General features: G+C 39.8%; 51 protein-coding genes (1 of these 51 running past the window's edge). 35 read left to right on the forward strand and 16 right to left on the reverse strand.

The features are described from left to right. Positions 1–517, reverse strand: the start of a protein-coding gene (locus tag IFO69_RS09120) for a S41 family peptidase (RefSeq protein ID WP_192009749.1). 2,717 nt of this gene lie to the left of the window's left edge; 517 of the gene's 3,234 nt are visible here — the first part of the coding sequence; its start codon is at positions 515–517; the stop codon falls past the left edge of the window. Between the two features lie 178 nt (positions 518–695). On the opposite strand from IFO69_RS09120, the gene IFO69_RS09125 reads away from it, so the two are divergent. From IFO69_RS09125 to IFO69_RS09175, 11 genes are all read left to right on the forward strand, one after another. Further along, positions 696–1,199, forward strand: coding sequence for a cupin domain-containing protein (locus tag IFO69_RS09125; protein ID WP_192009750.1), 504 nt, complete (start codon positions 696–698; stop codon positions 1,197–1,199). Positions 1,200–1,405: 206 nt separating this feature from the next. Continuing rightward, on the forward strand, positions 1,406–1,831 hold the full coding sequence (locus tag IFO69_RS09130; RefSeq protein ID WP_192009751.1) for a hypothetical protein: 426 nt from the start codon (positions 1,406–1,408) through the stop codon (positions 1,829–1,831). Positions 1,832–1,956: 125 nt separating this feature from the next. Next, a complete protein-coding gene (locus IFO69_RS09135; protein WP_192009752.1) occupies positions 1,957–2,397 on the forward strand; it encodes a hypothetical protein in 441 nt (146 codons plus the stop codon). Positions 2,398–2,407: 10 nt separating this feature from the next. Further along, a complete protein-coding gene (locus IFO69_RS09140) occupies positions 2,408–2,581 on the forward strand; it encodes a hypothetical protein (RefSeq protein ID WP_192009753.1) in 174 nt (57 codons plus the stop codon). A 25-nt stretch (positions 2,582–2,606) separates the two neighbouring features. Continuing rightward, the gene (locus tag IFO69_RS09145; RefSeq protein WP_192009754.1) at positions 2,607–2,858 is read left to right on the forward strand and encodes a hypothetical protein; all 252 of its coding nucleotides are present in this window, start codon (positions 2,607–2,609) and stop codon (positions 2,856–2,858) included. 59 nt (positions 2,859–2,917) lie between these two features. Further along, the gene (locus IFO69_RS09150) at positions 2,918–3,289 is read left to right on the forward strand and encodes a VOC family protein (RefSeq protein ID WP_192009755.1); all 372 of its coding nucleotides are present in this window, start codon (positions 2,918–2,920) and stop codon (positions 3,287–3,289) included. 238 nt (positions 3,290–3,527) lie between these two features. After that, a complete protein-coding gene (locus IFO69_RS09155; RefSeq protein WP_192009756.1) occupies positions 3,528–4,157 on the forward strand; it encodes a hypothetical protein in 630 nt (209 codons plus the stop codon). Between the two features lie 63 nt (positions 4,158–4,220). Beyond that, entirely contained in the window at positions 4,221–4,979 is a 759-nt protein-coding gene (locus IFO69_RS09160; protein ID WP_192009757.1) for an SDR family NAD(P)-dependent oxidoreductase, read from the forward strand. A 64-nt stretch (positions 4,980–5,043) separates the two neighbouring features. Next, the gene (locus IFO69_RS09165) at positions 5,044–6,471 is read left to right on the forward strand and encodes a pyridoxal phosphate-dependent decarboxylase family protein (RefSeq protein WP_192009758.1); all 1,428 of its coding nucleotides are present in this window, start codon (positions 5,044–5,046) and stop codon (positions 6,469–6,471) included. A 2-nt stretch (positions 6,472–6,473) separates the two neighbouring features. Then, complete coding sequence (locus IFO69_RS09170) at positions 6,474–7,064, forward strand: hypothetical protein (RefSeq protein ID WP_192009759.1); 591 nt, start codon at positions 6,474–6,476, stop codon at positions 7,062–7,064. An 18-nt stretch (positions 7,065–7,082) separates the two neighbouring features. After that, complete coding sequence (locus IFO69_RS09175; RefSeq protein WP_192009760.1) at positions 7,083–7,544, forward strand: hypothetical protein; 462 nt, start codon at positions 7,083–7,085, stop codon at positions 7,542–7,544. 3 nt (positions 7,545–7,547) lie between these two features. Here the strand turns inward: IFO69_RS09175 and IFO69_RS09180 are convergent, their stop codons facing one another. Continuing rightward, positions 7,548–7,775 (reverse strand): DUF2905 domain-containing protein, encoded by a 228-nt coding sequence (locus tag IFO69_RS09180; RefSeq protein WP_192009761.1) that lies wholly within the window; start codon positions 7,773–7,775, stop codon positions 7,548–7,550. Positions 7,776–7,882: 107 nt separating this feature from the next. On the opposite strand from IFO69_RS09180, the gene IFO69_RS09185 reads away from it, so the two are divergent. Further along, on the forward strand, positions 7,883–8,488 hold the full coding sequence (locus IFO69_RS09185; RefSeq protein WP_192009762.1) for a DUF1684 domain-containing protein: 606 nt from the start codon (positions 7,883–7,885) through the stop codon (positions 8,486–8,488). A 15-nt stretch (positions 8,489–8,503) separates the two neighbouring features. Here the strand turns inward: IFO69_RS09185 and IFO69_RS09190 are convergent, their stop codons facing one another. The 4 genes from IFO69_RS09190 to IFO69_RS09205 form a co-directional block, all read right to left on the reverse strand. Beyond that, entirely contained in the window at positions 8,504–9,178 is a 675-nt protein-coding gene (locus tag IFO69_RS09190) for a phospholipase D-like domain-containing protein (protein ID WP_192009763.1), read from the reverse strand. A gap of 155 nt (positions 9,179–9,333) precedes the next feature. Continuing rightward, complete coding sequence (locus IFO69_RS09195) at positions 9,334–9,717, reverse strand: DUF3037 domain-containing protein (RefSeq protein ID WP_192009764.1); 384 nt, start codon at positions 9,715–9,717, stop codon at positions 9,334–9,336. Then, a complete protein-coding gene (locus IFO69_RS09200; protein WP_192009765.1) occupies positions 9,695–10,477 on the reverse strand; it encodes a HipA family kinase in 783 nt (260 codons plus the stop codon). The genes IFO69_RS09195 and IFO69_RS09200 overlap by 23 nt, the downstream gene beginning before the upstream one ends. Positions 10,478–10,731: 254 nt before the next feature. After that, entirely contained in the window at positions 10,732–11,115 is a 384-nt protein-coding gene (locus tag IFO69_RS09205; RefSeq protein ID WP_192009766.1) for a (deoxy)nucleoside triphosphate pyrophosphohydrolase, read from the reverse strand. Between the two features lie 666 nt (positions 11,116–11,781). Between IFO69_RS09205 and IFO69_RS09210 the strand changes: the two genes are divergently transcribed. After that, positions 11,782–12,438 carry an HAD family hydrolase gene (locus IFO69_RS09210; RefSeq protein WP_192009767.1) on the forward strand — a complete coding sequence of 219 codons (657 nt, stop codon included), beginning with the start codon at positions 11,782–11,784 and terminating at the stop codon, positions 12,436–12,438. Positions 12,439–12,516: 78 nt separating this feature from the next. Here the strand turns inward: IFO69_RS09210 and IFO69_RS09215 are convergent, their stop codons facing one another. After that, positions 12,517–12,939 carry a secondary thiamine-phosphate synthase enzyme YjbQ gene (locus IFO69_RS09215; protein ID WP_192009768.1) on the reverse strand — a complete coding sequence of 141 codons (423 nt, stop codon included), beginning with the start codon at positions 12,937–12,939 and terminating at the stop codon, positions 12,517–12,519. A gap of 112 nt (positions 12,940–13,051) precedes the next feature. On the opposite strand from IFO69_RS09215, the gene IFO69_RS09220 reads away from it, so the two are divergent. After that, on the forward strand, positions 13,052–13,189 hold the full coding sequence (locus IFO69_RS09220) for a hypothetical protein (RefSeq protein ID WP_192009769.1): 138 nt from the start codon (positions 13,052–13,054) through the stop codon (positions 13,187–13,189). 59 nt (positions 13,190–13,248) lie between these two features. Here the strand turns inward: IFO69_RS09220 and radA are convergent, their stop codons facing one another. Both radA and polA read right to left on the reverse strand, forming a co-directional pair. Then, entirely contained in the window at positions 13,249–14,622 is a 1,374-nt protein-coding gene (gene radA / locus IFO69_RS09225) for a DNA repair protein RadA (protein WP_192009770.1), read from the reverse strand. Positions 14,623–14,761: 139 nt separating this feature from the next. After that, positions 14,762–17,584 (reverse strand): DNA polymerase I, encoded by a 2,823-nt coding sequence (gene polA / locus IFO69_RS09230; protein WP_192009771.1) that lies wholly within the window; start codon positions 17,582–17,584, stop codon positions 14,762–14,764. A gap of 332 nt (positions 17,585–17,916) precedes the next feature. Between polA and IFO69_RS09235 the strand changes: the two genes are divergently transcribed. Further along, positions 17,917–18,234 carry a hypothetical protein gene (locus IFO69_RS09235; protein ID WP_192009772.1) on the forward strand — a complete coding sequence of 106 codons (318 nt, stop codon included), beginning with the start codon at positions 17,917–17,919 and terminating at the stop codon, positions 18,232–18,234. 75 nt (positions 18,235–18,309) lie between these two features. Here the strand turns inward: IFO69_RS09235 and IFO69_RS09240 are convergent, their stop codons facing one another. Further along, positions 18,310–20,727, reverse strand: a complete 2,418-nt coding sequence (locus tag IFO69_RS09240; protein WP_192009773.1) for a TonB-dependent receptor — start codon at positions 20,725–20,727, stop codon at positions 18,310–18,312. A gap of 137 nt (positions 20,728–20,864) precedes the next feature. Continuing rightward, positions 20,865–21,317 (reverse strand): hypothetical protein, encoded by a 453-nt coding sequence (locus tag IFO69_RS09245; RefSeq protein ID WP_192009774.1) that lies wholly within the window; start codon positions 21,315–21,317, stop codon positions 20,865–20,867. Between the two features lie 55 nt (positions 21,318–21,372). Between IFO69_RS09245 and IFO69_RS09250 the strand changes: the two genes are divergently transcribed. Further along, positions 21,373–23,046: an amidase gene (locus tag IFO69_RS09250; RefSeq protein ID WP_192009775.1), complete on the forward strand. Its 1,674-nt coding sequence runs from the start codon at positions 21,373–21,375 to the stop codon at positions 23,044–23,046. Between the two features lie 16 nt (positions 23,047–23,062). On the opposite strand, the gene IFO69_RS09255 is transcribed toward IFO69_RS09250, so the two are convergent. Genes IFO69_RS09255 through IFO69_RS09265 form a run of 3 tightly spaced genes read right to left on the reverse strand, consistent with a single transcriptional unit; the run spans position 23,063 to position 25,413 of the window. Then, positions 23,063–23,752 (reverse strand): LytR/AlgR family response regulator transcription factor, encoded by a 690-nt coding sequence (locus tag IFO69_RS09255; protein WP_192009776.1) that lies wholly within the window; start codon positions 23,750–23,752, stop codon positions 23,063–23,065. Then, on the reverse strand, positions 23,742–24,794 hold the full coding sequence (locus IFO69_RS21795; RefSeq protein ID WP_192009777.1) for a sensor histidine kinase: 1,053 nt from the start codon (positions 24,792–24,794) through the stop codon (positions 23,742–23,744). The genes IFO69_RS09255 and IFO69_RS21795 overlap by 11 nt, the downstream gene beginning before the upstream one ends. 1 nt (position 24,795) lies before the next feature. Next, positions 24,796–25,413 (reverse strand): ubiquitin family protein, encoded by a 618-nt coding sequence (locus tag IFO69_RS09265; RefSeq protein WP_192009778.1) that lies wholly within the window; start codon positions 25,411–25,413, stop codon positions 24,796–24,798. A 218-nt stretch (positions 25,414–25,631) separates the two neighbouring features. Here IFO69_RS09265 and IFO69_RS09270 point away from each other — a divergent pair, with 218 nt between their 5' ends. The 14 genes from IFO69_RS09270 to IFO69_RS09330 all read left to right on the forward strand — a co-directional run bounded on the left by IFO69_RS09270 (position 25,632) and on the right by IFO69_RS09330 (position 38,286). After that, positions 25,632–26,063, forward strand: coding sequence for a hypothetical protein (locus tag IFO69_RS09270; RefSeq protein ID WP_192009779.1), 432 nt, complete (start codon positions 25,632–25,634; stop codon positions 26,061–26,063). A gap of 39 nt (positions 26,064–26,102) precedes the next feature. Then, positions 26,103–26,789 carry a GOLPH3/VPS74 family protein gene (locus IFO69_RS09275; protein WP_192009780.1) on the forward strand — a complete coding sequence of 229 codons (687 nt, stop codon included), beginning with the start codon at positions 26,103–26,105 and terminating at the stop codon, positions 26,787–26,789. A gap of 322 nt (positions 26,790–27,111) precedes the next feature. Next, on the forward strand, positions 27,112–27,558 hold the full coding sequence (locus IFO69_RS09280) for a hypothetical protein (RefSeq protein WP_192009781.1): 447 nt from the start codon (positions 27,112–27,114) through the stop codon (positions 27,556–27,558). Positions 27,559–27,873: 315 nt separating this feature from the next. Continuing rightward, entirely contained in the window at positions 27,874–29,124 is a 1,251-nt protein-coding gene (locus IFO69_RS09285) for a glycosyltransferase (RefSeq protein ID WP_192009782.1), read from the forward strand. A gap of 135 nt (positions 29,125–29,259) precedes the next feature. Continuing rightward, on the forward strand, positions 29,260–30,138 hold the full coding sequence (locus IFO69_RS09290) for a hypothetical protein (RefSeq protein ID WP_192009783.1): 879 nt from the start codon (positions 29,260–29,262) through the stop codon (positions 30,136–30,138). After that, entirely contained in the window at positions 30,110–31,090 is a 981-nt protein-coding gene (locus tag IFO69_RS09295; protein WP_192009784.1) for a hypothetical protein, read from the forward strand. Before IFO69_RS09290 ends, IFO69_RS09295 begins: the two co-directional genes overlap by 29 nt. A 193-nt stretch (positions 31,091–31,283) precedes the next feature. Continuing rightward, entirely contained in the window at positions 31,284–31,418 is a 135-nt protein-coding gene (locus IFO69_RS21710) for a hypothetical protein (RefSeq protein ID WP_262891619.1), read from the forward strand. Between the two features lie 200 nt (positions 31,419–31,618). Next, the gene (locus tag IFO69_RS09300; RefSeq protein WP_225444058.1) at positions 31,619–32,002 is read left to right on the forward strand and encodes an STAS/SEC14 domain-containing protein; all 384 of its coding nucleotides are present in this window, start codon (positions 31,619–31,621) and stop codon (positions 32,000–32,002) included. Between the two features lie 99 nt (positions 32,003–32,101). Beyond that, the gene (locus IFO69_RS09305) at positions 32,102–32,899 is read left to right on the forward strand and encodes a LuxR C-terminal-related transcriptional regulator (protein ID WP_225444059.1); all 798 of its coding nucleotides are present in this window, start codon (positions 32,102–32,104) and stop codon (positions 32,897–32,899) included. A 102-nt stretch (positions 32,900–33,001) separates the two neighbouring features. Continuing rightward, complete coding sequence (locus IFO69_RS09310; protein WP_192009785.1) at positions 33,002–33,673, forward strand: ion channel; 672 nt, start codon at positions 33,002–33,004, stop codon at positions 33,671–33,673. Positions 33,674–33,808: 135 nt separating this feature from the next. Then, positions 33,809–34,669: a ChaN family lipoprotein gene (locus IFO69_RS09315; RefSeq protein ID WP_192009786.1), complete on the forward strand. Its 861-nt coding sequence runs from the start codon at positions 33,809–33,811 to the stop codon at positions 34,667–34,669. Between the two features lie 125 nt (positions 34,670–34,794). After that, the gene (locus IFO69_RS09320) at positions 34,795–36,684 is read left to right on the forward strand and encodes a mechanosensitive ion channel family protein (RefSeq protein WP_192009787.1); all 1,890 of its coding nucleotides are present in this window, start codon (positions 34,795–34,797) and stop codon (positions 36,682–36,684) included. A 58-nt stretch (positions 36,685–36,742) separates the two neighbouring features. Continuing rightward, complete coding sequence (locus IFO69_RS09325; RefSeq protein WP_192009788.1) at positions 36,743–37,570, forward strand: glycoside hydrolase family 16 protein; 828 nt, start codon at positions 36,743–36,745, stop codon at positions 37,568–37,570. A 104-nt stretch (positions 37,571–37,674) separates the two neighbouring features. After that, positions 37,675–38,286 (forward strand): peroxiredoxin-like family protein, encoded by a 612-nt coding sequence (locus IFO69_RS09330; protein WP_192009789.1) that lies wholly within the window; start codon positions 37,675–37,677, stop codon positions 38,284–38,286. 149 nt (positions 38,287–38,435) lie between these two features. Here IFO69_RS09330 and IFO69_RS09335 read toward each other — a convergent pair whose 3' ends face one another. Then, a complete protein-coding gene (locus IFO69_RS09335; RefSeq protein ID WP_192009790.1) occupies positions 38,436–38,798 on the reverse strand; it encodes a winged helix-turn-helix transcriptional regulator in 363 nt (120 codons plus the stop codon). A 114-nt stretch (positions 38,799–38,912) separates the two neighbouring features. On the opposite strand from IFO69_RS09335, the gene IFO69_RS09340 reads away from it, so the two are divergent. The 4 genes from IFO69_RS09340 (at position 38,913) to IFO69_RS09355 (ending at position 41,330) form a co-directional block, all read left to right on the forward strand. Continuing rightward, on the forward strand, positions 38,913–39,545 hold the full coding sequence (locus IFO69_RS09340; RefSeq protein ID WP_192009791.1) for an NAD(P)H-dependent oxidoreductase: 633 nt from the start codon (positions 38,913–38,915) through the stop codon (positions 39,543–39,545). A 16-nt stretch (positions 39,546–39,561) separates the two neighbouring features. Then, positions 39,562–39,936: a DoxX family protein gene (locus tag IFO69_RS09345; RefSeq protein WP_192009792.1), complete on the forward strand. Its 375-nt coding sequence runs from the start codon at positions 39,562–39,564 to the stop codon at positions 39,934–39,936. Positions 39,937–40,093: 157 nt separating this feature from the next. Further along, positions 40,094–40,675, forward strand: coding sequence for an O-methyltransferase (locus IFO69_RS09350; protein ID WP_192009793.1), 582 nt, complete (start codon positions 40,094–40,096; stop codon positions 40,673–40,675). A 55-nt stretch (positions 40,676–40,730) separates the two neighbouring features. Then, positions 40,731–41,330, forward strand: coding sequence for a hypothetical protein (locus tag IFO69_RS09355; protein ID WP_192009794.1), 600 nt, complete (start codon positions 40,731–40,733; stop codon positions 41,328–41,330). A 17-nt stretch (positions 41,331–41,347) separates the two neighbouring features. Here the strand turns inward: IFO69_RS09355 and IFO69_RS09360 are convergent, their stop codons facing one another. Further along, positions 41,348–41,761: a hypothetical protein gene (locus IFO69_RS09360; RefSeq protein ID WP_192009795.1), complete on the reverse strand. Its 414-nt coding sequence runs from the start codon at positions 41,759–41,761 to the stop codon at positions 41,348–41,350. Positions 41,762–42,044: 283 nt separating this feature from the next. Here IFO69_RS09360 and IFO69_RS09365 point away from each other — a divergent pair. Beyond that, a partial coding sequence (locus IFO69_RS09365) for a WG repeat-containing protein (RefSeq protein ID WP_192009796.1) occupies positions 42,045–42,481 on the forward strand: 437 nt, incomplete at its 3' end.

Raw genomic sequence — 42,481 nt, forward strand, 5'->3', positions numbered from 1 at the left:
TTCCGTCTCTACTGACCTGTACATCCTCTGCAGAAATGGTCAGTAGCTGGTCTACCCGGCCTCCTAAAACGGGAACCTGATAAAGTTCTGGTTGGTAGCTGGCGGGATACTGTCGGTGACTGGCCAAGTCCAGTCTACTTGCCCCAAAAATTACAGCTTTGTCATCTGCGGAAAATGAATAAGGATATTCGTTTGTACTGTGAAAGGTCAGGCGCTTGGCCGGTCCACCTAGGGCGTCCATCACATATACATCAAAATTCCCATATCGCTCAGAAGCAAATGCTATTGATTTTCCGTCCTTGCTCCAAATGGGCATAAAATCATGTGATGAATGGAAAGTAAGTTGAAGGGCATTCCCTCCATCTGAAGGGACGCGATATAAATTACCTTTGTATGTGAAAGCAATGTTTTTTCCATCTGGTGAGATGGTCGGATAACGGATCCATTTGGGTGACGTCTGTGCCTGGGAGATGGCAGTAGTAATAAACAGAAATAGTAGGGTAAGGAGTTGTTTCATAGGATTTTATTGAAGGGAAGTATATTTAAAAGTTGAATTATTAAAGATGGAAAAAAATGATGAAATTTTAAACAAACTGAATTGGGCGTTTTCTGTGTTTATCCAATGATTGTATGGCTAATAATATATGCCTATGTTCATGACATAGGTATGTAGAACATTTTATAGATTAGGAATAATGGATTACAAAAACATCATCGATAAGTTGGGCTTGGAAGCTCACCCTGAAGGAGGTTATTTTAAAGAAGTGTATCGAAGCATGGGGAAGATTGATTCTGCTAATCTTCCTGAGGGAATGGAAGGGAAAAGGAACTATGCGACCAGCATTTACTTTTTGTTGACATCTGATACTTTTTCAGCCTTTCATCGCATCAAACAGGACGAAACCTGGCACTTTTACATAGGCTCTCCGGTTCGTTTATTTACCATTTCACCAAAGGGAGAGTTTCAACAGTATATCATAGGCAGTGATATATGGAATGGTGCATTTCTCCAATTTACTGTTCCTGCGGGTTATTGGTTTGCCGCTGAGCTGGTGGAGAAAGAGAGTTTTGCCTTGGTAGGTTGCACAGTGGCACCGGGTTTTGACTTTCGAGATTTTGAGTTGGCAGAACGCGAAAAATTAGCTTCAGAATTTCCTCAGCATAAAGAATTGATCAAAAGACTCACCAGAGCAATTTAGAGTTTTCTAATAATTGGGAGACTTGATTTTGTACATCGAACTTGTCGCAAGTAATATTCACCGAGAAAAAACGGTCATTTACCGATATTTTAGATCTACTGACCTATTTTTGTAGCGTGGCTAGTCTAAACTTAATTAGGTTTGAAGCTCATTACCATTTTTTGGGTAATGTTATTTTCAATTATTTAAACCATAAAAATTTGTTAATGATGAAGAAATCAATTTTTGTTCTAATCCCAGTTTTGCTGTTGGTACTTTCTTCTTTTTCTTATGAGCATGGAATGTGGACAGTCCAAGAAGAGGTCAAAAGAGAAGATTTTGTTGCTTCATGGGAGTTATCGAACCTCCAGCCCTATGAAGCGTCCAGAAAGGATGAAATTAGAAGCTTTCAACTCCATCCTGACTCGACAGCTAGTATTTTGTTGGGAAAAAGAGAAGTAAAAGGATCATGGAAATTTGTGGAAAAGGACAGCAAATTCGCAGCTAGGTATGCAAAATCACCTTGGGCCAATTCCGTTGTGATACTTGAAGTACATCGGGATCAATCTCACATTGATTTTATTGCTTATAAACTAGGTGAAGCAGCATCACAGCTGGTAAGTGCTGGTGGTGAAACGTATGAGAAACAATAAGTGACTCAGGTCAAATAATTTATCCAACAGTTAGGTTAACTATAAAATGATAACTTGGCTGATGGATAAATTGGTTTTCAGATTGACAATAAATTGAATTTTTATCATCCATAACTATTCCAACTATGAGATTTTTAAATAGCCTACTGTTTTTGTTTTCCATCTTAATATTGTTGTCTTGCAATGTCTCCGAAAAGAAGGTCATAGAGGAAGCCGACCAGGAAGTAGATGCGAAAGTGCTGAGTACGAGAAAGAAGTTTATCGGTACTTGGGCGCTAAATGAGCAATTTGTTGCAGATGAAAGCAAAAAAGATATAATAGCCCGATTTGAACTTAAGGCCGATTCCACAGCACAAATTCATTATGGGACCAAGGTAGTTGAGGGAAAATGGAATATAGGGGGGGAGTCCATCAAAATAGGTAAAGGAGAAGCCTATTTAAGTGGTGATTTAATTTTGCAGGTATATAATATCGATAAACACACAAGTATTTTTTCATTTAAGCTGGACTCTTTGGTGCAAGGCATTCCATTGACAATTGATAACGGGAAATACAAAAAATTATAATTGATTGACTATGAAAAACTGGAAATATATAGCTATAATACTAATTGCTTTTTTTATTGCTTTTAATTACAAAGAACCTTTAAAGGAAGCTCCAGATTATAAAGAACCTTTAGAGGAAGCACCAGATGTTTCTAGGGAGGAGGTTTTGGGAAGGTGGAAATCAATAACCCGAACAAGAGGATAGGTCCGTTCAGGACAGCTCCGTGGAAATGTCATCTTTCGAATTGAAATCTGATTCCACGGCTATCGTATTTTGGGGTGAGCGAGAAGTAGAGGGAAAGTGGAGGTGGAAATATTCCAAGGAATTTGGCAACAATACTTTTGGATTTTCTATGTCCTGTGATCTGCTTTTGGTAGTATTCATAGGTAGCGGCAATATGCATATTAAGGATTTTCAGCTAGGGAAGAAAAATGAAGCATTGATTTTGCGAGTTGGTGATGAGGATTACAAAAAGGAATAATAGGATGATATCAAAGATAAAATTGCTTATATTCAATACTTACTAAATTTCTGAAGATCATGAAACTAGGTGCTTTTTCCATTAGTCTTAGTGTGAAGGATATTAAGGCTTCCAAAGAATTTTATGAAAAATTGGGATTTGAAGTTTTTGCTGGAGATATGGAAAAGAACTACCTGATCATGAAAAATCACAATTCTTTGATCGGCTTGTTTCAGGGCATGTTCGAACAGAATATTCTGACCTTTAATCCGGGTTGGGACGAGAATGCCAAGAGCCTGAAGGATTTTGACGATGTTCGGGAAATCCAAAAACAATTGAAAGCTAGTGGACTGGAGCTTGATCAAGAAGCCAACCCCTCCTCTACTGGTCCAGCCAGCATTTTTCTAATTGATCCTGATGGAAATCCTGTGCTAATCGACCAACATATTTAGTACCAAGAAACTAGACCAGACGCTAGTGCTAGGCGTTAGATTTTAGAGGCTATAAATAAGATGATAGGATTAATTTTGAGCTTTCGGCTCAATAGGATCTAACCATAAATTGGCCCTTTTGGTGCAATCATAAAGCTGAAGAAGCATCACTAGAAAAAGCAAGCTTTGTATGTCTTGCTGGCTCAAAATTGTATTCTAACTGTCCCAAACTAAAATTCCATACTTTACTCGAACAACAATGAGCGATTACATTTGGTATGCCAGTTATGGATCCAATTTGTTGGAAGAGCGTTTTTTATGCTACATCTGTGGAGGGCAGCCCAAAGGAGCCATTAAGCGATATAATGGCTGTGTGGATAAGTCTCTTCCCATTAAGAAAAAAGGCATTGAAGTTCCTTACAGGCTATATTTTGCTAAAAAAGCAAAGATCTGGAATGGGGGTGGAGTAGCGTTTATCCACCATGAAAAAGATGCTTCCCAGCAGACCTTAGCGAGAATATACCTCATCAAAAAAGCGCAATTTTTGGATGTGGTAATGCAGGAAAATGCGCTTACTTCCCGCCCCTTGATTGATTTTGAACAAATAATTGACAAAGGTAAGCAGGTATTGGACAAGGCCGGTTGGTATGACCTCTTGCTTCATTTGGGAGAAGAGGAAGGAGCACCCATTTTTACTTTTACCACAAGAGGATTATTTCAACCTTATACCCCACCTCATGAGAGCTATTTAAGTACAATTATTCGGGGAATAAAAGAATCACACCAATGGACAGATCAAGCCATTTCTAATTATTTGATTCAAAAAGAAGGAATTATTTCAAACTATTCTGATGCTGAACTGAGCGAATTGATTCGCAAGTCTATTTGATGTAAAATGATTTTATATCAATTTGTCATTTGTTAATTTTAGTCAGTTTAAAATCAGAGTGAAATGGAAATATCCCTTAAGAACCAACGAATTTTGGTTACAGGAGCCTCCAGAGGTATTGGAAGGGCCTTGGCTACGCAGTTATCCACATCAGGAGCTGAAGTGTTGATCCACTATAACCGGAACAAAGGAGCTGCGCAGTCCTTACAATCTTCTTTGCCCAATAATTCCCACTTGGTCCAATGCGATCTTTCTGACTTGGAGCAGGTAAAAGGCTGGTTGTTCAAACTGGTGGACAAATATGGAAAGATTGATGCGGTCATTAACAATGCCGGTATTGCCAAATCCATTTCTGATGAAGCTTCCACTATGGAATGGACCAGCAATTGGTTGGAGACTATGACGGTCAATGTGCACGCACTGGCCATTATCAGCAAAGAGTTTATTAACCATGCCCGATTAAACAAAAATGGACGCTTAATCAATATCAGTTCCCGGGCCGCTTTTAGGGGGGATACCCCAGATTACTTAGCTTATGCTGCTTCAAAATCGGCATTGGTTGGCTTTACCCGTTCTATTGCTCGCTATTATGGCAAAGAAGGAATCCGGGCCTTTATCATTGCCCCAGGATTTGTACGGACCGATATGGCCCAGGATTTTATGAACCAATATGGAGAAGAGTTTGCATTGAATGATATTGCTTTGGAGAATTTGACAGAACCAAAGGACCTAGCCCCAATGATTTGTTTACTCTGTTCGGGCTTGGCAGATCATGCCACGGGTAGCACCATAGATATCAATGCTGGATCTTATGTACATTAATTAGGAGCTAGATAACAATTGAGAGACAATAGATTTTTGTACTCCCTACTCAATCCTACAAACCATGAACAAAAAGGATTTCCGAAAATATGCCCACGAGTTGGTGGATTGGATGGCAGATTATATGGAGCAAAAGGAAAGCTATCCAGTAACACCCCAAGTATCTCCTGGTGAAATTTATCAACAACTTCCGAATGATGCTCCGGAAGTACCTGCCAGTTTTGAAACTATTTTTAAGGACTTTGAAGAGATCATTATGCCGGGCATAAGTCATTGGCAGCATCCAGCCTTTTTTGGGTATTTCCCAGCCAATAATTCGGAACCTTCCATTTTGGCTGAAATGCTGATGGCCACGCTTGGTGCTCAGTGCATGTCTTGGTTGACTTCCCCTGCTGCTACGGAGTTAGAAGAAAAAGTCGTGGAGTGGTTGCGGGATGCCAAGGGTTTGGATTCCAACTGGAAAGGTGTAATTCAAGATACAGCTTCTACCGCGACACTTTGTGCCATTTTAGCTGCCAGGGAAAAGGCAAGCGGCTTTTCCATTAACCAAAAGGGCTATAGTGGAAAGGAAAAATATAGGGTATACAGTTCATTGCATGTACATTCTTCTGTAGACAAAGCGATGCGCATTGTTGGTTTGGGGGAAGAGAATTTGGTCAAAATCAATGTGGATAAGTCCTTTGCTATGGATCCAGAAGCACTTGAGTTGGCCATAAAAGCCGATTTAAAGAAAGGCTACAAGCCCATTTGCGTGGTTTCTGCTTTGGGAACGACCAGCTCCACGGCCATTGATCCTATTGATACGATTGGGGATATTTGTATCCAATACAACTTATGGCACCATATTGATGCTGCATATGCAGGCACCGCTCTATTGTTGCCGGAATACCGTTGGATGAGTAAAGGACATGATAAAGCAGACAGTTATGTCTTTAATCCGCACAAATGGATGTTTACCAATTTTGATTGTTCTGTCCTCTATGTGAAAGATGCCCAACATTTGGTCCACACTTTCTCTATGACGCCCGAATACCTTAAAACTTCCCATGACCAGGATGTGAATAACTACCGGGATTGGGGCATACAACTGGGCCGCAGGTTTCGCGCTTTGAAACTTTGGTTTGTCCTTCGGAGTTATGGTTTGGAAGGCATAAGAAAGAAGCTTAGGGTGCATTTATCCTTGACCCAATCTCTAGTAAATTTGGTCGAAAATGAATCAAATTTGGAGTTGGTTTCTCCTATTCCTTTGAATACCATTTGTTTCCGTTTTGTGGATAAGTCATTTGGTCTTGAGAAGCTCAATGAAATTAACCAGCGGTGGATGGAGTCAGTAAATGCTACAGGGAAAGCATTTTTTACCCATACAAAGCTGGATAAGAAGTACTGTATCCGTTGGGTGATTGGGCAAACAGATGTGAACCAGTCTCACATTGACAAAACTTGGACTTTATTGATGGAAATACTAGAAGACATAATTGAACCAAACAATTAATCATGGCACGTAGGAATCCCATATTTACACCGGAATTGATCAAGGTCATTAAGATCTTTGGTCTTGCATCGGTGGGGATCGTGTTGGTGTTTTCTTTTTTCAATGAATACAGAGCGGATAATACAGGAGATGCAGAAGTGACGCATATTACTGATGCTAGCCGATTGTACTTTAAAAATGTCCGTCAAATCTATTATGATATTGAAAGAAGAGATGATGCTAAAGTGGATATTTTTAGGTACTCGAGAAATTCGAATAACAAAAAACTGCTTTTTCTCAACCTTTCTATTATATTAAGCCGTATAAAAAATGAAGCCTATATCTTCGTGGAACCATCTGAAGCCCTCGAAAAGCAGGAGGAAATAGAAATTAGATGGAAAAATCAATCAAGCCAAAAGCAAGGAGAAATATACTTTAGGTTTGGGGATCGTTTTACACATTATGATTTTGTTTCTAAGTTGGCGCCATTAATTGAGGAGAACATTGATTTTGAGGTGAAATTTGATCAAGAATGGCAACCAATATTGGTATCTGAAAAAGAGCGTTTTTCTTTTAAGGTTACTGCAGAGGATTATTTTAGGCTTGTAGAGTAAACCCAAAGTAATACCATTATGGACGTTAAAAAAATAGACAATCTCTGGAGATTTCTAGGGATCCGAAACAATGTACCGGTGAAACTGGAATTGGATCATCATGTGTCCTACTCTTTTGTCAAAGGAAATATTCAGGTCAAGCACCAATTCAACCCAAAGCTATGGCAGGAATCTTCTTTGGTGATTCAAGAGAAGTCTTTTCAAGAAAAGTCTGTTTTGCAACATTACCACCACAAGAAGCAACGATTTGGTTTTCATACCGAAATGACATCAACGCATGTGCAAATATTTTTTCCCAGAGAGTTACTTCATTTCAAGACCAAATATGAAATGGACATCCAAAAGGATCGTCACGGCAATTACCAAATTATCCTCAGCCCTTTTGTGCCTAAAAATGTTTATGAGATTTTAGACAGTGTAAATTTCACTTGTAGGGAATTGTGGAAGAAGGATTTTTTCTCGGAAAGCATCCGAAACTGAGTGCTACTTGCTTAAAAACTGAATAAGTCTTATGATCAAAGAAACGAGAATGCTCAATAGGACCATAGTGGTTATGGGAAAGTAAAACCGGAAATTTTCCCTTTCTATACGAATATCACCGGGTAATCTCCCGAGCCAACTGAGTTTATCACCCAGAAAATATATCGCCAACCCAATCAGTGTAATACTGATCCCAATACCTATTACCCATTTTGCAGTTTCAGCGTTCATAGGCGCTTATTGTTGACGCTTCAGCAATGAAGTTATTAATATTTTCCAAAAATGGTAGTGTTCACAAAAGTCAAGTATATTTGGGGATGCACTCAATCTTATTTAAAATGAAGTACTGTTTGACTATTTGCTTTGCATTATGCTTTTTATCGTTTTGGGTTTCTGCGCAGGATAGTTATAGGCTGGAAATTCAGGCATTCCAAAATCACCTAAATGATGAATTAGGCAATCCTGAAGAGTCGCCCCTAAAAAGTGAAGACCTAGAGCAATTCGAAAAGCTTGAGTTTTTTCCTATCAACCCTAAATTCCATGTAAAGGCTATTTTTATAAGGACTGAGAATCAAAAGCCTTTTAGAATGAAGACCACTACCACACGGAGGCCAATTTATGAAAAGTTTGGAGAGGCACATTTTGAGCTGGATGGTAAAAACTATGTACTCAATATTTACCAAAGTCACCAACTAAGGGAAAGGGAAGAATTCAAGACACATTTGTTTTTGCCTTTTACGGACCTCACCAATGGAGATAGCTCATATGGTGGAGGAAGGTTCATTGACTTAGAAATTCCTTCAGATCAAGAAATAATTATTGATTTTAATAAAGCGTATAATCCCTACTGTGCCTGCAATTCACGCTATTCATGTCCCATACCTCCAAAAGAAAATGATTTACCTTTGGAGATTAAAGCAGGAGTAATGAAATTTCATGATTAGTGACAATTGAGTATTTTAGAAAGATTTCCACAATCGATCAAACTCCTTTTCAAATGTCCTGATCGTGTGGATATCTTCTAACAATACAATGTTCTCATAATTGTATTCAGCAGCTGATCTTGTCCAATTGTAGCTTCCTGTTAAGATCTTTTTACGGTCAAAAATCGCAAACTTATGATGCATATGGACAGGACTATTGTCTTTTTGCACCAAAATTCCGGCTTGTTCCATTTGCTCGATGTCAGAACCCAAATCAAAGGACTTGTCATCATCGGTTATAATTTTGATGGAAACTTTTCTGTCATGGGCATGTAATAGTTCTTCTGTGATGCGATCATCACTAATAGTAAAGACACAAATGTGGATAAGTGAACTCGCATTCCGAATTTCTTGCCGGATTGCATCCCTACAAGCATTTCCCGGACTAAAAAAGGCAGCTGTAGCCGAAGTAGCTTGCGGTTCCTGATTCAATACCTTAATGGCTTCATAAAACCATTGGATCAGGTTTTGGCTTTTTATATCCTCGGTATTTTCCACTGCCATTTGTTTGATTTCTGACAGCAGAACTTGCCTTTCATGCGTGGACAAATGATTTAAATCAGTCTTTAAAGCCTTTCTTTCCGAACGGGAAAGGACATGATCTTGTAGGCTGTCTTTGAAGTTTTGAATAATTTCTTCTAGGGGAAGCATTATCTTTTCAGTTGGTTAGATAAGCCGAAGCAATTGAAGTTGAGTTTATTAATTTTATCTAACATAATAATTTGCAATGATTGAAGTGGCATTTTCCACATGGATCAGCGAAGCTTTTACAGTGGATAAATAGTAATTTGAGACTTTAGGAGCTTTTAAAGTACATTTTCCTCAAAAAGCTTCTCTAAGGTTTTATCCAAATCTTGGGAAAAGCCGGTGTGTGGTCTAGAGGTTTGGATAACTGAACTTCTGACAGCGGTGAGCCATCGAAACCGTGAAGCCAGATCCATTTCGGCTATTTTTCCCCCATTATCTTTTCCAAAACAGATTTTGTCAAAAGAGGATAAGTTGAGTTTGATCATTTCAATATCTGCTGCTGCATCCAAGGCCAACAATTTGGTTTCGTTCAAATGGGTCTTGACTTTGAGGAAGCCACTTTTGGCATCGCAAAGGATCACTCCCGCATTGATAAACTCTTCTCTTTCCACCCGAGGTACCACCCGGATGATAGCATATTCAAATAAGTGCTGCTCTTGCATCTTGGGCTTCTTTGGTAAATTGATCGGCATAAGAAAATCTCAAATGTAAATATTCTTGATAAACATCCCGCAATGCCTCGGCATCTTCCCCATCACCACTTGCCAACAGCCATTCCTCGGGAATCAGGGAGACCACTTCTTTTATTTTTTCAGGACTCAATAACTTTTTAAAGCTTTCATTGGCTTCATCCAATTGACTGGCTCTGGGAAGCAGGACATGGTTTTGGATAATGGGGAAAGACTTAGTGGCACTTTTTTCCCAGTTGGTCCAGGCATGGTGAAAAAGCAAGGAAGCTCCATGGTCGATAAGCCATAGCTCGCGGTTCCACATTAGCATATTGGTATTGCGGAAAGTGCGGTCCACATTGGTGATCAGCATGTCCAGCCAAACTATTTTGGAGGCAAGCAGCGGGTCTACCTCCATGGCCAAAGCATCATAATTGATGGCGCCAGAAAGAAAATGCAGGGCCAGGTTTTGGCCTTGGCTGCTTTTGAGCAGATCTTGGATTTCCTCATCTCCTTCTGACCTACCAAAGGCCGGGTCCAAAAAGGCAAATACCAGCTCAGGCACTTTGAAGCCTAAAAGTCTGGCGATTTCACCACCGATCAGTTCTGCGATCAATGCCTTTTCACGCTGCCCGGCACCCTTGAATTTCAAAACATATTTGAAACCATCATCGGCATCGGTCAAGGCCGGCAAGGAGCCCCCTTCCCGAAGAGGAAGAATATATCGGGTCACATTTACAGTGCGTAAATCCATAGTTTTGATAAAAAGGTTAACTGGGGATAAGCCTGATGATTCTAATCAGATCGACCAACTTTTCCCAGTTCAAATATTGGACAATATATTTTAAATTGAAACTAAAGGCTGCTTTTAGGGAGCTTGTTTAGTCAAGTGTTTTTAATGTAGCGTACTAGCAAGATTGTACATTTATTAGCATTCCCAATTTTTTATTAATTACAGGAAACCCTAGACTTTTTTAATAATGGAAATTTGGATCATAATCCATTTACCTATAGGGTTTTTAAAAAGTCTTCAACCACCGGCACATCCGCCTCAGCCCAATCTAGATTCAATAACTTTTCTTTTGGAAGCCACTGATAGGCCTGGTGTTCTGCCAAGTGCAATTCACCGGATTGGATGCTGGCGATAAACGGTATTAAACAGATTTTGAAGTTGGGGTATTGATGAATGACCTCGGGCAGCTTCTCTCCTGTTTTGATATCCAAATGCAGCTCTTCCTTGATCTCCCTGATCAGGCATTCCCGTTCTGATTCCCCATTTTCCAGCTTGCCACCGGGGAATTCCCATTTAAGGGGCATTTTCATCTTTTTACTTCTTTGGACAGCGAGCACCATTCCATCATGAACAATAATGGCGCAGGTTACCTTTAACATAGAAAAGTGGTTTTGTTCCCTAAGATAGGAATGAAAGAATAATGTTTATAAAATATTGTGTTCTAAGCTCAATTCTGGGATAACTTTTTATTCTTTCTTTTCCATTGATGAAAAGAAAGAAAAATCTAGGCCATGAAGCTTTCTTCAAATTGAGCGAATTTCGTTACCGATTAAAAGTGTTTGCCTCAATTTGATTTTGTGCCAGTCATTGTTGGCTAAAAATGAGTGGATCTCGCTCGTCCACTTCGCGAGCTAACTCATTTTCTTAACGCCCACATCAACTGCCTCAAAACCGAAACCTTCAAAAGGCCATTTTATGGAATTCAGTTGAATATTTCATTTCTTAAATGGAATGTGTAAAGTCTCAGCTAGTCAGATTGTAATTAATTAAAACCTTCAAATTATGAACTCCTATATTAATATTCCTGTTGTCCCGTCAGCTGCCCTGATTAATGTTGGGCCCATGATGCTGTTTTTCAAAGATTACTAAATTGCTTTAGGTCCACTGATTTTCAATTTTACAATTTTTCAATCCAACAGTTCGAAAGCAATCCACAATTAAACGGTTAAGCTCTCAATCAACATATCTCCAATCTCAAGTCTCTCGTAACAAAGCAATAATACCACTTACTTTATCAATCTCGTAAAAAGCCTTAATTTTGAGACATGAAAAATCGTGCAGTTATATTCGATATGGACGGAGTCATCTGTCATACCAACCCCTATCACAGCCAAGCTTTTGATCGATTCTTTGAAAAGCGGGGCATGAACCCTAGCCAAGAGGAGTATGCAGCACATATGTACGGGAAACCAAACAGTTATATCTTTAGTTACTTTTTGAACAAGGAAATTACAGCGGAAGAATTGGTGGAGTTGGAAAATGAAAAGGAAGGTTTGTTTCGGGAAATATATGCCTCACAAGTAACACCCGTGCCGGGTTATTTGGAGTTCTTGGCAAGTTTAAAAGAACATGGTTTGAAGACTGGTGTGGGTACTTCTGCTCCGCGTGCCAATATGGATTTGATCATCGATACTTTGGGTATCAGAAACCAGATGGAATCTTTTATGGCCAGTGAAGATGTAAAGACCCATAAGCCTAAACCAGAAGTGTATTTGAAATCTGCAGAAAACTTGTCCACAAATCCTGAAGATTGCGTGGTCTTTGAGGATTCTTTTTCAGGGGTAAGTGCGGGAATCAACGCAGGGATGCAGGTGGTAGCTGTCCTTACTTCCCATACCAAAGAAGAGTTGCCTCCTTGCCAATATTATATTGAAAATTACAACGAATTTTCGGTCCAAAAAGTACTTGAAATGCTTGGATAATTTCAAATACAAAAAACAGTAAAAAATATACATAATAATGTGGAAAAAGTTGTTAATAGCTTTCTTCCACATTATTTTTTAGTTGCCCATTGCGGTAATCACTAATTTTCGAGGACCTCCGTAATTTCTGAATTCCCCCAAATAAATGCCTTGCCAAGTTCCTAGGGCCAATTTTCCTCTGGAAATAGGAATATTTACAGTACAGCCAAAAACGCTGCTTTTGATATGGGCGGGCATATCATCAGGGCCTTCATATGTGTGGATAAACCGTGGATAACTTTCAGAAACCATGTCATTGATAAAGGTTTCGAAGTCTTTACGTACTGTAGGATCGGCATTTTCATTGATAGTCAGGCCTGCAGAAGTATGTTGGATAAATACCTGTAAACTACCCTCTTGAATACCCTTAATTTCAGGTATGGCAGCTTCAACTTCATCAGTAATCAAATGAAAACCCCTACGGTAAGGTTGAAGTGAAATATGTTTTTGAAAGAATCGCATGTTGCAAAAGTAAGAAGGTCTCTAAATTTAACCATGGACACAAAGGATAAACCTGGTATTTTGATCCAATTCAATCAAAATCTCATTAATGTACTTTGTGAAAAAGTAATAATTGAAGAAGGTATTATCCACTGAAATAAAAGGGATGAACGCAGATGTTGATTTAAGGGATTACTCTGAAGGTTATATAGAGCAATCCTATTTTAGAAAACAACCTTCAATATTGTTTGTCCTGCCTGTGGAGTTTTGAAGGGGATTTACAACAATTGATTTTTCGAATTTTATCTTTGTTCATCTTTTATTAAATTACTAAAATAGCTGCTGATACATTTCTTCGAGCTTGGTGACGGGGATGACTTGGATGCCAAATGTGGATAAGTCAACTCCCTTTACCGCATACTTAGACACAATGATCTTTTTAAAACCCAATTTATCTGCCTCTGCTATTCGGTTTTCAATCCTGTTTACAGCCCTGATTTCTCCCCCAAGGCCTACTTCTCCCGCAAAACATAGATCAGGTGAAATGGGACTATCCTCATAAGAGGAAATCAGTGCCGCACAAACAGCTAAATCCAAACCGGGATCGTCCACACGCATGCCCCCTGCCACATTGAGAAATACATCCTGCTGGCCGAGGCGCATCCCTCCTCTTTTCTCCAAGACCGCCAAGAGCATATTGAGCCGTTTGGCATCATGCCCTGTACTGCTGCGCTGTGGAGTACCATAGGTGGCAGGACTGATTAGGCTTTGGATTTCGATCACCAATGGTCGGTTTCCTTCCAGCATCGCACCAATGGCGACGCCATTCAAGACCTCCTCACGTTGGCTGAGCAGGATTTCAGAAGGATTGGCCACGCCACGAAGTCCATCTGCCCGCATTTCATAAATTCCCAGTTCATTGGTAGAACCAAATCGGTTTTTGGAGGTTCTTAAAATCCTGTAGGAAAGGTGTCGGTCACCCTCAAACTGCAAGACTGTATCCACCATGTGCTCCAATATTTTGGGCCCTGCAATAGAGCCATCTTTAGTGATATGACCGATTAAGAATACTGGAGTGCCCGTTTCTTTGGCGAATTTCATCAATTCAGCAGTGCATTCCCTGACCTGCGAAACACTCCCCGCGGCAGATTCTACATGTTTGCTATGCAAGGTCTGGATGGAGTCGATGACCAATACTTGGGGTTTGACGGTTTCTATTTGCTGGAATATGTTTTGGGTATTGGTTTCCGATAGGACAAAGCAGTTTTCTGAATGAAACAGCATCCTTTCGGCACGCATTTTAATCTGACTTTCACTTTCTTCACCAGAGACATAGAGCACTTTGGTTTGGTTCAGTACCAAGGCGATCTGCAGCATCAAAGTGGATTTGCCAATGCCCGGTTCTCCACCAATTAAGGTCAGAGAGCCAGGGACGATGCCCCCGCCCAAAACCCGGTCCAACTCAGGATCCTTGGTCACCAACCTTGGATGCTCCTCATAGTTGATATCTTGGAGTTTTCTAGGTGAATTGTTGCGCTTTGTTTTTTCAGATCCTTGTTTCCAGCTTCCGCGGCCCGTTTCTTCCTTGTGGATAACCTCTTCAACATAAGTGTTCCACTCTCCACAGGCCGGACATTTCCCCACCCACTTGGGACTCTGTGCTCCACAGTTTTGACAAAAAAAAGCAGTCTTTATTTTAGGCATTATTTTGTTGTTGAAAATTGGGTTAATCTATAGCAGACTACGAGCTCTTCGTCAAGCTCAAGGACCAAAGGGAAAATATTGTTCAAACTCTAGCAGTCCTTGAGCCAGTCGAAATGGCTAATTAAGTTTTCCATATATTTTAGTGAGCTTCCAGCCAATCGCTGCCAGTTCCCACTTCCACTTGCATGGGCACATCTATGGTCAATGCCTCTGTCATTAGCTTGGGAATTTCATTTTTCAGTAGCTCTACCTCATCCTTGTGGGCATCAAAAACCAATTCATCGTGTACCTGAAGGATCATCTTGGATTTTAACTGTTTTTCCTCCATCCATCGGTGTACTTGGATCATGGCCACTTTGATCATGTCCGCAGCACTTCCTTGAATGGGAGCATTGATGGCGTTACGTTCGGAATAACCTCTCATGGTGGCATTTCGGCTGTTGATATCCCTGAGGTACCTCCTTCTGCCCAAAAGAGTCTCCACATACTCATTTTTACGGGCTTTTTCGATGCAGTCATTCATATATTCGCTGACTGCTGGAAATTCCTTAAAATAGGCATCGATAATTTCCTTGGCTTCGGTTCGGGAAATATTCAGTCTTTGGGAAAGCCCAAATGCCGAAATGCCGTAGATGATCCCAAAGTTGGCTGTTTTGGCTTTTCGGCGCATGTCGGAAGTCACTTCATCCAGAGGCACTTGGAAGATTTTGGCTGCGGTGGTGCTGTGGATATCCCTACCATTTTTAAAAGCTTCGATCATGGATTCATCCTTTGAAAAGGCCGCCATAATCCGCAACTCAATCTGGCTGTAATCAGCGGCAAGGATCACATGATCCTCATCTCTCGGCACAAATGCCTTTCTGATTTCACGGCCTCGTTCCGTCCGGATCGGAATATTTTGCAAGTTGGGATTGACAGAAGAAAGCCTTCCTGTCGCAGCTACAACTTGATTATAGGTAGTGTGGATACGGCCAGTCTTTGGATTGATCAAAGTAGGCAAGGTATCTACATAGGTATTTTTCAATTTGACCAATTCCCGATAATCCAAAATAGCCTGGGCAATTTCATGCTTGGGAGCCAATTTTGAAAGGACTTCCTCACCTGTGGCATATTGCCCTGTTTTGGTTTTTTTGGCTTTGGGATCCAGCTCCATTTTTACAAATAGTACTTCGCCCAGTTGCTTGGGAGAAGCCAGGTTGAATTTTACTCCGGCAAGTTCATAAACCTTTTTTTCTATTTCAACGATTTCCTTCTCCAAGGATGTGGATAAGTCTGCCAAGCTTTCCTTGTCCAACCGTACGCCTTCAAATTCCATAGCTGCCAAAACAGGGATCAAAGGGGTTTCTACCTCATAAAAGAGCTTTTCTAATCCCCGGTCTTGTAGGTCAGGATTTAATTTTTGCGCGAGCTGTAAAGTGATGTCAGCGTCTTCAGAAGCATATTCTACTACTTTATCCACATCTACATCACGCATATTGCCTTGGTTTTTTCCTTTTTTACCAATCAGGCTTTCAATGGAAACAGGCTTATAATTGAGGTAATGTTCAGCCAGCCAGTCCATGCCATGCTTCCCTTCAGGTTCGATCAGGTAATGGGCCAACATGGTGTCATAAAAAGTGCCTTTCACCTCGATACCGTAGTTTTTAAGTACCAAGACATCGTATTTGATATTTTGACCGATTTTGGTAATTTTTTCATTCTCAAAAACTGGCTTTAAAGGTGCCAAAAGCTTTTTGGCCTCTTCTTGATCTTCCGGAATGGGAATGTAGAAAGCTTCTCCGCTCAAATAGGAAAAGCTAATTCCAACCAGTTCAGCCCTATTGGGGTCCAAATCTGTGGTTTCAGTATCGAAACACAGTTCATCTTGGATTTCCAAATATTCAACCAACTCTTGGATGTCTTCCAGGCTGGCCACTTTATGGTAATCATGTGCCAGGGAAAAGACAGAGTCCAATTGGCTTGGTGCTGGAACGGGATTAACTTCCTCGGTATCTTCTTCCTCTTCTTCTACAACTGCATCTTGTGGGCCAGTAAACAGTCCCAATTGCTCATTGACTTTGACGGTGGGCTTTTTGATATTTTCACCAAAGACCCTTTTGGTCAATGTCCTGAATTCCAACTCAGCAAAGAGCGCTTTGAGTTTTTCTTCATCCGGACCATCATAGCTAAGGTCTTTTGGGTTAAACTCGATAGGTACATCCTGTTTGATGGTGGCTAACTCTTTGGAGAGCAAGCCTTGCTGTCCAAAGTTGACCACATTTTCTTTTTGCTTGCCTTTAAGTTCATCGGTATGTTCCAAAAGCCCTTCTATTGTGCCATAGGCTTTTAGTAGTTTTTTGGCGGTTTTTTCTCCAATGCCCGGAATTCCGGGGATGTTGTCCACCGCATCTCCCATCAGTCCAAGGATGTCACGTACTTGATCAGGGTCTTCGATTTCCCATTTTTCACAAACCTCCTTTGGCCCCATAATATCCACCGCATTGCCCATGAAGGCAGGTTTATATAGGAAAATGTGTTCTTCTACCAATTGTCCATAATCCTTGTCAGGAGTCATCATAAAGACCTCGAAGTCCTTGTATTCAGCTTTTTTAGCAATGGTACCAATGATATCATCGGCTTCGTATCCATCCAGTTCAAGGATAGGAATATTAAACCCATTTACAATTTGCTTCACCCAAGGAATGCCAATGGTAATGTCTTCCGGCTGTTCCTGCCTGTTGGCTTTGTAAGCCTCAAACTGCTCATGACGAAAAGTAGGTGCTGCGGTATCAAAGGCTACGGCTAGATGACTTGGTTGTTGTTTTTCGATTACTTCCAGTAAGGTATTGGTAAAGCCCAACATGATGCCAGTATTGAGGCCTTTTGAATTGATTCGGGGATTTTTGCTAAATGCAAAGTGGGCCCGATAGATCAAGGCCATGGCATCTAAGAGAAACAGTTTTTTCTTGTCTGAACTGGACATGGGTTTAATATGCTTTAAATGTTTGTGTTAGCCATAAAGGTAAAATTTCCCTTTTGGGAGAAGGGCTAAATTACAAATTATAATGGAAAGGAAGGTCAGGATTTTTGATCTAAGTACGATTGTAGAAATCATTGGTTTGGGCAGCACTTAAGTGACTCATAAAGGATAAAAATTACGGTATTCTATAAAAAAATCACCAGTCAGGAAGACTTTGGATTAATATTTGATTAAAATGCTTCAAATGCGAAGGGAGTAATTTTGCAATACTTCCAATTTTCGTAACTTATCAAAGGAATTGTAACAATTTGTTTATCATTAAACCAAAAATCAGTATGAAAAGAGTCGCGTACTTTTTAGCAGTGATGTTTTGTTTCACTGCTTTTGCACCGGGAGCCATGGCTGAGCCGGTAAAGAAGGACAAGGAAAAAACCGAATTGAGCGCTGAGGATGAGGCAAGGTTGGAAGAAATGAAGTCCAGGGTAGAAGAAATCAAATCCATGGATTTTTCAGAAATGAGCAAGGATGAGAGAAAGGAAGTGAGAGATGAGCTTAGAGGAATGAAAAAAGAAGCTAAAGCTATGGGGCAAGGCATTTATTTGTCTGTTGGGGCGATTATCATTATTCTATTGATTTTGATCTTGGTAACCTAATCAGGTGCCATAAAATAGAAAAAGGGGATTCAAATCACTTGGATCCCCTTTTTTATGTCCTGAACTTTATAATACTTAAAAAGCATAAGTAAAGCTGGCCACTACATTTCTTGGCTTTTGTGGATTGATGGTCGAGTATCCCGTGTAGTATTCTTTGTCGGTTACATTATTGATATTGATGGCAATTCTGAATTTAGGTGTACCATAGTTCACCGCCGCATTTAGAATGGTGTAAGATGGAAGCATGAATTCACCAGTAACTGGATTGTCCATAATGGCCAACTCACTATTGTAGTTTCCGCCAAAGCTAAAGCCCAAACCTTTGGCAATTCCTTGGGTAAGTGTGTAGGTGGCCCAAGCATTGAACAAGTATTTGGGGCCAGCTTGCGTTGGCCTTCTTCCTTCTTGCAGCCAAAGGTTACTTTCGTCTCCTTCCAATACTTCACTGTCATTATAACTATAGCCGGCTATTAGGCTTAAGCCTTTTACTGGTTTAGCCTGAATATCGAATTCAATGCCCCTGCTTTGCATTTTTCCACCTTGTAAGCTGTTATTGATGTTATTTGGATCCGCAGTAACCAAGTTATCCACAATGATGTCATAATAGCTTATTGTGGCATTGAGTTTTTCAGTGAATAAATTGGTTTTTAATCCCGCTTCAAATTGATTGGCGTGCTCTGGTTCAAATGCTTTTACTGATGGGTTGTTTCCGTCCGCATCGGCCACTTGCCTAGGGGCTACATTTTGGAAGCCATTCATATAATTGGCAAAGACAGAAATTTTATCCTTAATCGGCTGGTATATCAACCCAAACTTAGGAGAAAAGGCTGTTTGGTCGAAGTCATCTTCATCTGAAGTGATGTCACCCCTACTATTAAAGTAATCAAATCTTAAGCTGGCCATGGCAATCAATTGTGGGGTCAGGTTGATTACATCTGAAGCATACACACTGAATTGGTCATTTTGTGTGTTGGTGTTATTCCTGCTAGATGAGGCCAATACATTGTCCACAGAAGGTCTGGTGAGGTATCTTGGAGCAACTGTTTCCCCAGCATAGTTAACATAGTTGATTTCACCTTGTGGAGTTACGTTGTGAATCCAAGCGTACCCGGTACTGTTATCGATCAGGTTTCGGGTGTAGTAATCCATACCAAGAACCAAACGGTTTCGGTAATTCCCCAGTTTGAAGTCACCAATAAAGTTTTGTTGGATGTCCGAGGTATTGGTTTGGGCGAGTTGCTTACTGGTGTACAAGCTAAAGTCCCCATTGCCGTTTTGATTGTCATATAGATAGCTATAATAGCCGTCAGATTTGGAAATTCCTCTAGAAATTACCGTTTGAGATGTCCATTGGTTGGATAGCTTATAATTCATTTGACCCTGAAGGATAAACCTTGGGTTTTTCATGCTCAGGTCATTGCTTGTCAAAGAAAGCTTGTTATTATAGTTAAGCGCTTCTAAATTGTTGAATTGCAAGGGTACATTTCTTCCCAAGAACAACATGGTTTGGTTGGTTTTTTCCTCTTGCAAGAATTCTGTATTGACTAGGAAGGAAAGCCGGTCATTGGCTTGATAAGAAAAGGAAGGAGCTACAAAGACAGATTTCTTAAACCCAGCATCCTGAAAGCTGTTTTCAGTGTGATAGGCAGTATTGATCCGCATGTTCATGCCTTCGCTGATTGGGGCATTGATGTCGGCAGTGACACGGTTCAGCCCAAAACTTCCGGCTAAATAATTGATTTCTCCGCCAAAACCCTCGTATGGCTTTTTGGTGATGGTGTTGATTAACCCACCATAGGAAATCAAGCTACTACCGAATAAAGTACTTGAAGGGCCTTTGATTACTTCTATTCGCTCAATATTGGCAGGGTCCAAGCTGCCATTGGTCAGTCCTGGCAGGCCATTCACCATGGTAGCTTGCGCTTCAAACCCTCTTAAAGAATAATAGGAGGAACCATCGCCAGAACCTCTCCCAGTAGATTCCCATAGTTTATAGATTCCAGGGACATTTTTAAGGGCATCATCAAAACCTGTGATAGCCTGTTGCTTCAGCAAATCGGCAGAAACTGTATTGTAAACCTGAGGGTTTTCCAAATTACGCAGCGGCATCTTGGAAACATAATCACTTGTACCCGCATTGATATCTCTCTTATCACTGATGACAATCTCATTTAATTGATTGGCATTTTCTTCCAAAGTGATGGTGGGGACGGTGGTCATTTCTCCGGATTTTACCATAATTCGGGTACTTTGGCTATTCATACCAATAAAGGAGACCAAGAGGGTGTAGGTTCCCGGTTTGACTTCATCAAAAACATACTCACCTGCTTTGTTAGTGACAGTACCGGAGGAAGTACCTTTCAATAGGATGTTTACAAATTCGGCAGGAAAGCCATCCGAAGTCTTGACAATTCCTTTAATGCTGCCATTTTTGGCATAGGTAGTGCTCACTACAGCTATATACAGCCATAGGACAAGTAGTTTTCTTTTCATAGGAAGGGTGATTCCTTAATTAGAATAGTTTTAAATTAAGGCAAATTTACTGTTAGTAACCTCCTTTGCAAATAATTTAGAAGATTAATGAATCAAAAATTGAAAAATACCTATTTTAATTATTAATTAAAGCATCTTTAATTTAAAAGCTTTTCATCTTCCAATGTTTTTAAATAAGCTTTTACTTGAATGGCCTTCCACAAAACGATGCAAAGCAAGACCAGCCAGAGCAGTTCATTGAAACCAAGATGGAAGATAGTCCGCTTGTTCCATCCCAAGATATCGGCATAATAAGTGGCAAACCAAATGGCAGAAACCAATTTCCCCCCGATGCCTATCATGATCAGGTATAGCCAACTGATGGGATAAAAAGCACTGAGAAAGATCAAAAAACCTATAATCAAGCCAAAGCTGCCATAAACGGTAGAACTTATAGACGCCGGAAAATCTGGCTGCATGGACAGCCACAACAGCAAGGGTTCTCCCATCCACTTAAAAAATGCTCCCCAAGCAACGGTGATCATACCTGCCAACAAAAGTAAGCCCCTCATGGGCATTGAAAAGCGGGGAAATTCTTGATTTTTTTCCATGATTATTTTTTATAACTTCCAAAGGGATTGCCCCTTTACCCTACAAAACTAATCCATGAAAAATAAAAAAACGCCATTTTGGGCATTATTACTGTCCGGAATGATATTGATTACATCTGGTTTTGTCTTAGGAAGACATACCAAAGAGATTAGTGCTGAAACCATTGCTTGGGCGGAGCAGATCATTGGTTTGAGCTTTTCTCCTCCGGAACGTGATAGCATGAAATCACTCCTTCAGGATCAAAAGGTAAATTATGCCTCCATGAGAAAGCAGCCCTTGGTTAATGCCACTGGGCCTTCTCTGTATTTCAATCCGCTTCCGCATGGTTTCCATCCTAATCAAAACCAAGAACCCATCAATTGGGGTTTACCGGGAAAAATAGATTTACCCAGTGAAGACAAGGACATTGCCTTTATGACGGTGGCAGAGTTATCCACATTGATCCGTAACCAAAAAATCAGTTCTGAAAAACTAACCCAAATCTATTTGGAGCGGATAAAAACGCATAGTGATACTTTGGAATGTCTGATTAGTCTTTTAGAGGAAGAGGCTTTAAGCAAAGCCAGACAGATGGATGAAGAAATCAAACAGGGAAAATATCGGGGACCCTTACATGGCATTCCTTATGGCATAAAAGATCTTTTTTCGGTAAAGTCGACAAAAACTACTTGGGGCGCCATGCCCTATAAGGATCAGGAAATTGATGAGACCGCTACTGTGGTGAATAAATTGGATGATGCTGGGGCCGTTTTGGTGGCTAAATTTACCTTGGGCGCATTGGCCATGGGAGATATTTGGTATGGAGGAAAAACGAGAAATCCATGGAATTTGGAGCAAGGCTCATCAGGCTCCTCGGCAGGCTCCGCTGCTGCTGTCAGTGCAGGTTTGGTTCCCTTTGCATTAGGCACAGAGACTTACGGTAGCATCGTTTCTCCATCTACCCGAAATGGAGTAACAGGGTTGCGCCCCACCTTTGGCAGGGTAAGTAGGTCCGGGGCGATGGCCTTGAGCTGGTCAATGGACAAGATAGGCCCTATTTCCCGTTCCGCCTTGGACAACGGTATTGTGCTCTCCGTCATCAATGGTGTGGATAAGAAAGACAAAAGTACCATCCCAGCAGCTTTTAACTATAATGTGGATAAGTCAGCAAAAGAACTCAAAATCGGTTATTTTAGTGAGTTTTTTAAAACCAAGAAGCCTAATCGCGACAATGAAAATGAAGTATTGGATGTTCTTCGTGCCCAAGGATTTCAGTTGAAGTCCATTGCATTGGAGACACAGCTCGACGTGAACAGTATGATTCTGATGCTGATGGCGGAAGGTGCTGCTGCTTTTGATTCTTTGACACGATCGGGCGATGATGACTTGCTGGTGGCCCAACACAAAAATGCTTGGCCGAACCTTTTTAGAGCAGCTAGATTTATTCCGGCAGTAGAATATATTCAAGCAAGTAGGTTCAGGGCACAGCTGATCGAGGAAATGCATGCTTTGTTTAAGGACTATGATGTGATCATCACCCCGTCCTTTGGTGGAAATCAGCTACTCATCACCAACCTGACAGGGCATCCAGCGCTTTGTATGCCCAATGGCTTCAATGATCAGGGAAGTCCTACTTCCATTACTTTCTTGGCCAATCTGTATGAAGAAGAAAAACTGATCATGTTGGGGAGACTATATCAGGAAGGGACTTCTTGGGATGAGAAGAGGCCTCCATTATTTGATAAATAAGACTGGGTAAGGAAGTTTAAGGTTTGATCAGGTTTAGGAATTCCGCCTTATAGGTTTGACCGATAGGAACCGTGTTTTCTTTGATATGGATCATGTTCCCTTCAATATGGTCCAATTTATGGAGTGCCACGGCAAATGATTTATGTACCCTAATGAACTCATTGGAGGGAAGTTGCTGCAAAATACCTTGAAAAGTATCATGCACGATGATGGACTTATCCACAGTGATGACCTTCACATAATCCCCCAAAGCTTCCAAATAAAAGATCTCATCCATTCCCACTCTGAAAAGTTTTTTATCGGATTTTAAGATAATGTAAGCGCTTTCTTGGCTGAGCGGCTTTTCAGCATTGACTTTATGGATGGCCTTTTGGACAGCTTTGAGAAAGCGCTCAAATGGAAAGGGTTTCAAGAGATAATCCACGGCATCCAATTCAAAACCCTCAATGGCATATTGTGGATAAGCTGTTGTGAAGATCACATAAGGAGCGTTGGAAAGCGACTTATAAAAAGAGAGTCCCGACAGCTTGGGCATGTTGATGTCCAAAAAGATCAAATGGATACTTTGCTCATGAATGACCTCCATGGCTTCTAGGGCATGTTTACAAGTAGCCACTAAATTTAGAGAAGGACAGTCTGCAATGTACTTTTCCAGCAGATCCCTACTGGCTGGTTCGTCTTCAACGATGATGCAGTTAATTTTCATGTTTGATTTTCAGGCTTACTTTAAAGATAGACTCATTTTGGGAGATTTCGAAAAAATGCTGTCCCGGATAGAGCAAGGCCAGCCGGTTGCGGATATTGACCAGGCCAACTCCATGCTCTCCATCCTGTTTCTCACTTTCCTCAGGCAGGTTATTTTCAATTTCAAAGCTCAAATCATTATTGTCAGCCTGGACTTCGATACGGATAAATGTATCTGTAAGGTCACCCTTTATGCCATGTTTGAAGCTGTTTTCGACCAGTGGCATCAGTAACATGGGGGGAATGTGGATATCTTTTTCGATTTGGCTTTCAAAAGTAACCTTGGCGCTTTCTTCCATACGGTGGCCTTGGAGGCTGATATAATTTTTGATTTGCTCCAATTCTGTGGATAACGGCACTTTCTCCTTGTTAGAATTATAGATTACATAACGGAGCAGGTCAGATAGTTTAATGATTACCTCAGGGGTTTCATCCGACTTTTTTAACGCCAAAGTATAAAGCACATTGAGTGTATTGAAGAGGAAATGGGGGTTTACCTGTGCCCTCAAGGCTTTAAGTTCTATGTCCACTTTTTCTTTCTCAATTTCTGCTAGCTTTTGCTTGGATTCTACCAGCTGAAACCATTCTTTGGACAGTTTTAAAAGTGATGATCCCATCAAAAAAGCAGCAAAAAACTTGGTCAGATCCCATAAGGTATAGTAGGATATGAAATAGTAGCCAGGCAGCAAGTAGTCAATTAAATAGCTGAAAAGAATTGAATTGAAGGCTACTCCAATGGCCAAGGTGACAAGCAAAGCGATTAAATAGTAGAAATACTTTTTAGGACGTAATAGTCGGGGAATCCAACCGCTTAGATTCATGTAGACAGGAATGGCTAAAGTCACCATAAAGATGAATGTGTAGATCCTATCTACAGGAAAAATCTGGCTGTTATTGGCAAAGATATTGACCAGAACAAAATAAGTCAGCGTCCAAAAGAGCAGATGATGGAGGCTACTCTTTCGGGAGAGGGACAGAAAAGTACTTTGGAGTGGAGTTTTCACTTTATACTTTGGGTTTTAAGATCAAAGGTTCATCCGCAAAGGCATTTTTGTCATCTGAATATTTCAAAACAAATTTTTGCAATTCCTCTGGAGATGCGGTTAAAAGAAGCGAACCAGAAGGCTCTTCATGCGAAATTTTGATCCTGTTTTGCTCTATCAAATCTTCCAAAAATTCTCCATCAAAACCATAGATGGAGATTTGCCCATTTTCTAATTCTACTTTGGCAAAGGTATGCACAGGAAAAATATGGGTTGCACCCATATAATTTTCAAATTTGTAAGATGCAAAGTCAACTGGGAAGAAATCCAGATAGAGTTTATCCCCTAATTTTAACAAGAACAGTTCAAAAATAACTGTTTCACCATGCTGGATATGCTCCAAGTAATAGCGTTTATCATTATTGCTTTTTTCTGGGTTGTTTTCATTAGGTGCTGATTTCCAGATTTTCCAGGTGCTTCGTTCATTTTCTGACTCGTTCCCCACCCAAAGCCCTTCAAGCTGGGAATTGGTAATGAGATCCTTTCTGGTGTAAAGCGGATAGAGGCTAGGAACAACACAACTACTGACCAAAGCCAATATAATCAAGGAGAGCAGAGAAATTCTTTTTAGCATTTTCATGATCATTGAAGTTAAGATGAATAATGTTTTGAAGGTAAATGGAAGGAAAAAATCCAGAAAATTATTTCGATGAACAGGGTCGCATAGCCGTCAAACAAGATTAAATCTGCAAGACCACAAGGAATTATTTACGTTTGAAGCCCTTATTGAATGGTGTTGAATACTTAAATTTTAGTAAATTAATCCACTACTTCAATAACCTTAAATCAAAAATAATCATGGAAAACTCAGTTAAAATCCCGCTTTGGTTCTGGATCGTCTCCGCAGTGATGTTGCTTTGGAACTTGATGGGAGTAGGATCATTTTTTATGCATGTGGGCATGTCTGAAGAGGCTTTGGCTGCATTGTCAGAAGCGGAGCAGGAACTTTACGCTTCCTATCCGATGTGGACTACTGTTGCTTTTGCCGCCGCAGTGTTTGGTGGGGCATTGGGCTGTATTGGATTGTTGCTTAGAAAGAAGTGGGCCAAGATGGTATTGATTATTTCGCTGATAGGTGTCATTATTCAAATGTTCCATAGCTTGGTCATTGCTAAAGCTACTGATGTGTATGGTCCAGGTGCAGTAGTGATGCCGATCATGGTCATTGTAATAGCCATCTTCTTGGTTTGGCTGGCCAACTACAGCATCAAGAAACACTGGCTTACTTGATCCACCAACCGAATTCTATTTTCAACGTTATAAAAAACTATGGAATTAAGCATCGCAAAGAAGTTTTTATTGTTAGCTCAGCACCCTGAAAAAGCCAGGATGCTGATTTCGGGTGTACACATTCAATATGGTCTGGCTGGAGCCTTACTGCTTCAAATGTCATTGGAAGATAAAATAGAGGTTTCCGGTGAGGATATTTTGACCGTGAAAAGGGGAGCAAATTTTAATGATCCATTTTTGGAGGAGGTAGCCCAAATGATCCAAAGAAGTAAAAAGCCAAGAAAAATGAGGTATTGGATCCAAAAAGTGGGCCCAAAGGCATTAAAGTGGAGGCATCAATTCTATGATCAAATGGCCCAAGAAAGGCTTATTAGAGTGGAAAAGAAAAAGTTTTTGGGCTTGATTCCCTATACCCTTACTTATTTGGTAAACAGCCAAATCAGGAATAAAATGATCCAAGCACTTAAAAGCGATGTTTTTAGGAAAAAGGATATCATTCCTGAAAATATGGCTGTCCTTGGTCTGATTGAAGCCTGCAAGATGCACAATGTACTGAGCAAGGAAAAGAGCCAACTGGAAAGCATCAAAAAGGATCTTAAGCAATTGGTGAAGGAGAGCCCGATCTCCGCTACTGTCGATCAAACGATCAGGCAGGTTCAGGCTGCTATTATCAGCACCATTGTGGCCACCACCGTCGCAACGAATGTGGCCACATCATCTGGTTAATGAAGTATTGGACCAATCAAGTAACAAGATAAAGGGCTTCTCATTTGAGATGCCCTTCACTTATTTAGCAATATCTTCCCAAAGGAAAAGTGAAATCAATTTGCCATAAGCTCGGACCTAATTATTAAGATGAATAACAGAAAAATCGACAAATTTGATCATGAGGGCTATATGGGGTTATACTTACAAAAAGAGATAATTAGTTAATCTTAACGTGTTAACCGGATTGGCTTACAATTCTATAATTAAAGTATTTTTAAAAGATAGACCTCGATTGGAAATCATTTTTTAGTTTCGTGTTTTCAATTTTTACGAAATACACATGAGAAACTTTATCTATTTGCTGCTTTTGGGCTTTTTATCTTCTTGCGAATTTATTGGAGAAAAAAAACAACTAAATATTCCAGTGGAAATTAAATATGCACTAAACGATGATGTAAAAGGAGCGAGAATTTTTTTGGATATTGAGCAAGAAAAAGAATTTGATTATGTCGAGTGGTATCTCAATGACCGTACAATTTATTATGGAAAGCCAGAAAATGGCCTAGCAGCTATTAACTATGTTCCCCTTTTGAGTACAGATTCGCTAAAAGTGAGATTTGTAGGAACTGCTGAAGGGAATAATAAATATATGGCTGAGTTAGAAATTCCAGTATTGGAGCCTGCAAGTACATTGGAATTTATGGGCATAAATATAGAAGATTCTGAAATTTCACTTGAAAGTGGAACATATGAGCTTTATGTATCTCGCTATCCTAATTCACAATAAATCAGCTTTACATTAGAAAGTAAAGGGAATCAAAATTTCTTGTTTGACCAACCTCTTAGTTTAGATATTGATGGGTTTAGCAATATAGATCGATCGGAGGAGTCGCCTACTTATGTAGAGTTAAGCTATGAAGGAAAGCAAATTTTTAAAAACTACTATTTTTTGAAAACCTATTTTGATATTGAAAGGAGTGATTTCGGGGATCATATTTTACCAACAATGGATGGCCCTGGAATTACATTCATTGTAGATTGGAAGCCGTGAGCTAAACAATTTTATGTTGAATAGGTATATTAACTGTTCAATTCCAATTTTATGAAAATCCTATTAGTATCCATTGGTACCCGAGGTGATATGGAACCATTTTTGGCTATTGGGCAGATGCTTAAGCAAAAGGGGCATGAAGTGGTGGCTGTTTTTCCCGGTCAATTTGAAGGCCTTGCTTTGGATGCTGGTTTGGAATTCCGATCCTTGGGAAATGAATTTTTGGATTTGCTGGAAAGTAAAGAGGGGAAATTGGCTTTAGGTGGTGGAGGTTCATTATGGAAAAAAATCCCCGCCTTTTTCCGTTTGACCTTGAAGTACACCCGCATCAACAAGCAATTGATCATGCGGCAATATGAAACGGTTAAGGCCGAAGGACCTGACAGGATTCTTAGGCATGCCAAGGCGGTATACCCTGTACTTTGGGAATTGGAAAATCCAGAGAAAACGGTATTAATAAGTCCAGTGCCCTATATTGTGCATACCGTAAAAGATCGGGCGCATATCGCATTTTCGGGAAACTATGGGAAAGTTATCAACAAACTGACTTATTGGATCGCCTTGGGCGGTTTGATCCAAACGATCAAGAAGAGCGCTAAGTGGATCCATAAACAATATAATACCCAAGAAGTAAGATCAGCGGTCCTAGCTACCAAGACCATTTATACCATTTCTCCACAACTTTTCTCCAGACCTGATTATTGGCCAGCTTATGTGAAAGTACTGGGGTACCAAGAGCGAAAGGGCAATGTCAATGGGAATATAGATAAGGACTTGGAAGCTTTTATAGCAATACATGAAAAGTTACTTTTTGTAACTTTTGGTAGCATGACCAACCCAGATTCAGAGGGGAAAACCAAGGTGCTAATGGAAGTTATCCACCATTTGAAAATCCCAACAGTTATCAACATAGCTGCCGGAGGATTGCTAAATCCTGAGCAATATGATCCGGATTTGGTTTGCTTTATCACTCAAGTGCCTTATGATTATATCCTTCCAAAGATGTATGCCATGATCCATCATGGTGGTTCTGGGACGACCCACTTGTCCTTGAAGCATGGGTGTGCCTCCATGATCGTTCCACATATTATCGACCAATACATGTGGAATGAGATTTTGAATAATGTGGGAGTTGGTCCAAAAGGGATGGAGATAGGTAAGTTTAAGACCAAGTATTTGTTGCCCAAACTGAAGGACCTGTGGGAAAATGAAGCCTATAAATCCAAAGCAAAGGAAATTGCCATTAAAATGGAGCAGGAAAACTTTGGGGAAGAAATATGCCGTTTTATTTTGAGTGATTAAGTGCTGTCAAACAAAAAATAATTTTTTTGGTGATAAATAATTGAAATAAGGTATTATTGAGAACTAAACGTGTATCAACGGATATTTTTTATCCTATAGCCAATTTGTTTTATCTATTAACTCCACCGACAGAAAATGACAAACGAAGAAAAGCAGGCCGCTGAAAAGAATATCAGATGGGCTTGGATTTGTGGAATAATTTCAGCTTTTGTAACGCTAATTGTTGGAATCTTAGGGCACTATAATGACGATTTTCGCTACCAATATGGTTATGACCTATGGTCCATATTGGATGTATTATTGATTGGAGGGCTGACCTATGGGATTTTTAAGAAGAACAGGTATTCCGCATTATGCATGTTGATTTACTTTGTGGGATCCAAATTGCTGGGCATAGTGGAATCTGGAAATACTTCTGGATTAATTTTAGCAGTAGGTTTTGGAGTCGTCTATTACCGAGCAACTGTTTCATGTTTTAGGTTGCACAAGGATGCTGTGAAACAAGGAGAAATGGAACCTACATCTAAAAAGAGAGGGACTGCGTTTTATGTGGGAATGTCAATAGCAGGCTTCTTGGGCTTGTGTTTGGTTATATTAATGGTTCTTGGGCTTATGTCTCCAGAGATAGAGGTGATTCCTGGAAGACAAGTAGATAAGGAGTATGTGAATTTTTTGAGAACGGAAGGTTTATTGGAAGGTCTGGAGGAGATGCATTATTGGTACTCGGATGGCTTTTCTGACTTCAAACAAGGTTTTTACTTTTTTAGTGACCAAAAAGTAGTTGTTTACAATGAATCATGGTTCGAACCTGCGATAATCATTCCTTATGAGCAAATTTTGGACATTAGTTTTGAGCGAGATCCATCTTTCTTTGAAGACAGTAGAATTACCTTGTATTTGGATGATGAGTCATCAGTCTATTTTCCGGTATCCAGTGAAAATGATGGGGATATGAAATACTATGAAAAACTTAGGGAAGTTTGGAATGAAAAAGTTGGACAGCATGAAGATTAACCAAAGACTTGGACTTCATTTGTTTTTATGGGTAGGGTTGATTTTATTTTCTCCCTATGCCCAAGCACAAATTGACCTTGCTGATTCAAGTGCGCAAGTAATCGGTTATTGGATGAATCAGGAGGTTCAGTCCTATGAAATAAGTTTGGAGACCTATACTGTTAGCAAAGAGGACACATCCTCGATGCAGACGATTAAATATAAAGTGGATATCAGCGTCTTGGATTCCACTAGCAGCGATTACCTCATCCAATGGGTATATAAAGACTATGAAGTCAATACCCAAAATCCATTCTTAGACAAGATGGTTAAGATGGGAGAAAACCTCGTTGTAAAGGTTAGAACCAATGAGTTGGGGGTTTTACAGGAAGTTATTAATTGGAAAGAGATCAGGGAATTTATGTGGAATGCAGGTGATATGATAAAGAGAGAATTAGGTTCTGATCCAACCATAAATAAGTTCATTGACCGATCTATGAAGAGCTATAACAGTGAAGAAGCCATCAGGTCCAATACCATCCATGACATTTTGCAGTTTTATACCCTACATGGGGCAAAGTATCCCCTTGGTGAGCAGCTTTCCGGAGTGATACAAGTGAGAAACAATGCAGGAGGGGAGCCTATTGATACTAATATTTGGGTATCCTTGGATGAAATTAATGTGGAGGATGATTATGCCGTTTTTAGTGTCCAACAGTCTATAAACCCAGAGAAGTTGACCGATGCCACATATGAATTTCTTAAACAAAGCGGAACCTTAGGGGCCAATTTACCACGAAGAGAAGCCTTTCCTGGCTTGACCAGTGATACCTGGATTTATGCTGTCATCCATGGCAGCTCTGGCTGGCCAATTTACAGTGAACAGCTGAAAGAAGTGAGTAGTGTGGAAGGTACCATTAGAGTGGAGGAAAGAATAATTTCATATCTTGAAGAGGAGGATGAACAAAATTGATTTTAAGTCAGCAACTGGAGTTTTGAGGAAGGTCTCAATAGTAGCTGTTGTTATTGTATTTTTTACGGTAAGAGATAATGCAAATATGCTGCTAACCACTTTGATGTTTTGTGCCTTTTTTACCTTTTTGGACTAGACCAAACATTTCCAATCGAATCCTTTAAAATGGGCTTCTGCTTTACCAATAATAGCAATGGTAAATCTCCTTATTATTGGAGAAGAAATGAGTTGGCTGAAAGGTGCAGCTTTGGTATGGACCGCATTGGGGTATTTGACATGGGTTATTGGGAAATGGAATAACCAGCATTATATAGAAAAGTCTGACTGATCCTAAAATCAGGTTCGGAATGTGGATAAGTTTTTAGATGGCTGGGCAATAGTCCCATAGGATTTATGGTTTTATTAGGTAGTAGAAATGATTATTAGCCAGGTTTACGCATTTCAGACCTGGGCTACAGACAATGAAGGAAGCTCAGGTTAATGTCAACTAGGCTAATTGATTTTTATAATATCACTTAAACCAGTAGCATGATGATTGAACAACTCGAAACTTACCCAAAAAATGTGCTTTCGCTTGCTTTGATAGATAATTTCAGCACGGAGGATGAGAAGCTATTTGAAAAGTTGATGGAGGATAAATTGGCCCAAGGCTATGAACAGGTGAATGTGCTGATCAAGCTTGATGAGCTTAAAGTTTCTAATATTAGTGTAAAGGCTTTTTTTGAAGATGTGATCTATTTATTGAGAAAATATAAACGCTTGGGCAATTTAGCTGTTGTGGCGCACTCCAAAGTGGTAAAAGCATTGGTTCCCATTGACAACCTGTTTTTTGAGCGGTCAAGCCTGAATAGGGAAGAAAGGTATTTTGATGTTTCTCAAATGGCTCAGGCACTAAAATTTGTGGGTGTTTAAAAATATGTGACCAATTATCGAAGTGTTTTCCTTTCAAATCCTTATTTTCATAAAAACAGTATATTTGCAGGACAGTTAATCCCTCCTGACTTAGTGTTTATGAAAAGTGGCATTACGCATCTGGTTGATTTATGGAGAGAAGGGTATTCTAACCACATTGAAAAGTACCAACCCTACCAAGCAATAGAGCAATTAAAGCATGTGGCGGCATTGTTCAGCCCTGGTGAATTTTATTATTTTATTTTGAACATGTACAATTTGGAGTTGGAGTATGTTCATCCTGGAGTGAGTAAGTTTATTGATGTAAACCCTGGAGACACCAAAATCGAAGAGCTGCTGACTACGGTTGTTCCTGATGATATGGCATCTGTTCAGGACAAGGAATTGCTGCTGAAGGAATTTATGGACAATATTGTCGACCCCAAGCAATTGCCTTTTTATAAAATGATGTACATGTACCGAATGAGGGATCGGAATGGGAAATTCCGTACCATGCTTTTACAGGTAAATGTGCTTTCTGTGTCAGAAAATGGAAAAGTGGAACACATCCTCAGTGTGCATACAGATATTTCCTATATGGGTGTAAGCAAGACAGACAAAGTTTCTTTTATAAGCTTGAATGAAGGGAAGTCTTACTATAACATCGACCCGAAAGCTGATCCATTTCGACAAGAAAATGACGAGGAAAACTGTCATTGTATTAGCGAGTTGCTCACCAAAAGGGAGCTTGAGGTGATTCAACTTTCTTCCAGAGGACTAAGCGTAAGTAAAATGGCGATCGAGCTGAATATTTCTGAATATACGGTTAGAACGCACCGTAAAAACATGCTGAAGAAAACGGAGTTTTCCAACATACCTGAGTTGGTTTCGCATTGTATCATGGAGGGCTTGATCTAATTAACACAGATTTGTTCTAAATGATCAGTTGAGGCACTTGATGGGGTGATAAAACAAGAATTTATTTGTATCATTATTTTTTGACCCAAACACCTCATTATCATGGAGAAAATCATGATCTTCCTCAAAAGGAAAAAGTATGAGATTTTGCTTTTAGCACTTGTACAACATTTGTATACTGCAATTTTTTTTAAAGACCTGGTTTTCTATATGCAATATATTTGGCCCATTAATACCATGCTTTTAGGCCTGGCCAGTGTCGGGGTTTTTATTGAAAGAGGAAAGTGGAAAATCATCATTAGGAACATTTTACTGGTGATAGTAATTTTATTGCCCGTATGTCATTCTTTATTTAAGGATTCCCAATTTTTTATAGAGTTGCTGTCTCTCATTTATATGGTATTTTTTGCATTGATTTTTTGGGAAGTCATCAAGTTTTTAATCAAACCAAGTTATGTCAATGCAGATATCATTTTTGCTGCCGCATGTGGGTATTTTATGTTGATTGAGATAAGTGTATTTGTCCTGCAATTCGAGTTCTACAGGAATACAGCCTCTATTACTAACTTGAATACTTCAACATTGGCAGATACGTATCTTGATTTGGTTTATTTGGCATCCATTATACAAACTACTATTGGGTTTGGTGACATTACGCCATCCATTCATGTTACCAAGTTGACTACTTCTTTTTTAGGTGTGATCAGTCAGTTTTACAATGTAGTGTTAGTGGGCATCCTGATCAGTAAATATTCTAGTTATCGAAAAAGCTAATTCAGTACAGGGTCCAAAAGAAAAGTATTTGACTTCTTAAGCTCATCGAGGGCTTAAGCAGCGACAAAGTTGATTTCTAAAGGAAAGATTTGCGTAATATTGTTGGCATCACACAAACTTAAATTCCTTACCCTAATGAAGAAATTCTATTCAATTTTACTTGGATTGCTACTGACAGCTAGCATACTTAAGGCTCAAGAGAAGTCACCATATATGATTTATAATGCCAAAGGCAAGAAAGTCAGCTATAAAAAAATGTTGAAGACTTTGGAAAAGGCAGATATCATTCTTTTTGGGGAAGAACACAACTCAGCAATAGCTCATTGGCTGCAATATGAGGTCTGCAAGGACTTGGGAAAGTCCAGGGAGTTGATTTTGGGAGCAGAGATGTTTGAAGCGGATAACCAAGAATCATTGGATGATTTTCTTTCTGGACAAATAGATCAAAAGGGCCTAGATACATTGGCCAGACTGTGGAATAATTATAAGACGGACTATGCGCCCTTGGTAAATTTTGCCAAGGATAATAACCTTCCCTTTATTGCAACCAATGTGCCTAGGAAGTTTGCCAGCAAAGTGTATAAAGAAGGTGGCTTTGAAGCTTTGGAAAGTCTATCAGAACATGAAAAATCATGGATAGCTCCACTTCCTGTAGCTTTTGATGCTAACTTACCAGGGTATCAAAATATGTTGCGCATGATGGGTGATCATGGCAGTGTCGACATGGTGAAGGCACAGGCGATCAAAGATGCCACCATGGCCTACTTTATTTCTAAAAACTATCAGCAAGGTAAACTGTTTATACATTACAACGGAGCTTATCACTCTAATAATTACGAAGGAATATTGTGGTATTTGAAAAACGATGATTCGTCAAGGGTGTATAGAACCATTTCTACAGTTACACAGCAAGATGTTTATGAATTAAAGGAAGAGCATAAGCAGTTAGCTGATTTTATCATTTGTGTGGATGAGGATATGACCAAGACCTATTGATCAGTTCTTTGGATTTTAGTTCATGATGAATGGGATATCAAATATTAACTGTATTTTTATTTTATGTATTGAGCTTATTTTGAGTAAACAAGCTAAGGTTTTGCAGAAATGTTAATCATTGACCGATGAGGAAGTTTTTAGGGAGTATTTTGGTTTTAACATGGGTGTCATTCGGTTTGTCATATGGTCAGACTGATAGTTTAAGCCGATCAAGGGATTCTATCAATGCCCTTAAATTGGAATCTTATGAATCCAAAATTGCTGCTATAGAAATGCAGCGGAGAGCGGATTCCATCAGGCGAGCAGAACTCGAATTGCAATTGAATTCCCTTAAAACCACCGACAACCTCAAAAAAGAAGAGTTGCAGGCCCAACTCAATGAAATAAGCAGCCGAGAATCAGCCAGGTTGGCCCAAAAAAGAGCACAAATAGATTCTCTACGCAAAAACACGGAAGGTTATCCTGTGTTTGGCGTAAATAGCGATACACTTTTTTTCATTTACACTAAGATTGGAGCTTCTAGACCCAAGGAACGGGCAGCGCAAATTACCGAGAAAATACAAGCCTTATATGATGATGATTACTTGAACCTGGATAACATCAAGGTGGTGGCGGTGGATAATCTGGCGGATATTGTTTACGAGGAAACCATTCTAATGAGTGTTTCAGAGATGGATGGACTTTGGAATGATACCACCACTCATGGACTGGCAGAAAACTATGCTGAGATTATCAAGGGTTCCATTGTTCAGGCCAAGAAAGACAATAGTTTTGTATCTATCCTAATTAGTATTGCTTTGGTGGCGTTGGCCATCGGTGGCACTTGGTTTTTGCTATGGGCTATCGGAAAAGGACATAGGTCGGCATTGAAGTTTATCGCCAACCGGAAAGACCAATGGCTGAAAGATCTTTCTTATAAAGACTATACTTTTCTATCCGCTTATCAGGAGTTGAAAATAATCATTTTTGCGAGTAGACTGATAAAATGGGTCATTTATGTATTGGTATTGTACATCGCTTTACCTTTGGTTTTTAGTATTTTTCCTTTTACCAGAGGTTGGTCGGTTCAGCTCTTTGATTTAATCTGGTCTCCTTTTAAGTCAATTTTTATATCTGTTTATGAGTTTTTACCGGATCTCTTTAGCATTTTGGCCATTTATTTGGTCATGCGATATGTGATCAGGTTTGTCAAATACATATTTGAAGAGATCCAACATGAGAAACTGGTGATCACTGGTTTTCATGTGGATTGGGCCAAACCCACTTATAACATTGTCAAGTTTCTGCTCTATGCTTTTATGTTGGTGATCATTTTCCCGCATCTGCCAGGCTCTGATTCCGATGCGTTTAAGGGTGTATCCGTTTTTATTGGGATTCTATTCTCTTTGGGTTCATCCTCGGCCATTTCCAATATGATAGCGGGTTTAGTCATTACTTATATGCGACCTTTTAAAATAGGAGATCGTATCCGACTTGGAGAAACCAGCGGAGATGTAGTTGAAAAAACCCTCTTGGTAACCCGGCTTAGAACCATCAAAAATGAAGAAATTACCATTCCCAATTCAGCGATTCTTACTGGTAACACCATCAACTACAGCTCTTACTCCAAAAATGAAGGTTTGATTATCCACACTACGGTCACCATCGGTTATGATGTGCCTTGGCAGAAGATGTATGATACGTTGATTGAGGCGGCACTGAGGACAGATATGATTATGAAAGAGCCCAAGCCTTTTGTTTTACAGACCAGTTTGGATGATTTTTATGTGGCCTATCAAATCAATGCGCACACACAAGAAGCCAGTAGGCAAGCACTAATCTACAGTAACCTTCACCAGAACATCCAAGATGTTTGTAACGAAAACGGTATAGAGATCCTTTCCCCGCACTACCGAGCTGCCAGAGATGGAAATGCTACCACCATTCCGGCCGATTACTTACCAGAGGATTATCAGGCTCCGTCTTTTAATGTCAAAATGGATAAAGGGAATGGAGACGAAAAAGACAAAGAATAAATTTATAAATCTATAGTTTAAGATTACAAAGCCATAATTATTTATCCTATTTCCCATCATGACCAAAGCCCAACCATCACTATTATTGTTACTTTTTTTAATGGCAGCCTGTGTCAATAAGCCTTATCAAAAAGTGGGAGACTACTCCTACGTCCAAAACGCCAATAGGCAAAACAAAGGTTGGAAACTGATCTGGCAGGATGAATTTGAAAGTGACGAACTGGATACCAGCAAATGGACCAAAATTCCCCCTAATCAAGCAGATTGGGGAAATTACATGACTTCTGATGATCGGTGTTATGCCATTGAAGATGGGAAAATCTATTTGAAAGGTATCCAGAATAATGATTTGGAAAGTGATGAGAGACCTTTTCTGACTGGTGGTATTTACACCAAAGGAAAGTTTGCCTTTCAATACGGAAAGGTAGAAATCCATGCCAAGTTGGAGTCTGCACAAGGTGCTTGGCCCGCTATGTGGATGCTCTCAGAGCATCAGAAATATGGTAACTATCCCAGAAACGGAGAGATCGATATCATGGAGCATATCAATTTTGAGGATAAAATTTATCAGACGACCCACTCCTACTATACCTTAGATCTCAAGCAAACCCAAAATCCTCCTCATGGCGGAACCGCCACTTTTGATAGAAAAGTGTTCAATACCTTTGGCTTGGAATGGTCTCCGGATAAGTTAGTATTTACCTTAAATGGCAAAGAGACGTTTACTTATCCCAGAATCGAAAATGTGGATAAGTCCCAATGGCCGTATGATCAGCCGTTTTACCTGTTAATTGATATGCAATTGGAAGGATCTTGGGTGGGAAAAGCCGATCCTAAAGACTTGCCCGTTCAAATGATTGTGGACTGGGTAAGGGTTTATCAGTAAAAAGCTAACCACATTATTGAAAATCCCGTATTAAGGTATCAGTACCATATTGTGATTTTGCAATGTGGATAAGTATACATCAATCTCCACAAATAGTTGAATAGATGACTCCCAAACATTTTGTCCTAGCAGCCTTAATGCTTTTCTCAGGCTTACAATTAAGCTTAGCCCAACAAAGTCTTGAGGTTCCAGCCGATCCTACGGCCATTTCCCCTTTGCTGATTGGGGAAAAAATTCCAAACAGCCAACTGAAAGATCCTGAAGGTAATGAAGTTGCTTTGCAAGAGATAGTTAACAAGCAGCCCACCTTATTGATCTTTTATCGTGGGGGTTGGTGCCCCTACTGCAATAAGCACTTAGCCGAATTACAAACTATCGAGCAGGATATTTTGGATATGGGCTATCAAATAGTAGCGATCAGTCCAGATGCGCCCGAGCAGCTGAAAACCACTTTGGATAAAAACGAACTCACATACAGTCTATACTCAGATAATGATCTAAAAGTAACCAAAGCTTTTGGTTTAGCTTTTCAAGCCCCCGACCGATATAAGGATATGCTCTTCAAAGCTTCCGATCAATTGAATCCGGGCATTATCCCTGTTCCGGCCGTCTTTGCTTTGGACCAAGAAGGTACGATACTGTTTGAATATATTAATCCAAATTACAATACCCGAATTAGTGGAGATCTGTTAAAGGCTGCGTTGGGGGCATTGTAACATCCCTGAAATAAAAATAGGAGGATCAGTGGGAAAGAAGGATTTGAACAAGTTGATCGTATATGCTTCCTAAATAGCTTCTCATTTTATTTGATGCTAAAAAGCCCAGCAAGAAACACTTGCTGGGCTTTTTAGTATTAATGTTTTATCTATTCCTCTACCATCACAACTTCCCGATGTTCCAGTCCCCATTTGACCATGGCATCTAGGACATTTTTGATCTTTTTACCAGAAGGGGTGAGCTCATATTCCACGGTCACTGGTGTGGTGTCATGGACCGTTCTTTTGACGATACTATTCAGTTCCAACTCCTTCAGCTCTTTGGAGAGCATTCGGGGTGTAATCTTAGAAATATCCCTTTCCAGCTCTTTGAATCGTTTTTTGCCATAGCACAGGGAGCCAATGATGGGCAATTTCCATTTTCCACTGATTACATTCATGGCCTCACGGACGGCGATAACAAATTCACCGGAGCATATATGAACTTTTTGGTTTTCTACTAATGTTTCCATGATTCTAAAGTCTGTCACTATACAATAGTATACTAGTATACAATAGTATAGTAGTTACTTTTGTATAGCAAATATAGCTAATTTTGTCATATCAAAAAATGAAACTTAAAGATTATGAGCTTAATAGAGAATTTAGAATGGCGTTATGCCACCAAAAAAATGAACGGTAAGGCCGTACCTCAGGAAAAAGTAGATTACATCTTAGAAGCAGCACGTTTGGCGCCTTCTTCCTCTGGTTTGCAGCCTTACAGGGTTTTGGTAATCACTGATCCGGAAATCAAGGAAAAGATCAAGCCGATCGCGTGGGACCAAAGTCAAATTATCGATGCTTCACACATTCTGGTATTTGCTTCTTGGGACAAATATACAGAGGACAAAATCTTGGAGGTTTTCCATAAGACCTTAGAAGAAAGAGGGCTTCCCATGGATACCATGGATGCCTATAAGGAAAGGTTGTGGGGTATGTACAGTCAGCTTCCTGAGGAATGGCACGCCAACCATGCAGCTAAGCAGGCTTATATCGCCTTTGGGATGGCCATTGCCGCTGCTGCAGAGCAGAAAGTTGATGCTACACCGATGGAAGGATTTGACAATGCAGCTTTGGACAAGTTGTTGGGCCTTGAAGAGCATGGTCTTAAAAGTGCTGTCATTTTGCCACTCGGATACAGAGATGAATCTGAGGACTGGAATTTGAACTTGAAGAAGGTGAGAACTGCCAAAGAAGAGTTCTTGTTAGAAACTGTTTAATGCAAAGAAAGAGAAGATGAAAAAAGATAACGTTATTTACTGGGTGACTACAGCAATCGTGGCTTTGATGATGCTTTTCAGCGCCTATAATTACTTTGCTGACCCAAATATGAAGGCCGGTTTTGAAGCCATGGGCTTTCCTGATTTCTTCCGAATAGAATTGGGAACGGCCAAGATCATTGGTGCTTTGGTGCTGCTGATTCCAGGCATACCTCAATTGTTGAAGACAGGCGCTTATGTTGGTTTTGTGATTGTGTTCGTTTCAGCATTTATCACGCACTTGGCTTTGGGAGATGCTTTTTCAGCGGCAGTGATGCCATTGGTGTTTTTAGCCATCTTATTGGTTTCTTTCCGATTCCAGCAAAAGCGATTGGCTACTGTCAATGAGTAAACCGTAAATAAACAACCATTTAGAGAAAGGCTACCTTGTTGGGTGGCCTTTTTTATTGACTTGGTCACTTTTGTCCAACCCTATAGTTTGAAGCATTGTCAAATTACTTATATTCCGTTTCTAACTTTTATAAAGGTCAAATAGCTCCAAACTGCTCATGAAAGACAGTCTTATTTTGGATCTTCCTAAATTATATGAGAAGATCGAATCCAAATCTCAAGAAATTGGTTTTACCATGCCATCTGACCGATATATCGGCGCTTTGCTAAAGACATTGATGTGCTCAAAGCCAGGTGGTAATTTTCTGGAGTTGGGAACGGGCATTGGCTTATCACTGTCCTGGATGATCGATGGAATGGACAAAAATGGCAAGCTGACGACTGTGGACAATGATTTTGCCTTATGTGAAATTGTGCAGGGCTTTTTTGGTGCGGACAATCGGGTGGATATTGTATGTATGGATGGAGACGATTGGATCAAACAATATCAAGGAAAGTCATTTGACTTGATCTTTGCGGATGCTTGGCCGGGAAAATACAGTCACTTGGAAGAGACTTTGGGGATGGTCAAAGTGGGTGGTTTTTATGTAATCGATGATATGACTGCTCAGCCCAACTGGCCAGCAGGCCATCAGGAAAATGTGGATAAGTTGGTTTCTTACCTGGAGTCTCGAGAAGATTTTTCCATTTGCAAGATGAATTGGTCCACCGGAGTCATTGTGGCGAGCAGAAAGGAGTAGGATGAACTAAAGTCTATTTACAGTACTATTGAAAATTATATAAATTGAATACCATATGAAATCCAACCCATGGATTTTCGGCATTGTATTATTTTGTTTATTTACATATTGGGCTTGGTGTAATTATGAGCTACCCCTTTGGGGGAAATCTGTTGCGACAGAAGGCTTAATTCTGGAAATAATAACGACAAATGGATATGGAGGAAGAGGCTATGGTTATAGTATCAATTATGCATTTTCAGCCGATGATTCTGTTTATATCTCAAACACCAAATTGAATGGAGATTTAGGAAAAAGGGATGTGGGATCTAAAGTAGAAATCAGCTATAAGAAATCTAATCCTGCAGAAAATAAAGTTGTAAAGTATTTTGAACCCCAAACTTTAATGGAAAAAGAGGTATTTAGCCGAAGCAATAGTGGCCATTTGTTTGTATTAAAGTTTCAAAATGGCATATTATGTCAATCAATAATGGAGGGGCATAATAGACTTATCGAAAAGTGGTTTGAGTATACAATTGTAAAAGACACAATCAAGGTTGAGCCGATATACGACAATAAAATTGAAAAGCCTTTTACAGATCGGAAGTTTTTAAGATTAGAAGATGGAGGACACCAATATTTGTTTGCTCCTGAGAGTAATAGTAAATACTATTAGGAAAATCAATCTCTTTTTTAAGGCTCTTTATTGGCAGGAATTTCACTGTTTCCGCTTCCTTCCCGTCCACCAACTTCAACAACCTCATAAACTATAAACCGGCTTGCTCCTCTCCATGGAAGTTTGCCTAAGTATTCACGGTAGCGAACTTCTACAAACTTGCCACTGGCCCTTTCCAGTTTTTCGGAAACTTCATCACCTTGTCCACTGAAGCGGAATTCATTGCTTTGCAGGGCCCCTGCTGTGGGACTTTGGAATCCCTCTTGCACTAGTCTGCCTTCCCAAGTTTTGAAAACAAAGCCTTTTTTCTCATAATAGTTGAGGGTGCCCCCTTTTACTCCTTGGGCAAAAACAAAGAAGAACCTCCAATAGATCACACCAGCAATAATTAATACTAGGGAAAAAATGGCAATTTTGACGTATTTATTCATGGTTAAAGGCTTTTAAACAGGTTAGCGCTGATAATAAAATAATGAGTATTAATTTCTGATTATTCGCCGAATAAAACAATAAATATCTTTTTGGATTTGTGAACTTCTCTATTTGAATACATTAAAAAATTAGTTGATATGGGAGTTTTCTTTTGATTATTTACTATTATTGATCTTAATTTTCGAAATGTTGTTTTTGTGCTCGATTTTTTTCAAGCGGTGTAAATTTTTAGACATTGTTTAAAAGTGAGCCACAATGATATATTTTAAACTTGAATAAGAAATGATGAAGAGATTTTTATTGCTTGCTTGGATTGTATTGCTATTTGCTCCCGCTGCATGGTCACAAATTGAGTTTGATCAAATAGCTAATTTCGGGTCTAGCGGGATTTCAAATTTAGCTTTAGTACGGAAAGGTAATCATTTTGGTATGATTGATAATCAGGGCAATTTGGTTATTCCGGTAGAGTATGAGAGCATTGGGAATTTCGGCTCACAAGGCGTTTCGGGCTTGGCCTTGGTCCGCAAGGGCAAAAACTATGGAGTCATATCCTACAGGGGCAATTTGGTTATTCCAGTAGAATATGAGAGCATCGGGAATTTCGGCTCACAAGGCGTTTCGGGCTTGGCCTTGGTCCGCAAGGGCAAGAACTATGGAGTCATATCCTACAGGGGCAATTTGGTTATTCCAGTAGAATATGAGAGCATCGGGAATTTCGG

Source organism: Echinicola arenosa (assembly GCF_014841125.1).
GTDB lineage: Bacteria > Bacteroidota > Bacteroidia > Cytophagales > Cyclobacteriaceae > Echinicola > Echinicola arenosa.

Excerpts from the sequence above, each read along its gene's own strand:
- IFO69_RS09125 (WP_192009750.1), top strand. The coding sequence starts at position 696 with ATGGATTACAAAAACATCATCGATAAGTTGGGCTTGGAAGCTCACCCT.
- IFO69_RS09130 (WP_192009751.1), top strand. The coding sequence starts at position 1,406 with ATGATGAAGAAATCAATTTTTGTTCTAATCCCAGTTTTGCTGTTGGTA.
- IFO69_RS09135 (WP_192009752.1), top strand. The coding sequence starts at position 1,957 with ATGAGATTTTTAAATAGCCTACTGTTTTTGTTTTCCATCTTAATATTG.
- IFO69_RS09140 (WP_192009753.1), top strand. The coding sequence starts at position 2,408 with ATGAAAAACTGGAAATATATAGCTATAATACTAATTGCTTTTTTTATT.
- IFO69_RS09145 (WP_192009754.1), top strand. The coding sequence starts at position 2,607 with ATGTCATCTTTCGAATTGAAATCTGATTCCACGGCTATCGTATTTTGG.
- IFO69_RS09150 (WP_192009755.1), top strand. The coding sequence starts at position 2,918 with ATGAAACTAGGTGCTTTTTCCATTAGTCTTAGTGTGAAGGATATTAAG.
- IFO69_RS09155 (WP_192009756.1), top strand. The coding sequence starts at position 3,528 with ATGAGCGATTACATTTGGTATGCCAGTTATGGATCCAATTTGTTGGAA.
- IFO69_RS09160 (WP_192009757.1), top strand. The coding sequence starts at position 4,221 with ATGGAAATATCCCTTAAGAACCAACGAATTTTGGTTACAGGAGCCTCC.
- IFO69_RS09165 (WP_192009758.1), top strand. The coding sequence starts at position 5,044 with ATGAACAAAAAGGATTTCCGAAAATATGCCCACGAGTTGGTGGATTGG.
- IFO69_RS09170 (WP_192009759.1), top strand. The coding sequence starts at position 6,474 with ATGGCACGTAGGAATCCCATATTTACACCGGAATTGATCAAGGTCATT.
- IFO69_RS09175 (WP_192009760.1), top strand. The coding sequence starts at position 7,083 with ATGGACGTTAAAAAAATAGACAATCTCTGGAGATTTCTAGGGATCCGA.
- IFO69_RS09180 (WP_192009761.1), bottom strand. The coding sequence starts at position 7,775 with ATGAACGCTGAAACTGCAAAATGGGTAATAGGTATTGGGATCAGTATT.
- IFO69_RS09185 (WP_192009762.1), top strand. The coding sequence starts at position 7,883 with ATGAAGTACTGTTTGACTATTTGCTTTGCATTATGCTTTTTATCGTTT.
- IFO69_RS09190 (WP_192009763.1), bottom strand. The coding sequence starts at position 9,178 with ATGCTTCCCCTAGAAGAAATTATTCAAAACTTCAAAGACAGCCTACAA.
- IFO69_RS09195 (WP_192009764.1), bottom strand. The coding sequence starts at position 9,717 with ATGCAAGAGCAGCACTTATTTGAATATGCTATCATCCGGGTGGTACCT.
- IFO69_RS09200 (WP_192009765.1), bottom strand. The coding sequence starts at position 10,477 with ATGGATTTACGCACTGTAAATGTGACCCGATATATTCTTCCTCTTCGG.
- IFO69_RS09205 (WP_192009766.1), bottom strand. The coding sequence starts at position 11,115 with ATGTTAAAGGTAACCTGCGCCATTATTGTTCATGATGGAATGGTGCTC.
- IFO69_RS09210 (WP_192009767.1), top strand. The coding sequence starts at position 11,782 with ATGAAAAATCGTGCAGTTATATTCGATATGGACGGAGTCATCTGTCAT.
- IFO69_RS09215 (WP_192009768.1), bottom strand. The coding sequence starts at position 12,939 with ATGCGATTCTTTCAAAAACATATTTCACTTCAACCTTACCGTAGGGGT.
- radA (WP_192009770.1), bottom strand. The coding sequence starts at position 14,622 with ATGCCTAAAATAAAGACTGCTTTTTTTTGTCAAAACTGTGGAGCACAG.
- polA (WP_192009771.1), bottom strand. The coding sequence starts at position 17,584 with ATGTCCAGTTCAGACAAGAAAAAACTGTTTCTCTTAGATGCCATGGCC.
- IFO69_RS09235 (WP_192009772.1), top strand. The coding sequence starts at position 17,917 with ATGAAAAGAGTCGCGTACTTTTTAGCAGTGATGTTTTGTTTCACTGCT.
- IFO69_RS09240 (WP_192009773.1), bottom strand. The coding sequence starts at position 20,727 with ATGAAAAGAAAACTACTTGTCCTATGGCTGTATATAGCTGTAGTGAGC.
- IFO69_RS09245 (WP_192009774.1), bottom strand. The coding sequence starts at position 21,317 with ATGGAAAAAAATCAAGAATTTCCCCGCTTTTCAATGCCCATGAGGGGC.
- IFO69_RS09250 (WP_192009775.1), top strand. The coding sequence starts at position 21,373 with ATGAAAAATAAAAAAACGCCATTTTGGGCATTATTACTGTCCGGAATG.
- IFO69_RS09255 (WP_192009776.1), bottom strand. The coding sequence starts at position 23,752 with ATGAAAATTAACTGCATCATCGTTGAAGACGAACCAGCCAGTAGGGAT.
- IFO69_RS09265 (WP_192009778.1), bottom strand. The coding sequence starts at position 25,413 with ATGAAAATGCTAAAAAGAATTTCTCTGCTCTCCTTGATTATATTGGCT.
- IFO69_RS09270 (WP_192009779.1), top strand. The coding sequence starts at position 25,632 with ATGGAAAACTCAGTTAAAATCCCGCTTTGGTTCTGGATCGTCTCCGCA.
- IFO69_RS09275 (WP_192009780.1), top strand. The coding sequence starts at position 26,103 with ATGGAATTAAGCATCGCAAAGAAGTTTTTATTGTTAGCTCAGCACCCT.
- IFO69_RS09280 (WP_192009781.1), top strand. The coding sequence starts at position 27,112 with ATGAGAAACTTTATCTATTTGCTGCTTTTGGGCTTTTTATCTTCTTGC.
- IFO69_RS09285 (WP_192009782.1), top strand. The coding sequence starts at position 27,874 with ATGAAAATCCTATTAGTATCCATTGGTACCCGAGGTGATATGGAACCA.
- IFO69_RS09290 (WP_192009783.1), top strand. The coding sequence starts at position 29,260 with ATGACAAACGAAGAAAAGCAGGCCGCTGAAAAGAATATCAGATGGGCT.
- IFO69_RS09295 (WP_192009784.1), top strand. The coding sequence starts at position 30,110 with ATGAAAAAGTTGGACAGCATGAAGATTAACCAAAGACTTGGACTTCAT.
- IFO69_RS21710 (WP_262891619.1), top strand. The coding sequence starts at position 31,284 with ATGGTAAATCTCCTTATTATTGGAGAAGAAATGAGTTGGCTGAAAGGT.
- IFO69_RS09300 (WP_225444058.1), top strand. The coding sequence starts at position 31,619 with ATGATGATTGAACAACTCGAAACTTACCCAAAAAATGTGCTTTCGCTT.
- IFO69_RS09305 (WP_225444059.1), top strand. The coding sequence starts at position 32,102 with ATGAAAAGTGGCATTACGCATCTGGTTGATTTATGGAGAGAAGGGTAT.
- IFO69_RS09310 (WP_192009785.1), top strand. The coding sequence starts at position 33,002 with ATGGAGAAAATCATGATCTTCCTCAAAAGGAAAAAGTATGAGATTTTG.
- IFO69_RS09315 (WP_192009786.1), top strand. The coding sequence starts at position 33,809 with ATGAAGAAATTCTATTCAATTTTACTTGGATTGCTACTGACAGCTAGC.
- IFO69_RS09320 (WP_192009787.1), top strand. The coding sequence starts at position 34,795 with ATGAGGAAGTTTTTAGGGAGTATTTTGGTTTTAACATGGGTGTCATTC.
- IFO69_RS09325 (WP_192009788.1), top strand. The coding sequence starts at position 36,743 with ATGACCAAAGCCCAACCATCACTATTATTGTTACTTTTTTTAATGGCA.
- IFO69_RS09330 (WP_192009789.1), top strand. The coding sequence starts at position 37,675 with ATGACTCCCAAACATTTTGTCCTAGCAGCCTTAATGCTTTTCTCAGGC.
- IFO69_RS09335 (WP_192009790.1), bottom strand. The coding sequence starts at position 38,798 with ATGGAAACATTAGTAGAAAACCAAAAAGTTCATATATGCTCCGGTGAA.
- IFO69_RS09340 (WP_192009791.1), top strand. The coding sequence starts at position 38,913 with ATGAGCTTAATAGAGAATTTAGAATGGCGTTATGCCACCAAAAAAATG.
- IFO69_RS09345 (WP_192009792.1), top strand. The coding sequence starts at position 39,562 with ATGAAAAAAGATAACGTTATTTACTGGGTGACTACAGCAATCGTGGCT.
- IFO69_RS09350 (WP_192009793.1), top strand. The coding sequence starts at position 40,094 with ATGAAAGACAGTCTTATTTTGGATCTTCCTAAATTATATGAGAAGATC.
- IFO69_RS09355 (WP_192009794.1), top strand. The coding sequence starts at position 40,731 with ATGAAATCCAACCCATGGATTTTCGGCATTGTATTATTTTGTTTATTT.
- IFO69_RS09360 (WP_192009795.1), bottom strand. The coding sequence starts at position 41,761 with ATGAATAAATACGTCAAAATTGCCATTTTTTCCCTAGTATTAATTATT.